Genomic DNA, 57671 nt, shown 5'->3' on the forward strand with positions numbered 1-57671 from the left:
GCAAAAACAAAAGCGCCCTCCGATCGGGGGCGCTTTTTTGTTTGAGAGAGCAGAAAAAGAGAGCGGCGTTTACGAAATCTCAACTTTCCAGTGCGACAATGCCTTGGTCAGGGCCGCGGCTGCATCGGCGTAGTAGCCGGTGGCCAGTTCATCAATGGCCGCGTCGAAGTTGCCGGTGGCGATCAGGGCCGCAACGCCGCAGGCAGCGTCGTGCAGGTCAACGTGCAGCGCGTCAACTTCTTTGGCGCGGGTGGTCATCTGTGCGTTGTCTTTGAGGAAGGAGATCAGTTTGCCCAGGCCACATTTCTCGGCGTTTTTGTAGGCACGCACCGGCAGGCTGCGGTTGCCGTCGATGGCGGCTGCGCGCAGCTGATGACCCAGAACGTAATGTGCAACGATGCTGTTGTTGATGATTTCAGCGGTGTTCAGAACGGTCATCTGGGTCATGGTGTGTCTCTTTCTCGTTTGTCGCTTATGCGATTGTTCGCTCGTGCTCTCTACAAACGAATATAGATATCCGCCTTTATCGCCTCAATTGAGATAAAGTATGGCGCGCCCTGTCGATGGTCCTAAGGGGCATAGGCGGTTCTGGCGGGGGGTGATCTGCATCCTGCCGGATGGGTGTAAAAACCGCACTCTCGAACCGCTGGTGCGGGTCCAGAAAGGATATATCCGCGATATATCCTTCGGGATGTATCAGGCGGGGAAACGGGGGATTCGGGCCTGTGTTCGCGCCTATGTCGGGCTGTTGAGTGTCCTCTGGCTGCGTTAGGCGCACAAAAAAGGCGCCCCAAACGGGACGCCTTTTGTAAGACCACCCCCAGAGAGACGGTCAAATCTTGTGTCGTGCAGATCAGAGCATTGCTTTGACTTTTTCTGCCACGGCCTCGGCAGTGATGCCGAACTTTTCGTAAAGCACGTTTGCCGGAGCAGAGGCGCCGAAACCTTCCATGCCAACGAAGGCTGCCTTGGCTTCACGGCCACGGTTGCCCAGCAGGTATTTGTCCCAGCCGCCGTCGCGCACGCCAGCTTCGACGCCCACACGTACGGGGCCTGCGGGCAGAACGCGCTTGCGGTAGGCTTCGTCCTGGGCGTCGAACAGTTCCATACAGGGCATGGAGACAACGCGGGTACCGATGCCTTCGGCCTGCAACAGATCTCGCGCAGCCAGTGCAATCTCTACTTCGGAACCAGTGGCAATCAGGATCGCCTGACGTTTACCTTCGCTGTCGGCCAAAACATAGCCACCCTGAGCGGTCAGGTTCTTGGTGGTGTGTTTGGTGCGCACGGTAGGCACACCCTGACGGGTCAGCGACAGAACCGACGGGGTCTTCTTCGCGGTCAGCGCGATTTCCCAGCTTTCGGCGGTTTCAATGGTGTCGGCGGGACGGAACACATAGGTGTTCGGGGTCGCGCGGCTGATGGCGACATGTTCCACCGGCTGGTGGGTCGGGCCATCTTCGCCCAGACCGATCGAGTCGTGGGTCATCACAAAGACCGACGGGATCTGCATCAGGGCTGCCAGACGCATCGCGGGACGCGCGTAATCGGTAAACGCCATGAAGGTACCGCCGTAGGGACGGATACCGCCGTGCAGCGCCATGCCGTTCATTGCAGCGGCCATACCGTGTTCACGGATGCCCCAGTAGACATAACGACCCTTGCGGTTGTCGGTATCAAAGATGCCCAGATCGCCGGTTTTGGTGTTGTTCGAACCGGTCAGGTCAGCAGAGCCGCCAACGGTTTCGGACATCACCGGGTTCACGGCGGCCAGTACTTTTTCGGACGATGCGCGGGTGGCCAGTTTGGGCTGGTCTTCGCTCATCTGTTTTTTCAGCGCACGAATGGTGGGCGCCAGACGCTTGGGCGCGTCACGGTCGAAGATGCGGGCAAATTCGGCCTGCTTGCGCTCGGAAATTGAGCCCAGACGCTCTTCCCATGCGGCGCGCTCTGCGCTGCCGCGGGCACCGATGGCTTCCCATGCGGATTTGATGTCAGCGGGGATTTCGAACGGGGCGTGGTCCCAGCCGTAGGCCGCTTTGGTGTCGGCGATCAGCTGTTCGTCGGTCAGTGCGCCGTGACCCTTGGAGGTGTCTTGCGCGGCCGAACCCAGTGCGATGTGGGTTTTGCAGGCGATCATCGACGGTTTACCCGCCTTTTTCGCGGCTACAATCGCGGCGTCGATCGCTTCGGGATCGTGACCGTCGATTTCCTGAACGTGCCAGTTGGCGGATTTGAAACGCTGCACCTGATCGATGCGGCAGGACAGATCAACGGTGCCATCAATGGTGATGTTGTTGTTGTCCCAGAACACGATCAGCTTGGACAGCTCATGGCGACCGGCGAGACCCAGTGCTTCTTGGCTGATGCCTTCCATCAGGCAGCCGTCGCCAGCGATCACATAGGTGTAGTGATCCACGATCTTCTTGCCGTACTGACCACGCAGGATCTCCTCGGCCATGGCGAAACCAACGGCGGTGGCGATGCCCTGACCCAGCGGGCCGGTGGTGGTTTCGATGCCGCTGGCGTGACCGTATTCGGGGTGACCTGCGGTGCGTGCGCCCCACTGACGGAAGTTTTTGATCTCTTCCATGGTCATGTCGTCGTAGCCGGTCAGGTGCAGCAGCGAGTAGAGCAGCATGGACCCGTGGCCAGCGGACAGGATGAACCGGTCGCGGTCGGGCCAGTTCGGCGCCTTGGCGTCAAACTTCAGGTGCTTTTCATAAAGAACAGTGGCAACATCGGCCATGCCCATCGGCATGCCAGAGTGGCCAGAGTTGGCGGCGCGGATTGCATCCAGAGTGAGGGTCCGGATGGCTGCGGCTTTGGACCAGTGATCCGGGTGGGCAGAACGCAGAGCAGAGATATCCACGGGGGGCTTCCTTTGATCAGGGCTTCGTTAGCGCTGCTCATACCAGCCCGTGGGTGAATATCAAGCGCCGCGTTAGGCCAAAAACCGCTTGGGATGCGCATTTTCCGCCTCTATTAAGTATTCTGAGGCCAAACAGGCGTGATTTTGATTCGGAATGCGGGCAAAATCGGCGTCAACAATAAGAAGGGGCAAAGGCGCATGAGCGATATCAGCGAATTTGAACGCCGTATTTCCGCCGCTCTGGATCAGATTGCGCGGAACGTGGATGTGTTGAGTGCACGTCCAGCCGAGGCAGACGGGGACAGCAGCGAAGATTTGGGCGCCGAGCGTGCGGCACTTGAGCAGGCGCTGTCAGACGAAAAACTGGCCAATCAGCAGCTCGAAGAGCGTCTGAAGGCGTTGCGCCTGAAGCTCGACAAGAAAGACGCTGAGGCGGAACTGGCCCATGCGGACCTAAAGGCGGCGCTGGCAGAAATGGATGGTGCGCTGCGCGCCATGCGCGAAAGCTGTGAGCAACTGCGCGCCAGCAACACTGAGCTGCGCGAGGCCCACGAAGCCGGGATCAGCGATGGGACCGCCGTGAACAAAGGGCTGGCCGCTGAACTGGCCGCGCTGAAAGCGGACCGTCAGGCCGAGGCGGCGGAGGCCGTTGCGATTGCTGCGGCGCTGGAACCGTTGGTGGCGCGCGCCGTACAACCGGCTGAAGAAGATCAAGGCGAAGCGCCTGCGGATGAGGAGGCAAGCGATGCCTGAGGTACAAATCAACATCGGTGGTCGCGCGTTTGAGGTTTCTTGCCAGGAAGGTGAAGAGCATTTTCTGCAAGCGGCCGCCAAAATGCTGGATGACGAGGCCAGCGTGCTGTCGCAACAGATCGGTCGTTTGCCCGAAGCGCGGATGCTGTTGATGGCGGGGCTGATGCTGGCGGATAAAACCGCAGGCGTGCAGGACAAACTGGCAGAGCTGGAGGCGCAGTTGGTTGCCAAGACCGAAGAACTGGAGGCGTTGAAATCCGCCCCCACGCCAGAACCCGAACGGGTAGAGGTGCCGGTCATTCCGCAGATCGTCAACGATACAATGGCCGAACTGGCCGCCCGCGCCGAGGCGCTGGCCGGTGACATAGCGGATAAGGTTCAGGACTGATCCTGCCGTTGCAATGAACGATGAAGGCGTCCCTTGGGGCGCCTTTTTTTCTGGCGTCGTAGATGCGTGCGCAGGATCGTGAGGAGGAGGCCCCGGATCAGGTCCGGGGCGGGTTTTACTGCTGTGTCCGCGCCCCGGACGTGATCCGGGGCCTTTGGCCGCAACGGCAGTGAGGTTGCCATGTCATCATAGTACAGACGCAGAAAAGGCGCCCCGTTTGGGGCGCCTCTAACATCACAAAAACACCGTTATATCAGGCGTTTGCTTCGCGGATCTTGTCCGCGGCTTCTTTGGAGTAGGTCACGTCGTTGGTGTCAAACAGCGCGTCCAGCTCACCCGACAGGGTCATTTCGGTGACGATGTCGCAGCCACCGATGAATTCACCTTTGACGTAGAGCTGGGGGATGGTCGGCCAGTCGGAATAGTCCTTGATGCCCTGACGCACGGCGTCATCGGCCAGAACGTTCACGTCGGTGTAGTCGACACCCATGTAGTTCAGTACGCCAGCAACACGGCTGGAAAAGCCACACTGCGGCATGTCTTTGGTGCCTTTCATGAACAGCACAACAGTGTTGGCCTTCACGGTTTCATCAATTGCGGTCTGTGCGTCGCTCATCTTGCGTTTCCTTCGATAGGATCTCGTCCGGTTATCTCACATATATGATGGACGATGTGATTTGCCAATGCGGGGATTTGTGCCGCGCCTGTATGGTTTGTTGTGCATCCGTTTTGTGCAGGGCGCTTAGGATTTGGGGCTAGGGTCTAGGCCGTCATTTTCGGCGTTGCCCGTCCCGTGACGATTGGCTGGGGGCACAAACAGTCCGCAGCATGTGGTGATCCGGGGTGACATCCCCATCCACGATGGGGGTGCTGTTGCGGATCACCCAATCCAGAATCGCCAGCATTGCCGCAACCGCAAGGACCAAGATGGAGATCAGGCCGGTTGCCATCAGCGCGATCATTTTGGGATCCCGTTAGTTTGATGCGATTGCTACTTGAAGGCACGATCCCGGTGGTTCAGTCGGTCGAGCTGTGCGTTTTCAGCGTTTACCTCTGCAACCAGATTGAGGTCGGTTGCCTCCATCCCTAAGTCTACATGGCGCTCATCCGTCTGACGGTGCTTGGGCTGGCTGGCTGAAAGCGGGCGGTGACCGCGCCGCTTTTTGAGATTTATATCAATGACACAAATCACGCAGATCAAGCAAATGATCGCCACGCCCCAGAACCAGACAGGTGTCATCGGTCTTCCCCATTATGCCTATGTGCATGTATGCCCTATGTGGAGGCCCAGCGTGAGTATCCTGCTGAGGATCGGGACGCAGCGACAGATGTAAGTTAGGACGGCGTGATCTAGTCAGGTGCTTTGGTGGTCAGCGCCAGCGCGTGCAATTCGCCGTTGGGGCCGTCCATCTTGCCCTTTAGCGCGGCATAGACCGAACGCTGCTGCTGGACGCGGTTTTTCCCACGGAAGCTTTCATCAACGATCATCGCTGACATGTGCTTGCCATCGGTGCCTTCTACCACGATCTGGGTGGCGTTGGGGAACGCCTCGCGCAGCATGTCTTCCAGTTCCTGTGCATATACGGCCATCGGGCCCTCCGGGTGTTCTTGGATCTTGGGTGAAATTTAGGGCGCGCGGCGGGTGGGTGCAAGCCGATCAAGCGTCTTGCGTGGTAAAAGCACATTTGAGGCTCACAATAAACAGCCAGACAGTGCTTAGAAGCCACAAAAGAGCTGCTATTTTCATCCCGTATTCAATCAGGGCCTCAAGCCAAATAGGTTTGATGATGCTGTTGTCCTGAAGTCCCCAAGGGCCGACCGCACAGTGCGTTTCGTTTAATGCTCGTAGGAAAAGATCTCCTCCAAAAAGCAAAATGATGCCGGATGTTACTGCGACACAAGGGATCGCCGCTTTGTGCGGTGAGATCACGAACACCCATTTCAGAATGGCGAAGCCGGGAAGGTGTGTGAGAGCGCAGATTCCGATCGCAAAACACAGCACTTTTGCGATTGTGGTCGGGTAGTCTGGGTAGCAAAAGCTGTCGCGAAGCCCAAACCCTGCAATAACGAGGTAGAGCGCCAATAGATAAGCAGCCCCAAGTTGGAGTGCCAAGTAACCAAATGGTGCGAGGCGGCGTAACAGGATCATAAATGCCTAATAAGCTAATGAATTTATATAATTATTGAAAATACCTTGGCGAAGGTGCAGGTTAAATCTGTTACAGAAAACCCGCCAAAGATTGCAAATACCGCGGCACGTCGGCCAGCGCCTCTTGCACCTCTGGCTCTTCGAAATCGTGGATCGATGTATCTTCCTCCGGGCACATCGCGGCCATCAGCGCACGCCCTTCGGCCGCAGCGGCGGGCGGGATGGGCAGTTTCATGGCTTCGCTCAGCAACAACAACGCCTCATGAATGGGGCGGATCACCCGCAGGGCATGGGCCATATGCCAGATTAGATCGGGATCATCGCGCCAGTTTTCATCCGCAAACAGCTCTTGCGCGATGCGCTGACCGGCACCGGCGCAGGAATAGGCGGTGCAGCCGGTGAAGCCTTTGATTTTCAGATCCTTGTGGATGGTGCAGCGGAAATCAGGACCAAGGTTGGGGCAGGGGGTATCTGCCGCCTTTACGATGGCGAAATCCTCATCCCCATCAAATGGATAAGCCACGCAGCATATCGCTGCGCAGCTTTCACAGTTTTCAGTAAGCACCGGCAATTTCAGGTGCTCATCCGCCATGAGATCAGCCAACAGCCGCTTCAAAGCTGGAGCGGAACTGTTCAGACAGCTCTGCCAAAGGCGCGTCGGAGCCACCCAGCTTCACGCAGTCACCGCCGAACTTGCCGACAAATTCAACGTGAACGCCAGCTTTCGCCGCTTCACCCATCAGCCATTCCGCCTGATCGAAGTTACAGGCCACCAGATAGCGCGCCTGATCTTCACCAAACAGCAGCGCCTGATCGGTCACGTCGATCTGCACGCCAATTTCGCCAGCTTCGGCCATTTCAAACGCGGCCAGTGCCAGACCGCCATCGGCCAGATCAGAACAGGCGCGGATGTATTCGGCGTTGGCGCGGATGAAATCACCGTTGCGCTTTTCAGCGTCCAGATCCACGTGGGGCGCGTCGCCTTCTTCGCGGTTGAACACCTCGGCCAGTAGGGCGGATTGACCAAGGTGGCCCTTGGTTTCGCCAACCAGCAGGGCAACATGGCCTTCGCGGGCGCAATCAATGATCGCCTGTTCCGGCTGTTCGATCAGACCCACGGCGCAGATGGTCGGGGTCGGCAGGATCGCCTGACCGTCGGTTTCATTGTAAAGCGATACGTTGCCCGAAACGATCGGCACATCCAGCGCAGCAACCGCTTCACCGATGCCTTTGATCGCGCCGACGAACTGGCCCATGATCTCGGGCTTTTCGGGGTTGCCGAAGTTCAGGTTGTCGGTGGTTGCCAGCGGTTTGGCGCCCACGGCGGTCAGGTTACGGTAGGCTTCGGCCACCGCCTGTTTGCCACCCTCAACAGGGTTGGCACGCACATAGCGCGGCGTCACGTCAGAGGTGAAGGCTAGCGATTTCTCAGTTCCATGCACGCGCACGATGCCCGCCCCGATGCCAGGCGCCTGAACGGTATCGGCCATCACCTGCGAGTCATACTGCTGATAAACCCACTGTTTGGCGGCATAGTTCGGCGAGGAAATCAGCGCCTTCAGACCGTCGATCGGATCAACAGCGGCGATTTCGCCCAATTCTGCGTCCACTTCGGTTTCGACCCACGGGCGGTCATATTCCGGTGCACGGCCCGACAGCGGCGACAGCGGCAGGTCTGCCTTCACTTCGCCGTTGTGCAGGATCAGGAAGCGGTCTTCGGCGATGGTTTCACCGACGATGGCGAAATCCAGATCCCATTTTTCAAAGACGGCGCGCGCTTCTGCTTCCAGTTCTGGTTTCAGAACCATCAGCATGCGTTCCTGAGATTCCGACAGCATCATTTCATAGGCTGTCATGTTCTCTTCGCGCTGCGGCACATCTTCGAGGTTCAGCTTAACGCCTAGCTTGCCCTTGTCGCCCATTTCAACGGCCGAACAGGTCAGACCCGCCGCGCCCATATCCTGGATCGAGATTACAGCGCCGGTCTGCATCAGTTCCAGCGTCGCTTCCATCAGGCGCTTTTCGGTGAAGGGGTCGCCAACCTGAACGGTGGGACGCTTTTCTTCGATGGTGTCGTCAAATTCTGCCGATGCCATGGTGGCACCGCCCACACCGTCACGGCCGGTTTTGGCGCCAAGGTACACAACCGGCATGCCAACGCCCGACGCGGCGGAGTAGAAGATTTTGTCTGCATCGGCCAGACCGGCTGCGAATGCGTTCACCAGACAGTTGCCGTTATAGGCGGGGTGGAAACGCACCTCACCGCCGACAGTCGGCACGCCGAAGCAGTTGCCGTAACCGCCAACGCCCTCAACAACACCGTGCACCAGCTGGCGGGTTTTGGGGTGGCTGGTTTCACCAAACGACAGCGAGTTCATCGCCGCAATCGGACGGGCGCCCATGGTGAAGACATCGCGCAGAATGCCGCCAACACCGGTGGCCGCGCCCTGATAAGGTTCGATGTAAGAGGGGTGGTTGTGGCTTTCCATCTTGAAGATGACTGCCTGACCGTCGCCGATATCGACAACACCAGCGTTTTCACCGGGGCCACAGATCACCTGCGGGCCATCGGTGGGCAGGGTGCGCAGCCATTTCTTGGAGGATTTGTAGGAACAGTGTTCGTTCCACATAGCCGAGAAGATGCCCAGCTCGGTAAAGGTCGGCTCCCTCCCGATGATCTCTAGGATGCGCTCGTATTCGTCGGGCTTCAGCCCGTGCGCTTCGATCAGTTCGGGGGTCAGGCTCGGGTCTTGCATATCCGGTCACTCTCCAGCAGGCGCTTGTTGCGCGCTTCTTAAGGCGGTTTTCGGATTTGGGGAAGGGGGCAAAGCGGCTGAAATCGTTCTTTTGCGACAGCTATGTGACGCAGGCACCTGCCTTGTGCCGTTTACTACCGCTCAATTTCGGCGGTCGCGCGGGTGATCTGCGCCAGATACCCCATAATTTCGCGGGTAAATGTATAGAGTTAAATTGTGCGGTTGACCTGTATTTGTTGGCCCAAAAAAAAGGCCGAGCACTAAGCTCGGCCAAAGTCCAACAGGGAGGTATGAAAGTGACGAGATCTTAATCATCGTCACCGTCGAGTGCTGAAATAGGCATCGAAACTGAATCCCGCAAGTCCCATATTGCCGCAGTGTCAACATGGCTGTTATGCGGTTTTTGCATACCCCGCGCAGTGGGCTTGCTTCCCTAGGGTTAAGTTACTGATCGCGCATCTGTTTGCGGTAGGCGATGATCTCTTCTTGGACGAAGTCACGGAAGGCCGCGATGCGCTTTGAATGGCGCAATTCCTCAGGGTAGGCGAGGTAAACGGGCACTTCGACTGACTGAACGTCGGGTAGGACGCGCACCAGATTCGGGAAATCCTGGCTGAGGTAGTTGGGCAGAACGCCAATCCCCAGATGGTTCGCAACCGCCTGCAGCACGCCAAAGTAGTTGTTCACCATCAGCGTCGATTTCACATCATATGTCATCAGATGGCCCACAAGGTTGGAGCTGGCGCCAACCTGAGGGGCGTTCGTGTTCTGGCAGACCAGTCGGTGTTCGCCGATATCCTCGATCGAGGCGGGCATACCGTTGCGTTCCAGATATTCCTTGGAGGCAAAGAGCTGCATCCGTACCGCCATCAGACGTTTGCGGATCAGGTCGGCTTGGCTTGGTTCCTTCATGCGGATGGCAACGTCTGCTTCGCGCATGGGCAGGTCCAGCACCCGCTCTTCTAGCATCAGTTCGATGTTTAGGTCGGGATACTGTTCATAGAGCTTCGGCAGACGAGGGGCCAACCAAAGGGTTCCAAGGCCGATAGTGGTGGTCACGCGCAGCTGACCAAAGACCTCTTCTTCGCTGTCGCGGATACGGGCCGCGGCGGCGTCCAGACGTTTGGTCATGGCGCGGGTGGCGTCAAACAGCAACTCGCCCTGTTCAGTCAGGATCAGACCGCGGGCGTGGCGGTGAAACAGGGTGGCGTTCAGACTTTCTTCCAGCGCGCGGACCTGCCGCGACACAGCCGATTGTGACAGGTGCAAGACATCGCCCGCATGTGTCAGGCTGCCTGCGTCAGCCACCGCATGAAAAATACGTAATTTATCCCAATCCATACCGCACTTCCCCGAAATTCCCGGGTTTCTCCCGGATTATGCTGCCTGTTGCACCGTCCTAAATACACGAAACCTACGGTATCTTAACCCGTTTTCGGCAATTTTCGACAGGAAATGGTTAAGTTTTTTCTTGTAGGTCAAAAGTTATGACCTATTGTTGTCTTATATTCTAGCAAGCATGCAGTGGTGGGAGGCACAGACATGACCAGCCAGAAGGTAACCCTGAACGACCGCTTTGATCTGACAAAATCGCCGGTGCTGTTGAACGGCACGCAGGCGCTGGTACGGCTGATGTTGATCCAGCAGGCGCGCGATGCTGCCGCCGGGTTGAACACCGCCGGATATGTCACGGGCTATCGCGGATCACCGCTGGGCGCGGTGGACATGCAGATGCAACGGGCCGAGGCGCAGCTGCGTGCGGCAAATGTCAAATTCCACGAAGGCCTGAACGAGGATCTGGCCGCCACCGCCCTATGGGGTGCGCAACAGGCAGAGCTGCGCGGTGAGGGGAAATTCGACGGTGTCTTTGGCCTGTGGTACGGCAAGGGGCCGGGGGTGGATCGGTCCGGTGATGTGATGCGCCACGCCAATATGGCAGGCAGTTCCAAAAATGGCGGCGTCCTGATGGCGATGGGCGATGACCACACCGGCGAAAGTTCGACTGTTTTGCACCAATCCGAATGGGCGATGGTCGATGCCTATATGCCCGTGGTTAGCCCCGCAGGCGTGCAGGAAATTCTGGACTACGGGGTCTATGGCTATGGTTTGTCGCGGTTTTCCGGCCTGTGGGTGGGGCTGAAAACCATGAAGGACACGGTTGAGGCCACAGGCGTTGTTGATGGCCGCATCGACCGGATGCAGTTGGTGACGCCTGAGTTTGACATGCCCGCAGGTGGGCTGAATATCCGCCTTGGTGACAATCCCACCGAACAAGAAGCGCGGATGATCGACTACAAACGCTTCGCGGCAGAGGCCTACAGCCACGCCAACAAAATGGATCAGCGCAAGTGGGGCAAGCCCGGGGCCAAGATCGGCTTTGTCGCGGCTGGCAAAAACTGGTTGGATCTGGAGCATGCCCTCCGTTTGCTTAACATTGATGAAGGTGAGGCAGAGCGTTTGGGCCTGACCACCTATAAGATTGGCCAGACCTTCCCGCTGGACATGCGCGGGTTCAACGACTGGGCCGAAGGTCTGGACCTGATTGTTATCGTTGAAGAGAAACGCAAACTGATTGAGGTGCAGGTCAAAGAGGCGATCTTTGACGACCGTCGCGGGCGGCGCGTCTATGGTTGGTACAAAGGTGGCGCAGGCATGCTGGGCCGTGAAGAGCTGTTCCCAACCCGTGGCGCGCTGGACCCGATCTGGATTGCCGAAAAGCTGGGCGATATCCTGATCGAAGAGGGGCGCGGCACCGAAGGCGTCAAGGCAGGTATGGCCGCGTTGAGCGAAGCGCGACGCAATGATAATGCCGAGGAATTGGCAACCCGTCTGCCGTATTTCTGTTCCGGCTGCCCCCATAATTCATCGACCAAAGTACCCGACGGCAGCCGTGCCTATGCCGGCATTGGCTGTCACTATATGGTGCAATGGATGGACCGTGAAACATCCGGTTTCACCCATATGGGCGCCGAAGGGGCAAACTGGATTGGTGAGGCACCGTTTTCCACCACCGATCATGTGTTCCAAAACCTTGGCGATGGCACCTACAACCACTCTGGTGTGATGGCGATCCGTGCCGCGCTCGCCTCTGATGCCAATATCACCTATAAGATCCTTTATAACGACGCGGTCGCCATGACTGGTGGACAGGCGAACGAAGGCGGGTTGACCGCCTACCGCATTGTGGATGAGCTAAAGGCGATGGGCGTGGCTAATGTCGCTGTAGTCTATGATGAGAAAGAGGCGGTGAACCTTGCGGCCTTCCCATCCTCGGTCCAGACTTATGAGCGGGCAGAGATGGATCAGGTCCAGAAAACCTTCCGCGACATCAAAGGCGTGTCGGCCATTGTTTATATCCAGACATGCGCCGCCGAAAAACGCCGCCGCCGCAAGCGTGGCTCATTCCCTGATCCCGATCAGCGCATTTTCATTAACACCGACATCTGCGAAGGCTGCGGGGATTGTGGCGTGCAGTCAAACTGTGTCTCCATCGTTCCGGTGGACACCGAATTGGGCCGCAAACGGGCGATTGATCAATCCAGCTGTAACAAGGATTTTTCCTGCGTTAACGGTTTCTGCCCCAGCTTTGTCACCGTGTCTGGCGGCACCCCGAAAAAGGCGGCGACGAAAGAGTTGGATTTGCCCGACATGGCTGCCCCGACGCTGCCCGCGATCAACGGGACCTACAATGTGGTGATCACTGGCGTTGGTGGTACCGGCGTAGTGACCATCGGCGCGGTGTTGGCGCAGGCGGCGCAGATTGATGGCAAGGGCGCGGGCATGATGGAAATGGCGGGCCTCGCCCAAAAGGGCGGCGCGGTGCATATCCATTGCCGGATTGCCAATCAACCCGACGACATCAGCGCGGTGCGTGTGGCCACCGGCGAATGTGACGCGCTGATCGGCGGTGATCTGGTGGTGTCGGCAGGCGCGAAAACACTGGGCCTGACGCGGTCGGGCCGGACAGGCGCGGTGGTCAATAACCACGATATTGTCACCGGTGATTTCACCCGCGATACGGAATTTCGCATTCCCAGCGACCGCTTGCAGTTGCAGGTTCAGGCGCGTTTGCAGGATCAGGTGCAGCTTTATGATGCGTCAGAACTGGCGCGGATCACGTTGGGGGATTCCATTTTCTCCAACATGATGCTGCTTGGGTCCGCATGGCAGCGCGGGCTGCTGCCGCTGAGCAAGGACGCTATAGTGCAGGCGGTGACCCTGAACGGCGCTGCGGTGGAACGCAACCTGCGTGCGTTCGAGATCGGGCGTTGGGCCGCGCTCTACCCGGCAGAGGCAGAGGCGATGCTGGCCCCCACGGTGGTGGTGGACCTGCCGAAATCCCTGGATGACAAGATCGCCTATCGCATGGCGCATCTGACCGACTATCAGAACAAGGCGCTGGCGCGTAAATACCGCGCGCTGCTGGATCGGTTCGAAGATATCGAACTGCGCGAAGCGGTGGCAGAGGGTTATCATAAGCTATTGGCCTACAAGGATGAATATGAGGTTGCGCGCCTGCTGCTGCGCACAGAGGCCAAGGCAGCAGAGGCGTTTGATGGCAGCTTCTCCCTCAACTACCATCTGGCACCGCCCAGCCTGACAGGCGAAACCGGTCCCAATGGACGCCCCGCGAAAAAGACGTTTGGCCCCGGCATGAAGCGCTGGTTCGGCGTTCTGGCCCGCCTCAAAGGGTTGCGCGGCACGCGGCTGGATCTCTTCGGGCGCACCGAAGAGCGGCGGATGGAACGCGCGTTGATTGCGCAATATGAGGCGGACATGGATCAACTGATCCCGCTGATCACCCCAGAAACCCGCGATGCAGCAATCGCGCTGGCTCGCCTGCCGCTGCAAATCCGTGGCTTTGGCCCCGTCAAGGCCGGTAATGAAGCCAAGGCCGCCAAAGAGCGCGAGGCGCTGTGGTCCGTGATCCGCGCTGGTGGTCCGGTGATGGACGCCGCAGCGGAGTGAACGCAGTCTGCGTCATCGTGGCGGATGTAACAGCGGGATGAAGTTTTTTGCCACTTAGGGCGCAGGGCACGGCATTTTCTTGATCCGTGCCCTGCGCCGCTGCTAGATCCTTCGGCAACCGATCGCACTATGAAGGCCACAGATCACATGCCCTCCAAACGTCACATCGCGCGCGACATCTCGTATTCTCATTCCGCCCAAACCCGCAGCGGACGGGCGGTGATCCGTACGGTGGAAAACATGACGGGGCGATTGCGGATGATCAAACGGGCGTCGGGCTATGATCAGGATGTGGCCCGTGGGGCGGATTTCTGGCAGGTGATGGTCGAACGCTATGGTCTGTCACTGGATGTGGTTGGCGGCAGTCTGGACAATGTCCCGCAAACGGGCCCGCTGATCCTGATTGCCAATCATCCCTATGGCATTCTGGATGGGTTGATGATGGGCCATATCCTGTCCCAGCGCCGCGCCGGTGATTTCCGGATTCTGGCGCACCGTGTGTTCCGCAAATCCGAAGATCTGAACAAGGTGATCCTGCCAATTTCGTTCGATGAAACGCGCGAAGCGGTGAAACAAAACCTGGACACCCGCAAAGAGGCGGAGCTTTACCTGAAACAGGGCGGCGCCATCGGCATCTTCCCCGGTGGGACGGTCAGCACCTCGGCGACGCCGTTTTCCAAACCGATGGACCCTTCGTGGCGCAACTTCACCGCGCGGCTGGTGGCGAAATCCGGGGCGACTGTGGTGCCCGTGTTCTTTGCCGGGCATACCTCGCGTCTGTTCCAAATCGCCAGTCACATGCACACCACCCTGCGCATGTCCCTGTTAATCAAGGAATTTGCCAAACGTGTGGATACGCCCGTGCAGGCGGTGATCGGTCAGCCCATCGCGGCGGATCGGATCGCGGATTACGCGGGTGACAGCAACGCCTTGATGGAATTTTTGCGCAAATCCACCTACGACCTGTCGCCTGCACCGCTAAATTCCAACGCGCTCGGGTTTGAGTTTGAAGACAAACACCGCCCTCTTGCCGAACGCCGCAGCTAGGCGATCTGTCGCGCAGGTAACACCAAGGTTAACGCCGCGTTCCTTTCGCCGCATTGCCTATCGCCCAGCCTATGCGCTATGCAGGCGGGCAAAGCGCAGTACCTGTGACAGAAGGGCAGATAAAGATGGCAGTTGGTATTTTTGATTCAGGTCTGGGTGGCCTCACCGTTTTGGATGCGGTCAGCAAGCGCCTGCCGGACGTGCCTTTCGTCTACTACGGTGACAACGCCCATGCGCCCTACGGCGTGCGCGATGCCGATGATGTCTATAACCTGACCACGCAGGCGGTGGAACGTATGTGGGCCGAAGGCTGCGATCTGGTCATTCTGGCCTGTAACACCGCCTCTGCCGCCGCGCTGCGCCGGATGCAGGAAGGGTGGATCCCTGAAAACAAGCGGGTGCTGGGCGTGTTCGTGCCCCTGATCGAGGCGCTGACCGAACGCAAGTGGGGTGACAATTCCCCCCCGCGTGAGGTTGAGGTGCAGCATGTTGCGCTGTTTGCCACGCCCGCAACCGTCGCCAGCCGCGCGTTCCAGCGTGAACTGGCCTTCCGCGCCATCGGTGTGGATGTTGAGGCGCAGGCCTGTGGCGGTGTCGTCGACGCGATCGAAGATGGCGATATGATCCTTGCCGACGCACTGGTGCGCAGCCATGTAGATGCCCTGAAACGCAAGATGCCAAACCCGCAGGCGGCCATTCTGGGCTGTACGCACTATCCGCTGATGCACGATCAGTTTCAGGACGCATTGGGTGCGGATGTGAAGGTGTACAGTCAGGCCAATCTGGTGGCTGAAAGCCTTGCGGACTATCTAACCCGTCACCCCGCAATGATCGGATCGGGGACGGAAAGCAAATTCCTCACCTCCGGCAATCCCGCCACGGTGTCGACCCGCGCAACGCAATTCCTGCGCCGCGAGATCAAGTTTCAGGCGGCCTGAACCGCTTGACCCTGATCAAAGCCGCCGTGGCCAAAATCCGGCATCTTATGTCGCAGGCGCGGGGGCTTTTGATCCGGCGGACCACGCCCTAAATAGGGAACGACCAGAACAGACGCGCGCGAAGGAGCCAGCCAGATGAAGGGCCTGAAGAAGAAACGTAGGGTGCAGGTGATTGCCGTTGCGGCGATTGCGCTGACGGTTTCCACCGGTCTGATCGGCTATGCGATGCGCGATGGCATCAACTTTTTCCGGTCCCCGTCCGAGGTGCTGGCAAGCCCGCCGATTGCGACGGAAACCTTCCGCATTGGTGGCCTGGTCGAAGAGGGATCGCTGATCCGCGGTCAGGGCGAAGCGATCACCTTCAACGTGACCGACGGCAACGGCGTTGTGCCCGTCAGCTACACCGGCGTGCTACCCGATCTGTTTGAGGAAAATCAGGGCATGATCGGCACCGGCAAATACATCAATGGTGTCTTCGAAGCGCATGAAATCCTTGCCAAACATGACGAAACCTACATGCCCAAAGAGGTGGTGGACGCGCTGAAGGAACAGGGCGTCTATGTGGAGCCTGAGGCGTAATCGCAGGACCACCGCACGCAGGCTTACCGCCGCTTTAACCCATTTGCCCCCAGTCTGAGTTCACACTCAAGCTGGGGTTTTTTCTATGCTGGACGTCAAACAAATCGCCAAGGATATCGTCGCCCGTGAAGGCGGCTATGTAAACGATCCCGATGATCCGGGCGGGATGACCAAACACGGGGTCACGCTGGGCACCCTGCGCCGTCTGGGAATTGATCTGGATGGCGACGGGGACGTTGACGGCAGCGACCTGAGGCGCATTACCAAATCCCGCGCGGTGGCGATTTATCTGGAACACTACTACAGTCGCCCGCGCATCGATCAGCTGCCCGTGATCATTCAGGCCAGCGTGTTTGATATGTATGTGAACGCGGGCGCCAATGCGGTGAAGATCTTGCAACGACTGCTTGGCCAGATGGGGCAGGTGGTCAGCGTGGACGGTGCCATCGGCCCGCAAACCATCGCTGCGGCAGAGGCCGCCGCGCGCATCGCGCCGCAACACCTGGCCGATGCCTACGGTATTGCACGGCGCAATTACTACTTCCGTCTGGCAGATGAACGCCCGCGATCCCGCAAATTCGCCCGCACCCGCGCGGGTCAAAAAGGTGGCTGGATCAAACGGGCGGAGGAGTTCATAGACCGTCGTTATCACCTGACCGACGCGGAATTTCAGCAACGGGTGGCGGCATGGGCGTGATCTCAACTCTTCTCAACACGCTCTTCTGTGGCGGCCTGTCAGAGGTGCGGCGCACGGTTGAGGTGTTTCGCGAAAACGCCGAGGCGGGGGCCGAGCGCGGCCATGACATGCAGCGCGCCGCGCTCGACCAGTTGGCGCAGGAATTTGCCCGGGATCAGCGGGGTGTGTTTGATCGGATCATGGACGGGCTGAACCGCCTGCCGCGCCCCGGTTTGGCACTGGGAACGCTGGGGTTGTTCATCGCCGCGATGGTCGATCCAGTGTGGTTTGCCGCGCGGATGCAGGGCATTTCGCTGGTGCCGGAGCCGCTGTGGTGGTTGTTGGGCGTGATCGTCAGTTTCTATTTCGGTGCCCGTCATCAAGCCAAAGCGCAGGCCTTTCAGGCGCAGCTGGGTCACAGCATGGCACGCCTGCCGCAGGTGATGGCGCAGGTGCAGGCGTTGGAGGGGCAGGGGAAAGCCGCTTCGATTCAACAGGTTAGCGATGAAAATCCGGCCCTGACGGCTTGGCACAACGCCGCAAATAGCAGCCGTTAAGCCCCGCGTGCCCCGCGACAATGTGAACCCGCCGTTCTGCCGATTGCGATTGGCCGACCGCGCAGATCGCGATATATGAACCCCATGTTTACAGAGCTCGGTCACTTCGCCCTAATCCTAGCCTTTCTGGTCTCCATCGTGCAGGCCACTGTACCCCTTATCGGTGCCGCCAAACGCTGGCCCGGTTGGATGGCTATCGCGGAACCTGCTGCCAATGCGCAGTTCCTGCTGACGTCCTTTGCCTTCGCGGCGCTGACATATGCCTTTGTCACCTCCGACTTCTCGGTGGAGTTGGTGGTGCTGAACTCTCATTCGCTGAAACCGATGCTGTACAAAGTGTCGGGCGTCTGGGGCAACCATGAGGGGTCAATGCTCCTCTGGGTGCTGATCCTCACGCTGTTTGGCGCCTGTGCCAGTTGGTTTGGCGGCAACCTGCCACCCACCTTACGGGCGCGGGTTCTGGCGGTGCAGTCGGCGATTTCGGTGGCGTTCTTTGCCTTTATCCTGTTCACCTCGAACCCGTTTTTGCGCCTGATTGCGCCACCGCTGGATGGGCAGGACCTGAACCCACTGTTGCAGGATCCCGGTTTGGCGTTCCACCCGCCGTTCTTGTATTTGGGCTATGTGGGTCTGTCGATGACCTTCTCCTTCGCGGTTGCCGCGTTGATCGAGGGGCGTGTTGACGCCGCATGGGGTCGCTGGGTGCGTCCGTGGACGCTGGCGGCGTGGCTGTTTTTGACCATCGGCATCGCACTGGGCAGCTGGTGGGCGTATTATGAACTGGGCTGGGGTGGTTTCTGGTTCTGGGATCCGGTCGAAAACGCATCCTTCATGCCGTGGCTGATTTCGGCGGCGCTGCTGCATTCCGCCATCGTGGTGGAAAAGCGTGAGGCGCTGAAAAGCTGGACGATCTTGCTGGCGATCATGGCCTTCGGCTTTTCGCTGATCGGGACGTTCATCGTGCGCTCTGGCGTCATCACGTCGGTCCACGCGTTTGCCAACGATCCTGAACGTGGGGTGTTCATCCTTGCCATCCTCGCCGTCTTCATGGGCGGTGCGCTGACGCTTTATGCGGCACGCGCCAGTGTGATGGAGGCGAAGGGCGTCTTTTCCATGGTCAGCCGTGAAAGCGCGCTGGTGATCAACAATGTCCTGCTGGCGGTGAGCTGTTTTGTGGTCTTCATCGGCACCATCTGGCCGCTGGTGGCGGAACTGGGCATGGGGCGCAAACTCTCCGTCGGGGCGCCGTTCTTTAACATGGCCTTCACGCCCTTTATGGTGATCCTTGCGCTGTTGTTGCCGCTGGGGTCGATCATGCCGTGGAAACGGGCGCAGATTGCACGTAGTTTCAAACCGCTGGTGCCCGCACTGGTACTGTCGCTGGCGATCATGGGGCTGGCCTATGCGATGCAATCGGGGCGGTCGCTGTTTGGTCCTATCGGTATGTTCCTTGGCACCTGGCTGGTGTTTGGCGCCGGTGTTGATCTGTGGCAACGGGCCGGGCGCAAGGACAAGCTGGCCCGCCTGCGTCGCCTGCCGCGTGCGGATTGGGGCAAGGCCGTGGCCCATGCAGGTCTGGGCATTGTGTTCCTTGGCATTTCGGGCCTGATGGCGTGGGAGCAGGAGGATATTCGCGTCGTCCAAATCGGGGAAGAGTTTGAAATTGCAGGATTTACCCTAACCCTTGATCAGGTTCAGGAGGTCGAGGGGCCGAACTTCATCTCGACGAAGGGCTGGGTCACGATCCGTAAAGGCGATCGGGTGATTTCCGTCGTCCATCCTGAAAAGCGAATTTACCCCATCGCCCAGATGCCAACGACAGAGGCGGGGATCAACAACGGGTTCCTGCGTGATGTCTATGTGGTGCTGGGGGATGAGCAGCAAGGCGGCGGCTATGCGGTGCGCAGCTACTATAAACCGCTGGCTAACTGGATCTGGGGTGGCTCTATTCTGATGTCGCTGGGTGGGCTGTTGAGTCTTACGGATCGTCGTCACCGTGTCGCCGCTGGCGCCCGCAAAGTGAAACCTGCCGGAGTGCCCGCAGAATGACCCGTTTTCAGAATGCCTTGACGCTGAAACCCCTTGCGCTGGCTGCAACGCTGCTGCTAGCGCCAATCACCGCGCAGGCCGTGCAGCCGGACGAAATCCTACCTGACCCCGCGTTGGAGCAACGCGCGCGAGAGATTTCAAAAGATCTCCGCTGTCTGGTCTGCCGCAATGAAAACATCGACGATTCAAACGCCGAACTTGCCCGCGACCTGCGCATTCTGGTGCGCGAACGTCTGGTCGAAGGTGACAGTAACGATCAGGTGATCGACTATGTGGTGGATCGCTACGGTGAATATGTGCTGCTGAACCCGACCACGCGGGGCGGTAACTGGATCCTGTGGGCGGCGGGGCCGATCATGTTGGTGATCGGTCTGGGGATCGCACTGAGCTTCACCCGTCGTCGTGCGTCACAGGGCGAGGTCGCGGTGCAGGCCCTGTCCGAGGACGAAAAGGCGCGACTGCGCGAAATCCTCAAAGACTAAAACCAAACGCGCTGCGGTACTGCTACCGCAAAAGCCGCAGCGCGCGTTTTCTGTCGACTTATGCCTTGTAATTCCCTGCCACTGCACCAAAATCTGCCTAAGTACGCAGGAGGAATGACGCATGAGCTATCAGACGATTAAACTGGATCTGTCCAAGGACGGCGTCGCAATCCTGACCCTGAACCAGCCCCAAACTGGAAACCTGTTAGACAGCCAAATGCGGGCCGAAATCACCGATGCCGCGCGCGAAGCGGGGCGTGTCGCACGGGTTCTGGTGTTAACAGGCGCAGGCCCGACGTTTTGTTCCGGCCAGAACCTGAGTGACCGCGCCAATCTGGACAATCTGGATCTGGAACGGGTTTTGCGGGATGAATACGGCCCGATGCTGCGTGCGATCTATGACTGTCCTGTGCCGACACTGGCTGCGGTCAATGGTGCGGCAGCTGGGGCAGGGGCCAATCTGGCGCTGGCCGCCGATGTGGTGATTGCCAAACATAGCGCCAGTTTTCAGCAACCACTGTCGCGCGTCGGCCTGATACCGGACGCGGGCGGCACCTACTGGATGACCCGGAACATGGGACACGCCAAAGCAATGGGTGCGGCGCTGTTTGGGGACGAAATCAGCGCGGAACAAGCCGATCAATGGGGGCTTATCTGGGCTGCAGTTCCAGACGAGGAGTTCACACCTCATTGCAAGGAACGCGCGCTGCAACTGGCCAAAGGCCCCACTTTGGCTTATCGTCGGATGAAAGAGGCCATCCGCGACAGCTGGAACAACGATTTGCAGATCCAGTTGGAAAAAGAGGCCCGCCATCAGGGCAGCTGTGCCCGTAGTCGCGATTTCAAAGAAGGCGTGGTCGCCTTTGTCGAAGGCCGTCCACCTCATTTTGAGGGGCGTTAAGGTCGTTTGTACTACGTCGGCAGGATATAGCGCTGTCGGCTGTTTGAAAGCCCTTAACCATTGAAAAACCAAATTTGTTTATACAAATCAGTGCTAGGCACCTGACCCGTTTCGATTCAAAAAACAGGGTCGCCTGGCGGTGTCGCGCGTTCGATTGAACGCAGTCAAGGAAGGGGCATTCACTATGTCGGCCAGCTATCAGGTGTATAAGGATCACAACCTTCTTTATGTGCGCTATGCGGGACACCATGCGACGCGCCAGACCAACGATCTGTTGCCTTACTACCGTCTGGACCCTGATGTGCGCCCCGGTTTGCGCTGCGTGATAGATTGCACCAGATTGATCAATGCCAAGGTTGATATCGAAGAGCGCCGCAAACAAATGGCGGCATTGCGGGCGTTGTTGAAACACCCTGCCGATGATTGGCAGTTGACCTACTATTGCCCCAACTCGGTCAGTCAAAGTCTGACCAGCCTACAGCAAAAGATGTGGCGCGAATTTGATGGTGTCGATTTCAAAATGGCAACGACGTTTGAAGAACTGGCCAGCATACTGCGCGAACCGGATGATTTCCTGCGGGCCATGTTGGGGCCTGACGATTAACCCCGGTAACCTCTAGACAGAACGCCTCAGAACTGGACACCTCAAACAGAAAAGGGGCCGCCCGCAGGCAGCCCCAAATATATCATCCTATTGTGGATGCCGCTTAGCGGTTTTCCACGTCGATGTAGTCACGCGCAGTTTCACCCAGATACAGCTGACGCGGACGACCGATTTTGTTCTGAGGATCGGCAATCATTTCTTTCCACTGGCTGACCCAGCCAACGGTACGCGACAGCGCAAAGATCGGGGTGAACATCGAAGTCGGGAAGCCCAGAGCTTCGAAGATGATGCCCGAGTAGAAATCGACGTTCGGGAACAGCTTCTTCTCAATGAAGTAGGGATCTTCCAGCGCGATGCGCTCCAGCTCTTTGGCGACCTGAAGCAGCGGGTTGTCTTCGACGCCCAGCAGTTCCAGCACCTCATCGGCGCTTTCTTTCAGCACCTTGGCGCGCGGGTCGGTGTTTTTGTAAACACGGTGACCAAAGCCCATCAGGCGGAACGGATCGTTCTTGTCCTTGGCGCGTTCGATAAATTCAGGAATACGGTCAACGGCACCGATTTCCTTCAGCATTTCCAGACACGCCTGGTTTGCACCACCGTGGGCCGGACCCCACAGGCAGGCGATGCCAGCCGCGATACAGGCAAACGGGTTTGCACCCGAGGACGACGCCAGACGCACGGTCGAGGTCGATGCGTTCTGTTCGTGGTCCGCGTGCAGGGTAAAGATGCGGTCCATTGCGCGGGACACGATCGGGTTCACCTCATACTGTTCTGCCGGAACAGAGAAGCACATGTGCAGGAAGTTCGCTGCGTAATCCAGATCGTTGCGCGGATATACGAAGGGCTGACCGATCGAGTATTTGTAGGCCATTGCGGCAATGGTCGGCATCTTCGCGATCAGACGGTGCGACGCGATTTCACGCTGGGTCGGATCGTTGATGTCGGTGCTGTCGTGGTAGAAGGCAGCCATTGCGCCAACCACACCTACCATGATCGCCATCGGGTGCGCGTCACGGCGGAAACCACGGAAGAAGTTGTGCATCTGCTCGTGGATCATGGTGTGGCGGGTGATGGTGGTCTCAAACTCCTCCAGCTGCGCGGCGGTCGGCAGCGCACCGTACAGCAGCAGGTAGCATACTTCGAGATAATGGGACTGACCGGCCAGCTGGTCGATTGGGTAGCCGCGGTGCAGCAGTTCGCCCTTGCCGCCGTCGATGTAGGTAATGGTGCTGTCGCAGGACGCGGTCGAGGTAAAGCCCGGATCGTAGGTGAACACGCCACCCTGTGCGTACAGCTTGCGGATGTCGATCACATCAGGGCCCGCAGTGGGGCTGAACATTGGCAATTCCAATGATTTACCGTCAAACGTCAGCGTGGCGCTCTTGGTCGATTCCGTCATGGTGTTCCCTTCATCACATGGCTCTGCGTGCCCCTGGTGGGGACACGCGGCGTGGCTGTTTTTGTCTTGGCCTCCGGCAGTTCAAGTATCGGGCCATCTGGCCCGTCTTAGCCGGCTGCGTCGGTCAGACGGGCAAGGGTTTCATCCTGCCCGAGGACCAGCATCATGTCGAAGACGCTAGGTGTTGCTGCGCGGCCGGCAAGAGCGGCGCGCAATGGTCCGGCCAATTTTCCGAACTTCATCCCCTGCGCTTCTGCAAACTGGTTGGCGGTTGCCTCCAGCTCGTCACGGTTCCAGCTAACATTTTGCAAATGCGGCGTCAATTGCTTCAGTATACCACGGGATACATCATCCAGATGTTTTGCCGCTTTCTCTTCGACTTCGATTGGGCGCGACACCAGTGCAAAGGTAGATTTTTCAACGAGTTGCGGGAAAGTCTTCGCGCCAGTCTTGGTGCAGTACAGCGCTTTACGTAGAACTACGTTTTGTGCGTCAGACAGGGCATCAGCGCCTGTTGCGGCCAGAAATGCCTGCAATTCTTGATGCAGCGCAGCATCGTCTGTTGCCGCGATATGCTGACCACACAGGTTTTCCAGCTTTTTGAAATCAAAACGGGCCGGAGATTTGCCGATGCCGTCAAAACCGAACCATTCCTGCGCCTGCGCGTCGGTAAAAAATTCGTCATCACCGTGGCTCCAGCCCAGACGGGCCAAATAATTGCGCATACCAGCGGCGGGGTAACCCATCGCCTGATATTCCTCGACACCCAGCGCGCCGTGGCGTTTGGACAGTTTTTTGCCGTCACCGCCGTGGATCAGCGGGATGTGACCCCAGACCGGAACGTCCCAGCCCATCGCCTCATAGATCATCATCTGACGCGCAGCGTTGTTCAGGTGGTCATCGCCGCGGATCACATGGGTCACACCCATATCGTGGTCATCGACCACAACCGCCAGCATATAAACCGGCGTCCCGTCGGAACGCAGTAGGATCATATCGTCCAGCTGGTCGTTTTTAATGGTCACATCGCCCTGAACCTGATCGCGGATCACGGTCGCACCGTCCTGCGGCGCTTTGATCCGTACCACGTAGGGCGCATCAGGATGAGTGTCCTCCGCCGCATCGCGCCAGGGCGAACGGTAGTGGGTCGATTTGCCTGCGGCGCGGGCTTCGTCACGGAAGGCCTGGATTTCGTCCTGTGTGGCGAAACACTTGTAGGCTTTGCCCTCGGCCAGCAGTTTATGCGCCACCTCGGCGTGGCGGTCGGCGCGTTCAAACTGGCTGATCACGTCGCCATCGTGGTCCAGACCCAGCCACTCCATGCCTTTCAGGATTGCTGCCGTCGCCTCAGGCGACGACCGTTCGCGGTCCGTATCCTCGATCCGCAGCAGGAACTTACCGCCCTGACCACGAGCAAAGAGCCAGTTGAACAGCGCGGTGCGTGCGCCACCGATGTGCAGAAAGCCGGTGGGCGAAGGGGCGAAACGGGTCACGACATTGTAAGACATGCGGGCATTAACCTTTCGGTAAGCAAGTTATGCGAAGTTTGGGCCTGTCTAACTAGGCGATGCTTGGGGGGCAAGGCTTGGCGCGCGTTCTAGGTTTCTTCGCTTGGGTGCTGCGGCGGTGTGAGGCGTCACTGCTGGCGCAGCGCGGCCATCTGTTTGGCTGGGTGCCAGTGTGTTTTGCCGTCGGAATTGGTGGTTATTTTTCCCTGCGGTTTGAACCGGATCTGACGTGGCTGGCTGTGGTCGCTGTGGCGGTCATGCTGGTGTTGTTCTTGTGTCGCATTGTGCCGCTGGCAGTGGCGCCTTTCTTTCTAGGCGCTGCGTTAATTGGGGCGGGCGTGCTGATTGCCAGTGCGCGCGCGCATTACGTCGCCGGTCCAGTGCTGGAGGGGCGTTATTATGGCCCGATTGAGGGACGGGTTCTGGCGCTGGACCAATCCGCATCCGGCGCGGTGCGGATCACCTTGGCTGATGTGGGATTGGCGGGCCGCTTTGATCCCGCCCCAACACGGGTTCGCGTGGCGCTGCATTCCAAAATCGCAGGTCATGATCCCAAGATTGGTCAGCGGGTGATGCTGACCGGCCACCTCAGCCCGCCGCCCCGCGCGGTGGAACCGGGCGGCTTTGACTTTCGCCGCCATGCGTGGTTCCAACGTCTTGGCGCCATTGGCTATACGCGCAGCCCGCTTGTTTTGCTGCAGCCGGGGCAGGGATCACTTGTGTCGCGCCTGCGTCAGATATTGAACACCCGGATTCGCGCTGCATTACCCGGTGATGCAGGCGCGGTGGCTGTCACATTGATCACTGGCGACCGATCCTCCCTGCCAGACGCGCGGGTGGAGGATTTGCGCCGTGCGAACCTCGCCCATCTCTTGGCAATTTCCGGTCTGCACATGGGGTTGGTCAGCGGTTTTGTGTTCTGGCTGATCCGGTTGCTGCTGTCTTGTCCGTCATGGATCGCGCTGCGTTGGCCGATCAAAAAGCTGTCCGCAGGTGCTGCATTGTTGGCGGCGGCCGGATACCTTGCCCTATCAGGAGGTGCGATCGCGACAGAGCGCGCCTTTATCATGGTGACGATGGCGTTGATCGCTGTGATGCTGGACCAGCGTGCGTTAACGCTGCGGGCTGTGGCGCTGGCGGCTTTGGTTGTGTTGACCCTGCGGCCAGAGGCGTTGGTCAGCCCTGGATTTCAGATGTCGTTTGCGGCGACCACATCACTGGTCGTGGTGTTTTCACTGCTGCGCGGCGCAGCCGTGATGCGGCTGCCCGTGGTGGGCGGCGCGTTGCCGCTGTTGCTTTCGTCAACGGTGGCAGGGCTGGCAACAGCCCCGATAGCTGCGGCGCATTTCAATATGTTGTCGCAGATGGGGCTGATCGCAAACCTCGCGACGGTGCCATTGATGGGCGTATTCGTCATGCCCGCCGCAGTTCTGGCAGTGATCTTGATGCCCTTCGGGCTAGAGGCGTTGCCGCTTTGGGCGATGGGGTTGGGGATCGAGTGGGTGCTGGCCGTCGCGCAATGGATTGCAAATCATCCGCAGTCAGTGCGGTACGTCATGTCACCGCCGAGTGTGGTTATCCCGTTGTTAAGTTTTGGGGTGTTGGTGGTTTTCTTCTGGCGTGGCTGCGGGCGTTGGCTGGGCGTAGCGCCTGCTGCTGTTGCCTTGGTGGTCTGGATGCAGGGTGTGCGGCCAGACCTGTTAATTGCAGATCAAGGGGCCTTGGTCGGCATTTTGACCGATCAAGGTCGCGCCCTTTCCGCGCCGCGTGGGACGGGGTTTGTTGCAGAAGTTTGGCTGGAAAATGATGGTGCACCACGAACGCAGGCCGATGCGGCGGCGCTTTGGCCCGAGGTTATTGTGGTCGGAGATGGGCGTCTCTTCACGGCGAAGGGCAAGCGAGCAACGCGACAGCTGACATGTCGGGCAGGGGATTGGGTCGTCAGCGATCAGTGGATGCAGAGGCAATTGCCTTGCTACCAAATGGACCGCCGCGCCCTAGCAACCAAGGGGAGCGTCGCAATCTATGACATCGACACGCAGCCCCAGATCATCACGGATCGCGCGATCAGCGGGGATCGGTTGTGGTCGAACTGGCCCATCACCGATCCCTAGAGACAGTTAATAACTGCGGATCAGCCCCACCAGCCGACCCTGCACTTTGACCAGGTCAGAGGGCAGAACGCGGGTTTCATAGGCAGGGTTCGCTGCTTCCAGCGCGATAGAGTTTCCTTTGCGGCGCAGGGTCTTCAGCGTTGCCTCCTGATCCTCGACCAAGGCAACGACAATATCGCCGTCATCGGCAGTACGCGTTTCGCGGATAATCACCACGTCACCGTCATTAATGCCTGCATTGATCATAGAGTCGCCGCGCACCTCAAGCGCATAGTGGTCGCCGCCAGACGACAGCATGGATCCGGGTACGGCGATGTTATGGCTGACCTCGCTGATCGCTTCAATCGGGACACCGGCGGCAATGCGGCCCATCACCGGCAGCTCCAGCGCATGCAGGTTATCGGGAATACTTGGGGCGGGCGTTTCAGGTGCTGCCGGCTTGCCCCCCTGAACCACCTTGGGGCGGAAACCAGCATCACCGCCCATGCTGTCGGGCAGTTTCACAATCTCAATCGCGCGGGCACGATGAGCTAGGCGGCGGATGAACCCGCGTTCCTCCAATGCGGTGATCAGGCGATGAATGCCGGATTTGGAGCGAAGATCCAGCGCCTCTTTCATTTCATCAAACGAGGGTGGAACGCCGTCCTGTTGCACGCGACTGTGAATGAACTGCAGCAGATCCAGCTGTTTTTTGGTCAACATGAGACGCACCCTTTGCCTGATGGTTTGGGTTTGTTCTACTCATGTTCTTGTTTTGTGTCAACCGCTGCGGCGCGTCGGTTATTTAAAATTCGATGTATTCCACCGTTGACCCAGCGGGTTTTGCATCCGAATTTGGCGGGCAGACCACCAGCGCATTTGCCGCTGCCAAAACAGAAAGGAGGGAGCTGTCCTGACGATCAAACACAGTGATTTTGCCGTCCGTGACAAGGGCGCGCATGTAGTGTTCACGCGGCCCGTTTGACCGCAGATCCGCCGTCAGCGTTGCTATTTTGCGCGGCTGCGCCTGCGTCGGCAGACCCTGCATGGCGCGCACAACAGGTAGTAGGAAAATCGCGCCGCAAACCATTGCAGATACAGGGTTTCCTGGCAGGCCGATCATCATCGCGCCACCGTGTTCCGGTGGCATTTGACCTGCCATCAGGGGTTTGCCTGGACGCATGGCTACTTTGTAAAAACTGCGCTGCGTGCCAAGGTCCGCCAAGACCGGCGCAACCAGATCGTGATCCCCAACAGAGGCCCCGCCGATGGTGATCACCAGATCGGCGCCCTTTGCCAGATCAAAGGCGGTTTTCAGGCTATCCACGTCATCGCGGGCGATGGGCAGGATGCGGCAATGCGCACCGTGTTGGTCCAGCATTGCCTTCAGGCCGAAGGTGTTGGAGGCGATTATTTGATCCGGCCCGGGCGTTTCACCGGGCATAACCAATTCGTTGCCGGTGGAGATTAGCGCCACGTCGGGGCGTTTGGCCACGGGCACCTCTGCGATGTTCATCGCGGCCAAGAGGGCGATGTCGGCAGGGCTGAGAATGCGAGGCGCGCTGAGCACGGTACCTTCGGTGAAGTCGCCGCCAGCGGGGCGGATGTTGTCGTTTGAACCGGGGGCGCGGGCGATGGTGATTGTGTCTGCGTTTCGATCCACATCCTCTTGGATCACAACGAAGAAATCGCCATCTGGCAGCGGCGCGCCGGTGAAAATACGGATTGCGTCGCCTTCGCCAACGGTGCCGTCGAAACGCTGTCCGGCGGCGGCCTCACCGACGACGATGAACTGCGCGCCGATCGCGACCGCATCGCGGTGCACCGCGTAGCCGTCCATGGCAGAGGCGGCGAAGGGGGGCTGGGTGCGTTTGGCGCTGACCTCCTCTGCCAACACGCGGCCAGCGGCCTGAACCAGCGGCACGGTTTCGCTGCCCAAGCGGGGCGTCAGGGCAAACAGATGGGCGAGGGCGTCGGCGACAGGGATCATGGTGCGGATTTCGATAGTTGTTGCGTTTCCCAATCTGCGTAGCTGACGCCACTCTCTGTTCTCCAAGAGCGACGACCATTGTCCGAACGTCCTGCGATAGCTGTAGAGGCTGCAGATGGGCTTGTGAATGCGTAGTTTTCGGTGAACTCGCCGACGCCATCTTGGACTTTGATGATACCTTTCGCAACGAACTCGGCGTGGCGAATGGCATAACCTTCATTGTGTGCGCGCGTACCTATCCATTCTGGGCGACATTGAGAACCCTTTTGAACGATGAACTCGTTTCCCTGAAGGATGGCTTCCGCTTTGATATCATGTCTTGAAACGCTCATGTAGAAACGTGTCATGCTAGCACTGTCGCCGTGTTCGTCGGACGGTCTGCTTTCGGACGGTCGACGACGAGAGTTTAGGATATCTACTCTGATTGCAGGCAGCACAATCTGAAGATTCTCAAGAAAGCGCTCCATGTTTGAGGTCGCCGCTTCATTTAAGCTGGCGCCGCCCGGCGCATTACTATTCACAAGGGTTATGCCTTCGGCAGATGCCGCAAGCTCGACCATTCGTTTTTCGAGGTAGCGAACGTGAGCTTTGTGCAATCCATCATCTGAAGATGTTATCAGGACCGCATGCTCCCACCAGTCTTTTTCGCGCGCATGATCGGCGATACGCTGCGCGAGGTTTTCGGTTTCGCCGATGTAGACTGCGTTTTTTTCGTCCAATGTCCCAAGCAGCGCGTACACGCCTGTCCGTTGGGCATCTGAGCGCCGCAGGCCTTCGGCGATTTGGGCGCGGGGCAATTTTAAGACATGGCCCGTCCAATTGAACACCTCCGCAGTCAGCATCCCGTCAGGGTCGCCGTCGACGAAAAAGAGTTCTAGAGAGCGTCCCTTCATGTAGCAGTGTAACGGCCGGATTTGCCGCCGTCTTTCAGAGTGACGTGAATGCCGCCGATTTCCATTGCCTTATCAACGGCTTTGATCATGTCATACACCGTGAGAGACGCGGTGGATACAGCGGTCAGCGCCTCCATCTCCACCCCTGTTTGGCCGGTGGTTTTCACCGTGGCTTCTACCCGCACGCCGGGCAGGTCGGGATCTAGGGTCAGGTCAACGGACACTTTGGTCACCGGCAGCGGGTGGCACAGCGGGATCAGGTCGGGCGTTTTCTTTGCACCCATGATGCCGGCCAGACGGGCCACGCCCAGCACATCGCCTTTCTTGGCGGTGCCGTCGGCGATCATCTGATACGTAGTGTCCGCCATGCGGATCCAGCCCGCCGCGGTGGCGATGCGGCTGGTAACGGCCTTGTCGGAAACATCGACCATATGGGCGTCGCCCTTGGCGTCAAAATGGGTGAGGCCGGACATAGTCACATTCCCGAAGCGGTCAGCGGGTTCGCCAACAGGCGGCGGGTGGCGCTGGCCACGTCGTCGTTGCGCATCAGGCTTTCACCAATCAAGAAGGTACGGGCGCCGTAGCGGGCCATATCGGCCAGATCCTCGGGCGTGTTGAGGCCGCTTTCACTGACCAGCATGCGATCTGCGGGCACCAGTTTCGACAGCTGGCGGGTGGTGTCCAGCGTGGTTTCAAAGGTCTTGAGATTGCGGTTGTTGATGCCGATCAGGTTCGATTTCAAATGCGTCGCGCGTTCAAGCTCTTCGGCGTCATGCACCTCGATCAGGGCGTCCATGCCCCAGTCAAATGCCGCCGCTTCCAGTTCCGCCGCCTGCGCGTCAGAGACGGAGGCCATGATGATCAGGATGCAGTCAGCCCCAAGCGCGCGGGCTTCGGCCACCTGATAGGTGTCATACATAAAATCCTTGCGCAGAACCGGCAGGCTGACGGCATCGCGGGCGGCGACCAGAAATTCCTTCGCACCTTGGAACGACGGGGTGTCGGTCAGCACGGACAGGCAAGTTGCACCGCCATCCTCATAGGCCTTGGCCAGTTCGGGGGGATTGAAATCCTCACGGATCAAACCCTTGGATGGGCTGGCTTTCTTCACCTCTGCGATCAACCCGTAGCCCTGACGGTTGGCCTTGGCCAGCGCCGCACCAAAGGGGCGCACGGGCGAGGCGGCGCGCGCCTCTGCCTCGACATCGGCTAGGGGTTTGGCGGCCTTGTCTGCGGCCACTTCTTCCAGCTTGTAGGCTTTGATTTTGTCCAGAACGGTTCCGGTGCTCATATCAGGGTCTTCCTTCAAGCTGTGGTAATGGCGGCCAGTTTTTCAACCGCCTGCATGGCCTTGCCGCTGTCGATGCTTTCGGCAGCGATTTCAACGCCTTCTTTGAGGGTGCTCACCTTATCCGCAACGATCAGCGCAGCGGCAGAGTTCAGCAGAACCGCATCGCGGTAGGCGCCTGTTTCCCCTGCCAGAAGCGCACGCATGGCGGTGGCGTTTTCGGCGGGCGATCCGCCAAGGATGTCGCGCAGGCGATGCACGGGCAGGCCCGCATCCTCTGGGTGGACCTCCAGCGGAGTGATTTTGCCCTGATCTAGCACGGCCACCTGTGTGGTGCCTGTGATGGTCAGCTCATCCGTGCCGTCGGACCCATGTACCAGCCACGCCTTTTCACTGCCCAGATCCAACAGCGTTTCCGCCATGGGGAAGATCAGGTCGACCGCAAAGGCGCCGGTCAACTGGCGTTTCACACCGGCAGGGTTGGTCAGCGGACCGAGGATGTTAAAGATGGTTTTGCAGCCCAGTTCCTGACGCACTGGCATCACGTGTTTCATCACCGGATGGTGCATCGGTGCCATCATGAAACCAATGCCTGCCTCGTCGATGGCGCGTTCGACCACATCGGGCTGCACCATCACGTCAATACCCAGCTCGCTTAGCGCATCAGCCGCGCCGGATTTGGAGCTGAGGTTGCGGTTGCCGTGTTTCGCAACAGGCACGCCCGCGCCTGCGACAACAAAGGCGGTCGCGGTGGAGATGTTCAGCGTGCCGATGCCGTCACCGCCAGTGCCGACGATATCGATCGCGCCTGCGGGGGCGGTCACTGACACGGCCTTGGCCCGCATCTGCGCGGCTGCGGCGGCGTATTCGGCGACCGATTCACCGCGCGCACGCATCGCCATCAGCAGGCCGCCCAGTTGTGCAGCGGTAGCGCCGCCTTCGAACATGATTTCAAACGCCATGTCGGCCTGTGCGCGGCTCAGCGGGCCTTCGGAGGCGGCGAAAATCAGCGGTTTGATCTGCGATGCACTGTCAGTCATTTTCATGCCGGGGCCTTCATAATGTCGAGGAAGTTCTGCAGCAGTTTGTGCCCATGTTCCGATGCAATCGATTCCGGGTGGAACTGCACGCCCTGAATGGGCAACTCACGGTGTTGCAGGCCCATGATGGTGCCATCTTCCAGTGCGGCGGTGATTTCCAGACACTCAGGCAGGGTGTCGCGATCCACCACCAGCGAATGATAGCGCGTTGCCTCGAACGGGCTGGGCAATCCCTTGAACAGGCCGAGGTTGTCGTGGTGCATCGTGCCCATTTTGCCATGCACAATCTCATGGCAGCGTACAACATTGCCGCCAAAGGCCTGACCGATGGTCTGATGGCCCAGACACACGCCCATCAAGGGCGTTTTGGTTTCCGCCGCCGCCTGCGTCAGCGCGAGGCAAATGCCTGCCTGATCCGGGTCACAGGGGCCCGGAGATAGCAGGATACCGGCGGGGTTCATCGCCATTGCCTCTTGCACGTCCAGTGCATCATTGCGTTTAACCACCACTTCGGCGCCCAATTCGCCCAAGTAATGAACCAGATTGTAGGTAAAACTGTCGTAATTATCGATCAGAAGCAGCATAGCGCCCATCTTTGTTCTTGGCAGGGCTGGTGTGCCCCCTCAGTCGCGGTATACTTGTTCAGGCTTGCGCCCCAGCGTCAAGGGGGGCAGGGGCGTCAAAGGGTCGGAAAACGACCTAATCGCAGAACATGAGGGGGCAGATGTGGCACGGGGCACGATAGGTGGATTTCTCTTGGGCACGGTGGTGGCCGTGGGTGGTGTGGCAACCGTATCGGTGATGCAGACGATGAATGCGCCGTTGCCGGACGTGGGAACAGATCCGATGCCAGAGGCGGATCCGGTGGCGACCGAACCCTTGGTGCCTGCGGGTGAGGGGGGTGATCAGCAACCCGTCGCAGAAGCGGCGGCTGACACCAGCGACGACGCTGAGGATGCGCCCGCCGCAACGGGCCCCAAAGTGACAGACGAAACCCCAGCACAACCATCTTCTGACGCCAGTGAAAGCGCCCCAGCGCAAGTGGGCGACAATGATGACAGTCCCGCGCAGACAGACACACCGATCGCGCCAGAAGCAGCCCCGGCTGAGGATGCGCTGCCAGAGGCGGCGACAAATGGCGCTGCGCGGCCGGTATCCCCAGTGGATGCGCCAGGCGCGAGTGTCCCTGCAACCGAAATCCCTGCGCCGGACGCACCGGACGCGACCGAAGAAATGGCGCCCAAGGATGACCCCGGTGCGCGCCCTGAGCTGTCCGGTGTTCGCGAACCTGCGGTGATTGTGCCTGTGCCTGATCCTGCGCCGCCGCGTCCCGCGCTGCCAAAGGTAGGCGAAGAGGTAGACACAACCCCACGTATCGGAACCCCCGCGACCCGCCTGACCGATAAGGATGAGGCAAAGGAGGAGGCCGTCGCGGCCGCTGTGGAAGCCGCAGAAATGGCGCCCTCGGCAGACACCCCTTTGCAGAAGTTTTCGGTTCCTTTTTCAAACCCTGATGGCAAACCGCTGATGTCGATCATCCTGATTGATCGCGGCGACAATGCGCTGGGGTTAGAAGCACTGGCCGCCTTCCCCTATCCGCTGACATTTGCCGTTGATGTGACAAGTGTGGAGGCCCTGGCGCGCATGCAGCAATACCGCGCGGCTGGGTTTGAGGTGATGGCATTGACCGACATCCCGCTGGGCGCCACGGCAGGTGACACGGAAACCCTGTTGCGCGCAGGTCTGCGGGAACTGCCAGAGGTCGTCGCAGTGATGGAGGGGGACGGCACTGGCCTTCAGTCAGATAAGGCGGTGTCAGATCAGCTGACCGCCGTGTTGCAGGAAACCGGCCACGGCGCAGTGTTTTTTGCCAAGGGGCTGAACACGGCGCAGAAACTGGCCAGCAAGAACGGCGTTCCTTCGGCCTCGGTCTTCCGCGATTTTGATGGAAAGGGGCAGTCGGCCACGGTGATGCGCCGCTTCCTCGATCAAGCTGCGTTCAAGGCGCGCCAACAGCCCGAAGGCGTGGTGATGGTCGGGCGTTTGCAGGCGGAGACTATATCGGCGCTCCTCCTCTGGGGGCTACAGGACCGCGCAACCCGCGTGGCGCTGGCGCCGATCTCGGCGTTGTTGCCATCTGCGCAGAACTGATCGCGCTCTCAGTTAGAAAACAAAAAACCGGTCCGCATGTGCGGGCCGGTTTTGTTTTGAATTCACTATCAGGATACCATTCAGGCGTCGCGCCACTGTCCCGGTTGCAACTGTCCCAGATGCCAATCGCCGATGCGCACGCGGATCAGCCGCAGGGTGGGAAAGCCTACAACGGCGGTCATCCGGCGAACCTGACGATTGCGTCCCTCGGAAATGGTCAGTTGCAGCCAGCTATCAGGCACGCTCTTGCGCACACGAATGGGCGGCACGCGGTCCCAGACCTCTGGCGCCTCCAACCGTTCGGCGCGGGCAGGGCGGGTCATGCCGTCCTTCAGCTCTACCCCTTTGGCAAGCCGCGCCAGCGCCTCGTCGGAAATCTCGCCCTCAACCTGCGCCCAATAGGTTTTGGTCATCTTGTGACGGGGGTTGGAGATTTTGGCCTGCAGCTTGCCATTATCTGTCAGCACCATCAGGCCTTCGCTGTCGCGATCCAGCCGCCCCGCCGGATAGACCTTCGGCACGTCGATATGATCAGACAGGGTCGCGCGCTTGCTGCCCTCGGTCCCACGATCCGTGAACTGCGACAGCACATCAAAGGGCTTGTTAAACAGGATCACCCGCGTCACGCCGCGCCCCTTTCAATGTTCAAAAATACTCCCGCCGGAGGCATGCCGCGATAGCGGCATCCCCAGCGCGACAGATCAACTGTTGCCAGATCCGGTAAACCGCGCCGCATCCGCTGCTGCGCGACGGATGGCGTTGGATTTATGAACGGTTTCCATGAATTCCGCCTCTGGATCGCTGTCATAGACGACGCCGCCCCCGGCCTGAATGTACAGCTTCTGATCCTTCACAATCGCGGTGCGCAGGGCGATACACATGTCCATATCACCACCGGCACTGAAATAGCCCAAACCGCCGCCATAGATGCCGCGCTTTTCCGGTTCCAGCTCGTCGATGATTTCCATCGCGCGCACTTTGGGTGCGCCGGAAACGGTGCCTGCGGGCATACCGGCGAAGTAGGCGTCCACGGCATCCTTGCCTTCGTCCAGTTCACCCACCACGTTGGATACGATGTGCATCACATGGCTGTAGCGTTCGATGATGAACTCTTCGGTCGGCTTTACCGTGCCGATCTTGGCGACGCGGCCCACATCGTTGCGACCTAGATCCAGCAGCATCAGGTGCTCTGCCAGCTCTTTCTGATCGGCCAGCAGATCCGCTTCCAGCGCCTTATCCTCGGCAGGCGTCGCGCCACGGGGGCGGGTGCCGGCGATGGGGCGAATGGTGACTTCGTTGTCAAAGACGCGCACCAGAATTTCCGGGCTGGCGCCCACCACCTGAAAGCCGCCAAAGTTGAAATAGAACATAAACGGCGACGGGTTGGTGCGGCGCAGCGACCGGTAAAGTGCGAAGGGCGGCAGGGTGAAATCCTGCGTCCAGCGTTGGCTGGGCACCACCTGAAAGATGTCGCCTGCGCGGATATAGTCCTTGGCCTTCTCAACAGCGGCCAGATAGGCGTCTTTGGCAAAGTTGGACTGCGGCGGCGCAACTTCATCCGCCTCACCCAGATCGCGACTGGCCTGCGGCATGGCGCGTTCCATATCGCGCACCGCGTCCATCACCCGTTCAGCGGCCTGCGCATAGGCGGCGCGGGCGGATTGGCCGTCATTGGCCCAGACGGGGGACACAACGGTTACGTCGCCTTTGACGCCGTCCAGCACAGCGACCACCGATGGGCGCATCATCACCGCATCGGGCACGCCCAGCGGATCGGGGTTCACGTTGGGCAGGTGTTCGACCAGACGGATGGTGTCATAGCCCAGATAGCCAAACAGCCCTGCGGCAGCGGCGGGGAGGTCGTCGGGCAGGTCAATCTTGCTCTCGGCAATGAGCGCACGCAGATTGTCCAGCGGGTTGCCCGCCTGATCCTCAAACGCATCCGGGTCAAAGCGCGACATGCGGTTGATCTGCGATTGTTCGCCGTGACAGCGCCAGATCACATCTGGTTTCATGCCGATGATCGAATAGCGCCCGCGCACCTCACCGCCGGTCACGGATTCAAGCATGAAGGCGTCTTTCTGCGCGCCGGTCATTTTCAGCATCAACGATACCGGCGTGTCGAGGTCGGCGGCAAGGCGTGCGTATACAACCTGATTTTCACCGGCCTCATAGGCGCGGGCGAAATCGTCGTAGGAGGGAATGAGGTCCACTGTTCGTTTTCCTTTGCGATCCCGCCTTAGCGGAAGTTTGCATGAACCGCGTTGATCGCGGTCTGGTCCAGATAGATGCCTGCCGCATCCTGAATGGCGCGGGCATAAGCAGCGTAGAGGTCATCAGACAGACCTGCATCGCCCTGTTGGGCCAGAATGTTGCGGAAGCCTGCGACCTCTACATTGTCCTGATCGGGGCTATTCACGGCCTCAAGGCTGACAATCGCCACGGTCCCATCCGCGCCCGCCACCACAGCGGCATCGCCTGCGGTCATGGCAAAGACATCGCCGATCAGCGCCGCAGGGGCATCGGTGATGAAGTCAGAGCGCATGATGTCCACCTCGGCCCGTGCGGTCAGGCCCAGTTCGTCCATGCCAGTGCCGGATTTCACTTGCGCCAGCAGCTCTTCGGCCTTGGCAGCGAGGGCTTTGGCGGTTTCATCGGCTTGCCATGCGGCGATGACTTCGGCGCGGACGGTGTCCAGCGGTTGCAGCGCGGCGGCCACATCTTCGTCAAAGCGCAGGGCGGCAATGCCACCGTCGTCCAGGCGGATGATTTCGGGGTAATCACTGGCGCTGACCGACGCGGCGGCATTGCGGAAATCGCCGTAGCCTGCGATGGGCTCTTCGCTGCCAAGGTGCCAGTCGATCGTCGCCAGTTTTGCGCCGCCTTCACCGTCCAGCTCTTCTAGCGTTGCGCCACCGGCCAAGAGGTTGTCGATGTCCTCAGACACACGTTCGATCTGGCGGCGTGCTGCATCGGTTGCCAGTTCGGCGTGCAGTTCGTCACGGGCCTGTTCCAGCGTGGTCTCAGTGCCCAAGAGAATGCCGTTGATGCGGAACAGCGCCGGACCAAGAGAGGTTTCCACAGGACCGACGATGCCAGTGCCCTGCGTTGCAAAGACCGCTTCCCCCGCAGCGCCAAGGCTGACGGCGGTGACATCACCCATGTCCACATCGGCCAGATCCAGACCACGATCAGAGACCAGATCCTCAAACGACTTCTCACCGGCATCAAAGGCGACACGTGCGGCATCAGCGCTGGCAGCGTCGGAATAGATCAAGCGTTCCACCAGACGGCGTTCGGGGACCATGTATTGGTCAATACGCTCTTCATAAAGGGCAGCGATGCGTGCCTCATCCACCTCGATCCCGGCGACTAGATCGTCGGGGGACAGCCAGATATAGGTTAGGCGTTTTTTGGCAGGGCTGGTGAATTGATCTGCGTTTTCGCTGTGGAAGGCCGCCAGCTGTTCCTCGCTCGGCGCGGCAATCGGCGCGCTGAGGTGGGTGGTGTTGAGCAGTGCCCAAGTGAAATTGCGACGCTCCCCCGCATAGCCGATCAGCGTATCGGCGTAAGTGCTGGGCATCGGCGCGCCTGCGACGATGGCGCCTTGCAGGAGGGCGCGCACCGTGTCGGCGCGCATTTCGCCTTCAAACTCGATCTCGGACAGGCCAGCCTGTTGCAGGGCAAAGCGGTAGCTTTCGCGATCAAACCCATCTGCACCTTGGAACGATCCGATAGAAAGGATCTGTTCGCTCAAGGTGGCGTCGCTGATCGACAGACCCAGCGTTGCCGCTTCGTTGTCCAGTGCAGCCTGACCAACCAGTCGGGCCAGAACAGCACGGTCGATGCCTGCGGCAAGCACCTGATTGAACGGCATGGCCGAACCGGTCTGTGCCTCAATGGCGCGGATGTCCTGTTGCAGATTGCGGGCGTATTCGTTGACGTCGATGTCTTCGTCCCCGACCGAACCGACACGGGTGATGTTGCCCGACAGGTTGGTGGCGCCAAAGCCGCCAAGCCCCACGATCAACAGGCCCATGATGCCCCACATGAAGGTTTTGGAAGTCTTGCCGCTGGCCATGTTCAGTCCTCAATAAATACGCAATCGTCCGGCGCAGGGCGCGGGGCGTGCAATCTGGTGTTGGCGAATGTTTAGGACGAAGCCCGCAGCGCCGCAAGGTCTGCCAGCGATGCAAGGCGCTGAAACAGCGTTGTAATGCCGGTGCGATCTACATTGGCAAAGGCAATCCGCAGCTGACGCGCGCCTGCGGGGTCATCCGCTGGCATAAACATGGTGCCGGGCAGGGCCAAGACGCCGATGTCACGCACCATCAGTTTGGCCAGTTCATCGGATGGCGTCACAAAGGGATGCTCCACATAGGCGAAATACGCCCCGCAACCGAGGAGCTTCCACCCCTGTGCGGCAAGTACATCAAAGCCTTCTTCAATCGCGGCGCGGCGGTCGAGGATTTCCAGACGTTCGCCCGCCAGCCAATCGCCAAGGTTCTGCATCCCCCAAAGCGCGGCGTGCTGCGCCAGTTGGTTCGGGCAGATTGTGACGGTATCGATAAACTTCTCCATTTCGGCCAGTCGTTCGGAGCTGGCAACCACGGCGCCAACACGGTGGCCTGTCAGGCGGTAGGATTTGGAGAACGAATACAGCTGGATCACCGTGTCCTGCCAATTGGCGTCCTCAAACAACTCATGCGGCGCGTCGGTCTGGGCGTGGAAATCGCGGTAGGTCTCATCAATGATTAGGGCAAGGCCGTGATCGCGCGCCAGATCGCGGAAGGCGGCGATCAGATCGGCGGGGTATTCCACACCGCAGGGGTTGTTGGGGCTGACCAAAACGATGGCGCGGGTGCGCTCGGTGATCTTGGCCGCAGCCTCTGCCACATCGGGCAGCATCCCGGTGCCACAGGGCAGCGGCACAGTGCGTACGCCCTGCATATCCAGCCACATTTTGTGATTGAAATACCAAGGGGTTGGCAGGATCACCTCATCCCCTTCGTTACACAGCGAGATGATCGCCGCACAAAACGCCTGATTGCAGCCAGACGTGATGGCGACCTGATCCGCGCTGACCTGTCCGTTGTAGGTGGCGCTGACGGATTGGGCCAATTCTGCACGTAATTCGGGCAGGCCGAGGTCGGGGCCATAAAGATGCGCCTCTGGCAGATTGAGGGCGGTGTCGGCAATGGCGCGACGCAGTCCTTCGGGCGGCGGATCAACCGGCGCGGCCTGTGACACATTGATTAACGGGCGTTCCGGCGGAAAATCAACACCTTGCAACCAGCGCCGGGCCTCCATCACGGGCGGGGCAAATGTGGTCATGGTGCGCGCGTTGTTCATCTGTCGATCCTTCCTTGTGCGGTGGCGAGGATAGGCAGTTCGCAGGTCGGGGCAAGTGTGAAAACGCTCGTTGCAGATGCTACGGTAAGACGCCTTTCGCGCGCATCAATCGGTGGCTGGGCATGCTTGTGGCGAACGTCCAGCGGAAGGGTAGGCAAAGAAAAAGGCGCCACTATGAGCGCCCTTTACGTTCGTCTTGATCTGTGTTGATCAATCGGTGCCGCGGTAGGGTTCGACGTATTGCAGTGCCATGTCCCATGGGAAGAAGATCCAGGTGTCTTGGCTAACTTCGGTGATGAAGGTTTCGACCTGCGGGCGGCCTTTGGGTTTGGCGTAAACGGTGGCGAAATGCGCTTTGGGGTACAGATTGCGCACCAGTTCCAGAGTTTTGCCGCTGTCCACCAGATCGTCGATGATCAAGATGCCTTCGCCGTCGCCCATCAGGTCGGCATTGGGGGCTTTCAGCACCTCGGCTTCGCCGCGCTCTTGATGGTGGTAGGATTTCACGCTGATGGTATCGACGGTGCGAATATCCAGCTCGCGGGCGATGATCATCGCCGGTGCCATGCCACCACGGGTGATTGCCACGATACCGCGCCATGCGCCATCATCAGGTCCCTGACCGTCCAGACGCCATGCCAGCGCACGGCTGTCGCGGTGGATCTGGTCCCAGCTGATATGAAACCCTTTTTCGTGTGGCAGACGGTCGGTCATGGCTTCCCTCATACGGAATTATGGGCGTTTGCGCCGTTGTTTTCGATTAGCCACGGGCGATAGCGCGCCCCAAAGGGCAACGCAAGGAAAAGCGGGTTCTACGGTGTAAAAACCGTCAAAAAACACCGCTGCTCAGGGTTAGCGGCAGCCGAACTCTTGTTTGATCGCCTTCACGCGGGCGCGGTTTGCGGCGCTGCTTTGGCCGCAATGCCGTTCACATGGCACGCCGTCATTGTCACCATCGGCACGGGCGTAGCCGCAGACACACCACTGATAGACCGCATCGCGGCAGCTACGCACACGACCGCATGCCTTGCCACAGCTGTAAGATTGCGCGGATTGATAAGGGAGAAAGGGCAAGGTGATCGCGCGGCTGTGGTTGTCGCTGGCCCAAACGGGCAGCGATAGGCAGCAGGCGATCACCGCTGCGATTGGTCTTTGCGGCATGTTCGTCTTCTGGGTTTCGGGTATTGCCTGAGACTTAACTTAGGAGTGTAAAATCCGCAATCCGTCACGGCTATCTGTTGATCAGAAGCGACAGCCCCAAAACGCCAACTGTTGCGCCACACAGGCGGTCCACGATGGATTTTGCCCTGATATACAGGGCGCGCGCCTGTGGTGTGGTGAAAATCAGGACAAATCCGGTGTAAACGGTCATTTCCATACCGAAAACAACGCCCAGAATGGCCGCTTGGCTGCTGAGCGTCAGCGGGTCGGGAAAAATGGTGACGAATACCGCAGAATAATACAGCGCCGCCTTGGGGTTGGCGAAGTTGGTGAGGAGCCCGCCGGTAAAGCCGGTCATCACCTTGTGCTGCGATACCTCGACCACGGGGCGATCTGCACTGCGCCAGATTTGTAGCGCCATCCAAATCAAGTAAGCGGCGCCGATGATTTTCATCGCTGAAAACAGCCAAGGCAATGCGGCGAAAACCAACGACAGCCCCGCAAAGGCAAAGCTGGCCCAAATCGTCGCGGCCAATCCCAGCCCAAGACCAAAGCGCAGCCCCATGCCGCGACCGTGGGCAAAGCTTTGTTGCATCAACGACATCACAGCAGGTCCAGGACTGAGGAGCGCTACCAGCTGTGTCGCCATCAACAGCCAGATCTGATCCATCGCAAGGTCCATCATTCCGTATTTTCCTAAAATTCGCGGCGGTTGAAATAGGTTCGCAACGGTCAAGTGTTTGACTTTGTTCGAATGACCGCCAAATGTGCGTTAACCGCGGCGTTTAGGGGATGCTGCGAAGCCTCGCAACCCTCTCTCTGATCAAAGAGGGATAGGGCCGAGGGCAGGGACAACAAAGACATGGGCTACGCGCCCTGAAAGGAACCACAATGACAGATCGCAGCGGAATTTTTGCGGGTGATGATCCGTTCCAGATCGCCCGCGATTGGCTAGCAGAAGCTGAGAAGACCGAGGTGAACGATCCTAACGCCATCGCTTTGTCCACGGTTGATAGCAACGGGCTGCCGAATGCGCGCATGGTTCTGCTGAAGGACATCGAGGATGGGGCGTTTGTGTTTTACACCAACTACGAAAGCGCCAAGGCAGGGGAGCTGGATCAGGCGGGCAAAGCGGCCTTTGTGATGCATTGGAAATCACTGCGCCGCCAGATCCGCGTGCGTGGCATTGTCACCCGCGAAGACGGACCGCAGGCGGATGAATATTATCACTCGCGTTCGCTGAAATCACGTCTGGGGGCATGGGCATCGCGCCAGTCGCAGCCGCTATCATCGCGCACCGCACTGATGGCCGAGGTAGCCAAAGTGACAGCCCAACATGGGCCAAATCCCGCGCGCCCCCCCTTTTGGGGAGGTTTCAGAATCACGCCGGTTGAGATTGAATTCTGGGCAGACGGGGCATTTCGACTGCATGACCGCTTCGTCTGGCGGCGTGAAAATGCCAATGAAAACTGGGACGTGCAGCGACTGAACCCTTGAGGCAGTCGCTCAGATCGTGTTGATGCAAAGGAAAAAAATTCATTTTTTGCCTTGCATGACGCGGTAACGTGTCACATGAAATGTGGTGGGGATGACGATCATGTGGGTAACAAAGCAGTGACAACGGAAACAGAAGGCGCCCGTAGGGTATCTGGCCTGGTAAAATGGTTCGACCCCGTCAAAGGGTTCGGATTTGTAGTGGCCGATGAAGGGGGACCTGATATCCTGCTGCATGCCAACGTTTTGCGCAATTTTGGGCAAAGCTCGGTAGCGGACGGTGCAAAAATCGAACTGAACGTACAAAGTACGGATCGCGGCATTCAGGCGACAGAGGTGTTCACAATCGAACCGCCCGTCGCTGCTGAAAGCGCGACATTGGCGGATTTCGAAGATATCGATCCAGCTGTGATCGAAGCAGCGACGCTCGAACCAGCGCGTGTTAAATGGTTCGACAAGGGCAAGGGGTTTGGCTTTGCCAATATCTTTGGTCGTGGCGAAGACGTATTTGTGCATGTCGAAGTGCTGCGTTGATCGGGCCTTGCGGATCTGCAACCGGGCGAAGCGGTCGGTTTGCGTGTGATCGATGGTAAACGGGGGCGTATGGCCACCGAGGTTTGCGCCTGGGAAGCGGCGCTAAAGAATGACTGATCAGCGATCAACTGATCAAAAGGGGCGGCGCGGTCACATTGGCCTTGCCGCTTTTTTATTGGCTGTTGTGCCTCAGATCGCGATTGCCGAATGCCGGCTGGACCGTGTTGATTTGCGTGGCGACTGGGGGCAGGCGTCCTTTCAAGTTGAATTGGCCGATGAGCCCGAAGAGCGTCAGCGCGGTTTGATGTTTCGCCGCGAGATGGCGCCTAGGGCCGGGATGCTGTTTGCCTATGGCCGCGAACAGACCGTCGCGTTTTGGATGCGGAACACATATTTGGCGCTGGATCTGATTTTCACTGACGGGCAGGGTGTTGTTCAGCGCATTCATTATGATGCGGTGCCCTTGGATGAAACATTGATCCACGGGGGCAATAACATTCAGTACGTGCTGGAGGTAAATGCCGGCATGGCGGCGCGTTTGCGTCTGGATGTGGGTAGCGAATTGCGCCATCCGGCCATCAAAGATGCCGCATGGTCCTGTGAATGATCGCAGAATTCGCGCTGCTTTGTCGGCTTGGCAAAATTTTCTGCCCTAAGAATGCAATTGATGTGATTTTCGCTCTTTTCAATCCTATCAGTAGCAGGTAGACCGCTGCCACGGTCCGGGGCGTAGCGCAGTCTGGTAGCGCACCTGTTTTGGGTACAGGGGGTCGTGAGTTCGAATCTCGCCGCCCCGACCACTTCCACACATAACCCTACAATGCTTTGACTGCCTTTTGGGCGGAGGCGGCGTTGTTGTGGTTATCAATAAATGGTTGGTGCAGAATCAAAACACGCGGATGTCACGCGTTTTTTGCTGCGCCGATCTGCGCAACTGCTGAAAAATCCGGCAAGAGAGAGTGGCCTGCAAATGCCGTGCCATTTGCGGGTGCAGAATGTCAAAAAATGCGCTTTTCCATCGGTGTTTGTCGGGACTTTCTCACCTCGTCCAATAGGACAAGGGGGATGCAAACATGGGCAGAAAAGTCACGTTACGCAGAATCGTGGAAGCCCTTGTGGACATGGGCGTGGGTGCCCTTCGTCAAGGAAAAAAAAGTAAAATAGTCGTTGACCGCCTAGGTCTAGATACGCCACCTTGTGTGGGCCAGCGGCGCGCAACACCAGATGTTGTAGCCTTGGGCGGCAGGGACATATTCTTTACCATTGGGGCATTGCCCTAGCGCATAGACGCGGAACGCTGATGCGGGCCGTGCCCGGATAACCTGTGTGCGCCGCGCCGTTGGCACGAAATATCCCGTGTGGGGCGCACTGTAGGTGCGTGCGGGGTGTTGGCCGGAATTTTACGGCTTGGACATATGGCTTAGACGGGGCAGCGTTGCGATGCAGATTGAGCGGAAATTCACCACAGCCGGACAGGACGCCTATGCGGCGTTGGCGTTCACCAAGACAACTTCGGAAATCCGAAACCCCGATGGCACCGTGGTGTTCCATTTGGCGGATGTGGAGGTGCCCGATAGCTGGTCGCAGGTGGCATCCGATGTGATCGCGCAAAAATATTTCCGCAAGGCAGGCGTTCCAGTCGAGCTGAAAAAGGTGAAAGAGGCAGGTGTTCCTGAATTTCTGTGGCGGTCAGTGCCGGCGGACAAAGGCACCGAATTGGGTGGCGAAACCTCCGCCAAGCAGGTGTTTGACCGCCTGGCAGGCGCATGGACCTATTGGGGCTGGAAAGGTGGCTATTTCAGCACCGAAGAAGACGCGCGCAGCTATTACGATGAAATGCGCTACATGCTGGCGACGCAACGCGCGGCGCCCAATTCGCCGCAATGGTTTAACACGGGCCTGCATTGGGCCTATGGCATTGATGGTCCGGGGCAGGGGCATCACTATGTCGATTATAAAACAGGCAAGCTGACCAAATCGAAATCCGCCTATGAACATCCGCAGCCGCATGCGTGTTTCATTCAGTCGGTGTCGGATGATCTGGTGAACGAAGGCGGCATCATGGACCTTTGGGTGCGCGAGGCGCGGCTGTTCAAATACGGGTCGGGTACGGGCACCAACTTTTCTTCCCTGCGGGCTGAGGGGGAACGTCTGGCGGGCGGCGGTAAATCCTCGGGCTTGATGGGGTTCCTGAAAATCGGTGACCGTGCGGCGGGTGCGATCAAATCAGGTGGGACCACACGTCGCGCGGCCAAGATGGTGATCTGTGACGTTGATCACCCCGATATTGAGCAGTTCGTGAACTGGAAGGTGAAGGAAGAGCAAAAGGTTGCCTCCATCGTTGCAGGTTCCAAAATGCACGAGGCCAAGCTGAATGCGATTTTCGCTGCGATCCGTGATTGGGACGGCGCGATTGAGGATGCGACTGACCCCAAGGTGAACGTGGGGCTGAAGGCGGCGGTGCGCGACGCCAAGAAGGTGGCGATCCCCGAAACCTATGTGAAGCGTGTGCTGGATTACGCGCGCCAAGGCTATGACAGTATTGAGTTTCCGACATACGACACCGACTGGGACAGCGAAGCCTATGCGTCTGTGTCGGGCCAGAATTCCAACAACTCTGTCCGTGTGACGGATGCGTTTCTGCAGGCGGTGAAGGCGGATGAGGACTGGGCGCTGCTGAACCGCACCGACGGTCAGGTCGCCAAAACGGTGAAGGCGCGTGAGCTGTGGGAAGATATCGGCCACGCCGCATGGGCCTGCGCCGATCCTGGTATTCAGTTTCACGACACGGTCAACGCCTGGCACACCTGTTTGGAAGACGGTGAAATCCGTGGCTCAAATCCTTGTTCTGAATACATGTTCCTGGATGATACCGCGTGTAACCTGGCATCGATGAACCTGCTGACCTTCTACAAAGACGGCGTATTTCAGGTCGAGGATTACATGCACGCGACCCGCCTGTGGACGGTGACGCTGGAAATCTCTGTCACCATGGCGCAGTTCCCGTCGAAGGAGATTGCCCAGCGGTCTTATGATTTCCGCACGTTGGGTTTGGGGTACGCCAACATCGGCGGCCTGCTGATGAACATGGGGCTGGGCTATGACAGCGATCAGGGACGCGCAATGGGCGCGGCGCTGACTGCGATCATGACCGGCGTGTCCTACGCAACCTCAGCCGAGATGGCGGGCGAACTAGGCGCCTTTGCGGGGTATGAGCGCAACAAACAGCATATGCTGCGGGTCATTCGCAATCACCGTACCGCGGCGTATGGCGCTACCGAAGGCTACGAGGCACTGGCGGTGAAACCCGTGCCGCTGGATCTGGCGAATGTGCCGGATCAGCGTTTGGGTGAATTGGCGATGCAGGCTTGGGATCGCGCGCTGGAGCTGGGTGAGGAGTTTGGCTACCGCAACGCGCAGGTGTCGGTGATTGCGCCCACGGGCACCATTGGTCTGGTAATGGATTGTGACACCACGGGGATCGAACCGGACTTTGCGCTGGTGAAATTCAAGAAACTGGCCGGTGGTGGGTATTTCAAAATCATCAACCGGTCTGTTCCTAAGGCGCTGGAAAACCTAGGCTATTCGGCGGCAGAGATTGAACAGATCATCGCCTACGCGGTGGGCCATGGCAGCATGGGCAATGCGCCGGGCATCAACCATACGGCGCTGTACGGTCATGGGTTCACCTCTGCCGAGGTGGAAAAGGTTGAGGCCGCATTGGCCAGTGCTTTTGACATCCGGTTTGTGTTCAACCAGTGGACGCTGGGCGAGGCGTTCTGTCGCGATACGCTGGGCATTCCGGCGGATCGTCTGGTGGACCCGTCCTTTGACCTGTTGCGCCACCTTGGGTTCAGTCGTGCGGACATTGAGGCGGCAAATGATCACGTCTGTGGCACCATGACGCTGGAAGGTGCGCCGCATCTGAAAGAAGAGCATTACCACATCTTTGACTGCGCCAATCCCTGCGGCAAAAAGGGCAAGCGTTATCTGAGTGTTGATAGCCACATCACCATGATGGCTGCGGCGCAAAGCTTCATCTCGGGCGCGATTTCCAAGACGATCAACATGCCCAACGACGCCACGATTGAAGACTGCAAAGCCGCCTATGAGCTGAGCTGGTCTTTGGGCATCAAGGCAAACGCGCTCTACCGCGATGGATCAAAACTTAGCCAGCCCTTGGCGGCGGCCTTGATCGAGGATGATGAAGACGCGGCAGAGGTTCTGGAAACTGGCACCCCGCAGGAAAAAGCGCAGGTTCTGGCAGAAAAGGTCGTCGAAAAGGTCGTCATCAAAGAGCTGGTGCGCAGCCACCGCGAAAAGATGCCCGAGCGGCGCAAAGGCTACACACAAAAAGCCGTGGTCGGCGGGCATAAGGTCTACCTCCGTACGGGGGAGTATGGTGACGGTTCGCTGGGTGAGATTTTCATCGACATGCACAAGGAAGGCGCAGGGTTCCGCGCGATGATGAACAACTTCGCCATCGCGGTGTCGGTTGGCCTACAATACGGTGTCCCGCTGGAGGAGTTTGTCGACGCTTTCACCTTCACCAAGTTTGAGCCGTCGGGGATTGTGCAGGGCAACGATTCAATCAAAAATGCCACCTCGATCCTTGATTACATCTTCCGCGAACTGGCGGTCAGCTATTTGGATCGCACCGATCTGGCCCATGTGAAACCGCAGGGCGCTACATTCGACGATATCGGGCGCGGCGCTGAGGAAGGCGTCAGCAACGTTGAAGAGCTGAGTGAAACTGCGGCAACTAAATCCTTGGAAATGCTAAAACAAATCAGTTCCACCGGCTATCTGCGTAAACGGATGCCGCAGGATCTGATGGGCATGCAGATGCCAGCAACGCATTCAGATGTGGCCGTAGCCCCTGCGCCGAGCCAGACGGCTGCGTCGTCGTCGCCGGCGGTGGATGCACGTTCCAAGGCCAAGATGCAGGGCTATGAGGGCGAAGCCTGCGGTGATTGCGGCAACTACACATTGGTGCGCAATGGCACCTGCATGAAGTGCAACACCTGCGGCGCAACATCGGGCTGCAGTTAAGACTTAGGTTCCGGGACGGGTGCGCCTGTCCCAGATGCGGAATGGGCATACAGGCAAATCATTATCGGGCAGTAAACTACGTGCCCATTTCGCAAAACTGGCCCCCCTTTGTGGGGGCCTTTTCTTTGTGCATTGGTGGGGTATCCAGAGACCGGTTTTCCAAGGGATTAAAAGAATACCGTAAAATTCCGTTGTTTTATTGGACAGAGTGACAAGTTTGTGAGGGTGCGATGAAAATTGAGGCGATTGACGAAGCACAGGCCGACCTAGTGGCGCCTGCCGCCGAAGCAACGGAAACCGCGCGGGATCAAGCGATCCACGAAATCGCACAGCGCATTGGTTCATTGTCGGTGTCTCTGGCATCGGCTAGCGGTGAAATCTCTGATACCAGTGTGCGAGTTATTTCAGAAGCAGAGGTTTTTCAATCTCTTAGCGTTAAAACCTCACAGTTGACTGTGCAGGGGAAATCGGTTTTGGACAGCGCCAATTCCGCTGTCGACATGTCAGAGAAAGCCGAAGAAACAGTCTGCGCCACCTCTCAGCGGTTGGGCGCGATGGTTGAGGATGTGAAAGATCTCATCGAACGGGTGCAGGGTATTTTCGATCGTCTGTCAGGGCTGGAGATCAGTTTGGATCGCGTCGCCACGGTGTCGACAGAAGTTGACAATATCTCGCGCAAAACGAACCTGCTGTCACTCAACGCATCTATCGAGGCGGCGCGTGCCGGACGGCATGGGCGTGGCTTCATGGTTGTGGCACAAGAGGTCAAAGACCTGTCCAACCTAACAAGTGAGGCGACTGGTGAAATCCACAACACCATCGCAGAGCTTAGCAAAGATATGCGTGGCCTGATCGAGGACGCCGAACAGGCCGTGGATAGCGCAAATTGCATCCGCCGCCAAACACGTGGCATCGGCGAAGAGATTGAGGACATCCCACAGACCCTGTCGCGGATGTCCACCTCGCAGCGCGATATTCTGAAAGCCAGCGAAGAGATCACAAGTGTGACCGACGAAGTTGCGCAAACCATCCAATCTCTGACGGACGACGTGACCACCAGTGCCGACAGTTTGCGTGATGCTCAGTCTGCCCTCGAAGATATCACCGAAGATGCTGAAACCATCACCGGCATGGTGTCTCAGATGGGCGTCGAAACGATTGATACGCCATACATTCAGGCGGTACAGGCCGCAGCCCAGGAGGTGTCAGACCTGTTTTCCGAGGCGGTGAATTCGGGCCGTATTTCAATGGCGGATCTGATGGATACCAACTACACCCCGATCCCCAACACCAATCCGGCGCAGGTCATGGCCGTTTTCACCCCCTATATGGACAGCGTTCTGCCGGCCATTCAGGAACGTATGCTGGATCTGTCAGGGGATGTGGTGTTCTGCGTGGCGCTGAACAAAGATGGGTATCTGCCGACGCACAACAAGAAATTCTCGCTGCCACAGATAGAGGGCGAGGTGGCCTTTAACAGCAGCTTCTGTCGCAATCGCCGTATCTTTGATGACCGCGTCGGCTTGGCCGCTGGAAGGTCGACAAAGCCCTTTCTGATGCAGGCCTATCGCCGTGACATGGGCGATGGGAACTTTGCAATGATGAAGGATCTGTCGGCGCCGATCTATATCAACGGCACGCACTGGGGCGGTCTGCGTCTGGGCTATAAGGCCTAGGTCAGGATCGCTGGGCGCTGGACGCGTGCATTAAGCACGCCGCAGCGCCGCCACAATCCATAGGGCGGCCAGCGCGAATGATGCCAGCGCGTTCCAGCTGGCCATTGACAGCCCAAACAGTTCCCAGCTGACCTGATCGCACATCACGATATTCGCGCCCTCAGTGGACAGCAGGCTGCCCATGTCCAAACCAGCACCGCCGCCGGTGCAGCTGTCGGGGCCTTCCCACCACTTGCGTTCGACGCCGGTGTGATAAACCGCTATCCCACCGGTTGTTGCGGCCGCCATTGCGCCCAAAACCGCAAACACGCGCAATCCGCCCAGCATCAGTGCAATACAGCCGATCAGGATTGCCGCCGCATGCGGCCAGCGTTGCCAAAGGCACATTTCGCAGGGTGGGTAGCCCAAAAATTGAAACATAAAGGCGCCACCCAGAAGGGTGATAGAGCCAAGTGTCGCCAGAGCGATAAGGGTGCGTTGGTCGGGCAATTGGGTCATAGGAACTTCACCAGATAGAAACCGCCGATGAGGATCACCAGAAACAGGGTGAACATCAACCCCAGGCGGCGTTCGATAAATTCTCGGATCGGCGCGCCGTATTTCCACAGCAGGGCCGCGACGATAAAGAACCGCAATGCGCGTGCGATGATTGCAGTAATGACAAAAGTGGCGAAGGGCATCGCGGTCCAGCCGGACATGATGGTGATCACCTTGAACGGGAAGGGCGTGATGCCGGCGCCCAGTACGGCCCAGAACCCCACGCCGTTAAAGCGTGCATTAAACTCTGCCATCGAGTCGGCTTTGCCCATCGCCTCCAGCACCGGGCGGCCCAGCTCTTCGTAGAAAAACGCGCCGATGCCATATCCCAGCAAACCGCCAAGAACAGATCCGACCAATGCGACCAGCGCGATCAGCCATGCTTTGCTAGGGCGGGCCAATACCATAGGGATCATCAAAACATCCGGCGGGATCGGGAAGACCGAGGCTTCGATAAAAGCGATGAAAAACAAAACCCACAGCGCCCGTGGGTGGTCCGCAAAGGACATCGTCCAGTCGTATAGCTTTTTGATCATGCCCGCCTCGCTGTTTCGCCCTTTACGCCAGCTTTCCACCCAAGGGTCAACCGCCTAAAGCCATTGTGGGCGGCCTCTTGCACGTGGATAAACTGGTGCGGGCGATTTCGGGGCGCACTGCTCGGCACTTGGGCAGGATGCTGGGGCAGGGTGCTGGCCGATGTGCTGGTGCGCTGGCGATCGAGGGGGCAAAACCGTTACGGCGACCTCGGGATTAAAAAAACTATCCCGGACAAGCGCTTTCGCTCTGGACGAAGCGCTGCGGTGGGGGTAAATCATCCCAGCGTTGCCCAAGTGGCGGAATGGTAGACGCAGGGGATTCAAAATCCCCCGCCTTTGCGGGCGTGCCGGTTCGAGTCCGGCCTTGGGTACCATTAAAATCAAAGGCTTGCGGTGTTTCATCCGCGAGCCTTTGTTTTTTGGGAATTGCGATACCTGCAGCACCTATAGTTCAACCATCACCTTTGCCAGCTGCCGAACAGCTTTGCCATGTGTGTTGGCCACGTCGTCGTTGACATCAATCCTTGCGCGCCATAGTGGGGTTAGTCGAATAGTGCCGAGCTTTTGGGCTCAAATTTAAAATCAGTACCTTATGGCGTATGAAGGACGTCCAAGCCAACACTCACGGCGCATCATTATAGACGCGTTCACGTAACCCAAACCCCCTCGATTCTGAGCGATTTAATTTCATTGCGCATGTTTTCGCGTCATAAACTTGTTCGGATCGGGATTTTTAATTTAGACCAACGGTTTCAATACACTCCATGAACCCTACTGCCGAGGCTCGCGTGAGCCAGACCACTCAGATCTCAAGCGTGGCGTTTGTCGAAGACAAGTTGCCGAACTACGCCAGAATTCAATCCTACTTGGATCAATCCGCCGAGGCGCGGCATTGGGCCAACAGTGGCCCCTTGTTTCAAAGCCTGGCCGCTCGGTACGCAGAGTTTTTGAACCTACCGTCAACCAGCCAGATTTTCCCCTGCGCGAATGCAGGTTTGGGGCTCGAGGCGATGGCGCGTGTTTGGGCCGCGAAAAAAGGGCGGAAACTTCGCTGGGCACAACCAAGTTTTAGCTTCAAGAACTTGGGGCGCGGTTACTTCGCGGATGGTCCCATTGTTGATTGCGCTCGCAGTGGCCTTTTGGACCTCGACCGCTTGGCGCAACTGCCAGCTGATAGCTACGACGGTATCATTGCGGTTAATCCGGTTGGGATGGCCAGCGATTTTTCTGCGGTGATTGAATTTGCCAGATCGCAGGGCAAACCACTTTTGCTCGACAATGCTTCTGGGCTTTGTTCGCAGGTGCCGGATTGGCCTTGGCAGTGTTTCAGCCTGCACCATACCAAACCGTTCGGGATGGGCGAAGGCGGTATGGCCCTGATCCCTGCGGAATGCGCTGCTGAATTTCAACGCATCATTGGATACGCCGACACGCCAGAGCAGGCCGATAATTGGCTGAACAATGCCAAGCTTTCGGATATTTCTTGTGCCTTCCATCTAGATCGCCTCGATCAGCTGCCGCAGTGGTTGCCAGCAAGTCTGGAGCAAAAGGCCCGCATCCATTCCATCGCGCAAGAGTTTGATTTGATGCCGATTGGGCAGGACCCTGTTGGTGATGATCAGATGCCTGTGACATCTCTTGCGTTTAGGGCGCCTGCCGTGGTGCCGATCGAAAATCTGGCAAGGGCGACGACGTTCCGGCCAGGTAAATACTATGTGCCAATCGCTGACACACCCGTTGCCAGCGATCTGTTTGCGCACATCGTGAATATTCCAGCGCATCCGACGATGGCACGTCTAACTGATGCGCAAATTCGCGAAGACATCTCAAAAATTCTAGCTGGATAAGTCATGCAAACCAACGCTTTCATCCTCAACACGGCGTTTACTGGCGCCGTGAGTGATAAGTCCAAAAACCCCAACGTTCCCTATACGGTTGACGAAATCGTCGCGGATGCAAAACGGTGTGTGGGCCATGGCACCGCGATTGGGCATTTTCATGTGCGTACCGATGAAGGGGCCCCGACCAATGATCCGGATCGTTACGCCCGCCTGATTGCCGGACTGCGTGCCGAGAACAGCCTGAAGGACCTGATCGTTGTGGCCTCTACCAGTGGGCGTCATGGTCAAACCATCGAAGAGCGTTGCGCTGTTTTGAAGCTGCCAATGGATGAACGTCCAGATATGGGCAGCTTGACTCTATCATCCCTGAACTTTGCAACAGGTCCCAGTGTGACCAGCCCAGACGGTATTCGCAAACTGGCTGAGACCATGCTCGCTTGTGGTGTGAAGCCTGAACTCGAAGTGTTTGACCTTGGGATGTTGAGTTTTGCACACCAGCTTATCCACGAAGGGCTGATCGAAGGTCCGTTTTACATCAACATCATCCTTGGCAACCAATCTGGCGCCATGCCACGGATCGCAACTGTCGCCGCATTGATGTCAGAGCTGCCTGAAAACGCCATCGTTAGTTTCGGGGGCATTGCCCGCCATCAGGTTGCGGCCCACCGCTATGCTGTCGCGGTGGCAGGTGGTGCGCGTACCGGACTAGAAGACAACCTGGTGCTGGATCGCAATCGGACCCTTGCGGACAATGCCACTTTGACGCAGCGCCTGGCGGCAATGGCGACCTCGGCTCAACGATCGATTGCGACCGCCCGCGAGGTGCGAGACCATCTTGGCTTGAAGCAACGAGGATAAGGCCCATGCCGCGCAAGAAGGTCGCGTTGGTTTTTTCGTCCAGCAACACCCAGTTCATCATGGACAGGTTGGTGGGCGAATTCGACCAACAAGGGTTTGATGCCATCGAGTACACCGATGGCGATCCTGACCTGCTGGATGCGGACGCGATCATCCTTGCCGCTGATATCAGCAAACTGACAAAGACCGTGCGTCTTTTGATGCAGAATGCTGCCAGTCGCCCCCCCACCATTGCCTGGGCCTATGAGCCGGTGATCCCAAACGATTTTGCGGCTTGGGCCAATACTTGGGCCAGCCGCGCCATCGCAACAGCACAGGCCGCCAAGCGGCATCAAAAGCTGATGCGGCGGCTGACTCGGCTTATGTTCGCGTCCATTAGTCTGTTCGGCACGGGACCATGGGGGCGCAGCCTGACTGCGAAAGAATTACAATTTTCATACGCTTACACGTTGGCGCTAAAGTCCGGTTTAAATCAGGGCTGGATCGATGGTGTGGCTTGTAGCACCTATGAAAAAAAGGACACGGTCGCCAATTGGGGGGCGCCGACAACATTTGCGCCCCTTAGTATCGATTGGAAACCAGAGCGTGAGCCTGCGTTCGAGGAAAAACGTGATATCGACGTTTTGTTTCTGGGCAGGCTAAGCAATTGGCGGCGCACAACCCGTTTGATGCGCTTGTCGACCAAACTGCGTCGTGCAGGTTACAACGTAAAGATCGTGACCCATGGCCTTCGGGGCAAAGAACGCGATGCGGTGTTGGATCGGACCCGTATTGTGCTGCATCTGACCAAATACCCTTGGGATACAGCGTGGATGCGGTTCTATATGGCCAGCACCCATGGGGCAGCGGTTGTCAGTGAAACATTGTCAAACCCATCGCCTATGCGCCCCGGACAAGATTTCAAAACTGCGGATGCCCGCGATCTTGAGGCGCAAATTCTGGGGCTGCTAACAGATGAAGCAGAACGCCAACTGTGCGTGTCGAACTGCCGACAGACAATCGATGCAAAAATGAGTTTCCGCCAAAGCGTCGCTGCAATGATTGCTTTGGCGGAGCAAGCAAAGGACAAGGGGAAACCATGCCGTCAGATCTGAAATCGCCCACGCCACTCCTGATGCTTGGTGCACGCGCCTATAGCGAAGTGCTGCTGGACATGTTCGAGTGCCTGTCAGACCAGTATTCCTTCGACGCGCTGGTCGAAAACCAGGACCGTGCGAATTGCGACACCACTGTCGGTGATCTGCCTGTCATCTGGCACGAAGACGTCGCATCGTATCTGCCGACACACAAAATGGTCTGTGCATTGGGCACGACGCTGCGGAACAAATGGATCGAAGAGTGCGAGGCAATGGGGTTTTCTTTTGCGACATTGGTGCATCCCAGCAGCGTTGTCTCCAAAAGAACCGCCTTGTCTGACGGGGTGATCATTGATGCCGCCTGCGTTGTGGCTGGGTATTCGACCCTTGGACCGCATAGCCGACTGGGGCGGCGGGTTTCGCTGGGCCATCACACCAAGATCGGCGCTTATACCACCATCCACCCCGGCGCAGTCATTTCGGGGAATTGCAACATAGGCAGTCAGGTCGTTTTGGGATCCGGTACAGTTGTCATTGACGGCGTCACTATTGGCGATGGCGCAGTCACCGCTGCGGGCACAATCGTAAACAAGGATATCCCGCCCAGAGTGCTGGCCGCAGGCAATCCTGCCTCCATCAAGCGCGAGGATTACGGCCCGCGCTAGGTCCCACTTGCTTCGCATCATTGCCTTGTTTATCCCTACCGCCGATGAGCGAGGAGTAATGGCGATGATGCGGGCAGAGCGACTGGCCGACGGGCAGATCAAATTATCTGGACCCGTCTGGCATGAGGTCTTTGGCGAAGAACGCCGTTTGCCTTGGGCGCGGTGGTATCGTCAAATGTATGAAGACTGCGGCGCGCCGACATATCTGCAGGCGGCCGAAGCTTTGGAGGCCCTAGGCGACCCCTAAGAGCGCCATGATGACGGCCCCTTAGCTGACGCGGGCACCTGCAAGGCGCGCTTCGATGTCCTGAAACATAACGACCAGCGGTTTGGTTTCACGTTCCAGTTCCGCAAAGGCCTGACCGCGTTTCAACAGCGCCTGCATCATTGTCGGATGTGCGCCAACACGATCCGAGCGGTAAATTTCGTCCAGCGTGAACCATTTACCTTTTTTGCTGAGGTGGCGCCCAATCCGACGGGTGCGCAGAGCGATCAGCAGCGTGGTCATGATGTGGAACCGCCGCAGGATCAAATCGGCGGCGATCCCGTGATGTTCCCGGACCTGACGCTCAAACAGCGGGTAGATCTGATCAAACGCGAGGGCAGGGTATTCATCCGCCGCCAGCCATGCCAGATCTTCATAGCCCGCGCCAAGACAACTGTCTTCGAAGTCGAACCAGCCCATTGTGCCGTTCGGCGACAGGGCCGCGTTGGCAAATCGGTTGTCCCACTTCAGGAAACAGGCATTGGTGGGCAGAAAATGCCGTGCCACTGCATCACGGTCGTAGTTCGGCAGGCGAACCCCGAACACACCTGCGGTGCGCCACGGGCCATCCACGAAATAACCCAGATCTTTGCGGTGCTCGAACAAAACCGGAACCTCTGCCTGCGGGAAGGGGTGCCCAATGTCCATTTGATAGCCAAACACCGAAGAAATCGCGCGGTCCATCAGTTCAATGCGTCCCGCCGTATCAGTGTTGCGCATGTCCTGCGCCACGGTGACGTCACCCATATCGGTCTGTACCAGAATGCCGTCACGGTCTGCGATGATCTGCGGAAAATGGTCCGTAAGCGGCGCCAGATGTTGCAGAATGCGTGCTTCGCGCTTGGCGCCGTTTTCGTAGTCGCGACAGGATGCGATTACGGTCTGGGTTCCGGTATAGATGCGAAAAACGGCCCGGTCGCGCCCACCTGGGCAGGCCACTTTGATCACGGTTTCCCCCAATGTGGCCTCAACCACATTAATCACGTGGTCGACAGATACACCTGCAACCTCGGCCACTTGGGGGGTGGCGTCGCGGATTGGGGCAGGGGGCGTTGGGGTATGTAGGGCTGTGTTGGTCATGGGATTTATGGCTTCAAACGTGAAGCAATTGATACTGGTTAAAAAAACGCCGGCAGACTTTGGTGCTGCCGGCGTTAACCCTAAAGGATGTTGCTTATTGTAGCAACTGACCTTCTTTTACGCTTAGGCCCGGGCGGGCCATTTCGCCGTAAGGCGTTACTTCGGAGCGCAGCTCTGGGAAGAGGGCAAAGATCTCTTCCTGTGCTGCAGCTTCCACGCCGCTCATGGCGGCTTCACCGGGATAGAAGCTCTCGGAGGCAGCACCGTTGGCGTAGATCACCTGATGCTGGTCAAACATGACGTGATAATAGGTCACCTCATCCCCCGGCATCAAACGCACGGTCTGATCGTTGATCAACGCTTTGGCCGGAACCAGAACTTCTTCCTCACCAAACAACAGTTCAGCCTGCGCACTGCTGAGCAGCATGCGGTGTTGCTGCGATACGGTCAGCGGGGCGTCGTTGCCCAACACGCCAGCCTCAATGCGCACCGGCGCAAACTTGCCGTGTGCTGGAACGGTGCGGTTGCCCACCCATTTCACCGGCTGCAGCCCTTGATCGGCCGTCATCACCATGTCACCAGCGACCAGTTCCTGCACAGGGCGATAACCGTCAGCAGTCAGGATTTGTGTGTCGTGGGTAAAGCAGACGATGTCAAAGTCGATAATCTCGAAGTTTTCGAACGAGATATTGCCGATTTTACCCGCTTCGTCGCCGCCAGTGATGGTCACGCGGCCTGCGTTGAACGGATCCGCCAGAATGTCAGACAGACGCGGTTCGCCATCGCCGCCGAAGCTGATCGCGGTGCCACCGTTCGCAGGCGTGAAGATCCCGGTCACGTCGTTGTCGATACCCTGAATGGTCGAACGGTCCGTAACCGTTGTCGACAGGGTGATGCGATCATCATAGCTGGTTTCATCCGCGACGTAGTGTTCTACATCATCGACCTGATCGATGGTGCCGCCGCGGAATTCCTCAACCGTGCCGTCACCTTCGTTGTCGATGATGGCATGGATGTATTCATCTACCTTGGTGTCAGCCAGATAGGTATCCTGACCCGTGCCGCCTGCGATGGTGTCGCTGCCAGTGCCACCGTAGAAGGTGTCGTTTCCGGTTCCGCCATCAAGGCGATCGTTGCCAGCCCCGCCATTCAGGCTGTCGTCGCCGTGACCACCGATCAGGACGTCATTGCCCTCACCAGCCACCAGCGTGTCGTGACCTGTGCCACCATCCAGATGATCGTTCCCGGTGCCGCCCTCGATGGTGTCGTCGCCGTCACCGCCCAGCAGCGTGTCGTTTCCGGTGCCGCCTGTGATGGTGTCATGGCCGGTGCCGCCGTCGATGTGATCATTGCCGGAACCACCATCCACAACGTCATTGCCGTCCTGCGCCAGAATGGTGTCGTTGCCAGCTCCGCCGTTCACGGTGTCATGACCGGTGCCACCCCAGACGCGATCGTTGCCG

Annotated in this window: 53 protein-coding genes, 2 tRNA genes and 1 pseudogene (1 of these 56 running past the window's edge); 26 read left to right on the forward strand and 30 right to left on the reverse strand. The window is 58.6% G+C overall.

Going from position 1 to position 57671, the window contains the following annotated elements; translation table 11 throughout:
* Positions 1–69: 69 nt before the first annotated feature.
* Both TM5383_RS02985 and tkt read right to left on the reverse strand, forming a co-directional pair.
* A complete protein-coding gene (locus TM5383_RS02985) occupies positions 70–447 on the reverse strand; it encodes a hypothetical protein (protein ID WP_058317577.1) in 378 nt (125 codons plus the stop codon).
* 406 nt (positions 448–853) lie between these two features.
* Positions 854–2872 (reverse strand): transketolase, encoded by a 2019-nt coding sequence (gene tkt, locus TM5383_RS02990; RefSeq protein WP_058317578.1) that lies wholly within the window; start codon positions 2870–2872, stop codon positions 854–856.
* A 198-nt stretch (positions 2873–3070) separates the two neighbouring features.
* On the opposite strand from tkt, the gene TM5383_RS02995 reads away from it, so the two are divergent.
* Positions 3071–3625, forward strand: a complete 555-nt coding sequence (locus TM5383_RS02995; protein ID WP_058317579.1) for a hypothetical protein — start codon at positions 3071–3073, stop codon at positions 3623–3625.
* The gene (locus tag TM5383_RS03000; protein ID WP_058317580.1) at positions 3618–4013 is read left to right on the forward strand and encodes a cell division protein ZapA; all 396 of its coding nucleotides are present in this window, start codon (positions 3618–3620) and stop codon (positions 4011–4013) included. Before TM5383_RS02995 ends, TM5383_RS03000 begins: the two co-directional genes overlap by 8 nt.
* A 253-nt stretch (positions 4014–4266) precedes the next feature.
* Here TM5383_RS03000 and grxD read toward each other — a convergent pair whose 3' ends face one another.
* The 8 genes from grxD to TM5383_RS03040 form a co-directional block, all read right to left on the reverse strand.
* On the reverse strand, positions 4267–4629 hold the full coding sequence (grxD, locus tag TM5383_RS03005; protein ID WP_058317581.1) for a Grx4 family monothiol glutaredoxin: 363 nt from the start codon (positions 4627–4629) through the stop codon (positions 4267–4269).
* Between the two features lie 154 nt (positions 4630–4783).
* On the reverse strand, positions 4784–4975 hold the full coding sequence (locus TM5383_RS03010; protein ID WP_058317582.1) for a hypothetical protein: 192 nt from the start codon (positions 4973–4975) through the stop codon (positions 4784–4786).
* A gap of 29 nt (positions 4976–5004) precedes the next feature.
* Positions 5005–5253, reverse strand: a complete 249-nt coding sequence (locus TM5383_RS03015; RefSeq protein ID WP_058317583.1) for a hypothetical protein — start codon at positions 5251–5253, stop codon at positions 5005–5007.
* A 110-nt stretch (positions 5254–5363) separates the two neighbouring features.
* On the reverse strand, positions 5364–5603 hold the full coding sequence (locus TM5383_RS03020) for a BolA/IbaG family iron-sulfur metabolism protein (protein WP_058317584.1): 240 nt from the start codon (positions 5601–5603) through the stop codon (positions 5364–5366).
* 67 nt (positions 5604–5670) lie between these two features.
* Complete coding sequence (locus TM5383_RS03025; protein WP_058317585.1) at positions 5671–6162, reverse strand: hypothetical protein; 492 nt, start codon at positions 6160–6162, stop codon at positions 5671–5673.
* 70 nt (positions 6163–6232) lie between these two features.
* Complete coding sequence (locus TM5383_RS03030; RefSeq protein ID WP_058317752.1) at positions 6233–6685, reverse strand: hypothetical protein; 453 nt, start codon at positions 6683–6685, stop codon at positions 6233–6235.
* A 73-nt stretch (positions 6686–6758) separates the two neighbouring features.
* Positions 6759–8918 carry a phosphoribosylformylglycinamidine synthase subunit PurL gene (gene purL, locus TM5383_RS03035; protein WP_058317586.1) on the reverse strand — a complete coding sequence of 720 codons (2160 nt, stop codon included), beginning with the start codon at positions 8916–8918 and terminating at the stop codon, positions 6759–6761.
* Positions 8919–9362: 444 nt separating this feature from the next.
* Positions 9363–10259, reverse strand: coding sequence for a LysR family transcriptional regulator (locus TM5383_RS03040; RefSeq protein WP_058317587.1), 897 nt, complete (start codon positions 10257–10259; stop codon positions 9363–9365).
* Between the two features lie 201 nt (positions 10260–10460).
* Here TM5383_RS03040 and TM5383_RS03045 point away from each other — a divergent pair, with 201 nt between their 5' ends.
* The 10 genes from TM5383_RS03045 (at position 10461) to TM5383_RS03090 (ending at position 21719) form a co-directional block, all read left to right on the forward strand.
* Positions 10461–13886, forward strand: a complete 3426-nt coding sequence (locus tag TM5383_RS03045) for an indolepyruvate ferredoxin oxidoreductase family protein (protein ID WP_058317588.1) — start codon at positions 10461–10463, stop codon at positions 13884–13886.
* A gap of 147 nt (positions 13887–14033) precedes the next feature.
* A complete protein-coding gene (locus TM5383_RS03050; protein ID WP_058317589.1) occupies positions 14034–14933 on the forward strand; it encodes a lysophospholipid acyltransferase family protein in 900 nt (299 codons plus the stop codon).
* A 125-nt stretch (positions 14934–15058) separates the two neighbouring features.
* The gene (gene murI, locus TM5383_RS03055; RefSeq protein ID WP_058317590.1) at positions 15059–15871 is read left to right on the forward strand and encodes a glutamate racemase; all 813 of its coding nucleotides are present in this window, start codon (positions 15059–15061) and stop codon (positions 15869–15871) included.
* A gap of 135 nt (positions 15872–16006) precedes the next feature.
* A complete protein-coding gene (gene ccmE / locus TM5383_RS03060; RefSeq protein ID WP_058317591.1) occupies positions 16007–16450 on the forward strand; it encodes a cytochrome c maturation protein CcmE in 444 nt (147 codons plus the stop codon).
* Positions 16451–16535: 85 nt separating this feature from the next.
* Complete coding sequence (locus TM5383_RS03065; RefSeq protein ID WP_058317592.1) at positions 16536–17147, forward strand: holin-associated N-acetylmuramidase; 612 nt, start codon at positions 16536–16538, stop codon at positions 17145–17147.
* A complete protein-coding gene (locus TM5383_RS03070) occupies positions 17138–17683 on the forward strand; it encodes a holin family protein (RefSeq protein ID WP_058317593.1) in 546 nt (181 codons plus the stop codon). The genes TM5383_RS03065 and TM5383_RS03070 overlap by 10 nt, the downstream gene beginning before the upstream one ends.
* An 84-nt stretch (positions 17684–17767) precedes the next feature.
* Positions 17768–19732, forward strand: a complete 1965-nt coding sequence (locus TM5383_RS03075; protein WP_058317594.1) for a heme lyase CcmF/NrfE family subunit — start codon at positions 17768–17770, stop codon at positions 19730–19732.
* Positions 19729–20214 (forward strand): cytochrome c-type biogenesis protein, encoded by a 486-nt coding sequence (locus TM5383_RS03080; RefSeq protein WP_058317595.1) that lies wholly within the window; start codon positions 19729–19731, stop codon positions 20212–20214. Before TM5383_RS03075 ends, TM5383_RS03080 begins: the two co-directional genes overlap by 4 nt.
* A 121-nt stretch (positions 20215–20335) precedes the next feature.
* On the forward strand, positions 20336–21115 hold the full coding sequence (locus TM5383_RS03085) for an enoyl-CoA hydratase-related protein (protein WP_058317596.1): 780 nt from the start codon (positions 20336–20338) through the stop codon (positions 21113–21115).
* A 184-nt stretch (positions 21116–21299) separates the two neighbouring features.
* On the forward strand, positions 21300–21719 hold the full coding sequence (locus TM5383_RS03090) for a hypothetical protein (protein ID WP_058317597.1): 420 nt from the start codon (positions 21300–21302) through the stop codon (positions 21717–21719).
* 103 nt (positions 21720–21822) lie between these two features.
* On the opposite strand, the gene gltA is transcribed toward TM5383_RS03090, so the two are convergent.
* Together gltA and gltX are read right to left on the reverse strand one after the other, a co-directional pair.
* The gene (gene gltA, locus TM5383_RS03095; RefSeq protein WP_058317598.1) at positions 21823–23118 is read right to left on the reverse strand and encodes a citrate synthase; all 1296 of its coding nucleotides are present in this window, start codon (positions 23116–23118) and stop codon (positions 21823–21825) included.
* Positions 23119–23225: 107 nt separating this feature from the next.
* The gene (gene gltX / locus TM5383_RS03100; RefSeq protein WP_058317599.1) at positions 23226–24626 is read right to left on the reverse strand and encodes a glutamate--tRNA ligase; all 1401 of its coding nucleotides are present in this window, start codon (positions 24624–24626) and stop codon (positions 23226–23228) included.
* A 77-nt stretch (positions 24627–24703) separates the two neighbouring features.
* On the opposite strand from gltX, the gene TM5383_RS03105 reads away from it, so the two are divergent.
* A complete protein-coding gene (locus TM5383_RS03105) occupies positions 24704–26740 on the forward strand; it encodes a ComEC/Rec2 family competence protein (RefSeq protein ID WP_231725017.1) in 2037 nt (678 codons plus the stop codon).
* Between the two features lie 6 nt (positions 26741–26746).
* On the opposite strand, the gene lexA is transcribed toward TM5383_RS03105, so the two are convergent.
* From lexA to TM5383_RS03140, 7 genes are all read right to left on the reverse strand, one after another.
* On the reverse strand, positions 26747–27442 hold the full coding sequence (gene lexA / locus TM5383_RS03110; protein ID WP_058317601.1) for a transcriptional repressor LexA: 696 nt from the start codon (positions 27440–27442) through the stop codon (positions 26747–26749).
* Between the two features lie 82 nt (positions 27443–27524).
* Complete coding sequence (locus tag TM5383_RS03115) at positions 27525–28709, reverse strand: molybdopterin molybdotransferase MoeA (protein WP_058317602.1); 1185 nt, start codon at positions 28707–28709, stop codon at positions 27525–27527.
* The gene (locus TM5383_RS03120) at positions 28706–29602 is read right to left on the reverse strand and encodes a GIY-YIG nuclease family protein (RefSeq protein ID WP_058317603.1); all 897 of its coding nucleotides are present in this window, start codon (positions 29600–29602) and stop codon (positions 28706–28708) included. Before TM5383_RS03120 ends, TM5383_RS03115 begins: the two co-directional genes overlap by 4 nt.
* Positions 29599–30075 (reverse strand): cyclic pyranopterin monophosphate synthase MoaC, encoded by a 477-nt coding sequence (moaC, locus tag TM5383_RS03125; RefSeq protein ID WP_058317604.1) that lies wholly within the window; start codon positions 30073–30075, stop codon positions 29599–29601. Before moaC ends, TM5383_RS03120 begins: the two co-directional genes overlap by 4 nt.
* Before the next feature lie 2 nt (positions 30076–30077).
* A complete protein-coding gene (gene trpC / locus TM5383_RS03130) occupies positions 30078–30893 on the reverse strand; it encodes an indole-3-glycerol phosphate synthase TrpC (RefSeq protein WP_058317605.1) in 816 nt (271 codons plus the stop codon).
* 14 nt (positions 30894–30907) lie between these two features.
* Positions 30908–31930, reverse strand: coding sequence for an anthranilate phosphoribosyltransferase (gene trpD / locus TM5383_RS03135; protein WP_058317753.1), 1023 nt, complete (start codon positions 31928–31930; stop codon positions 30908–30910).
* 2 nt (positions 31931–31932) lie between these two features.
* The gene (locus TM5383_RS03140; RefSeq protein WP_058317754.1) at positions 31933–32514 is read right to left on the reverse strand and encodes an anthranilate synthase component II; all 582 of its coding nucleotides are present in this window, start codon (positions 32512–32514) and stop codon (positions 31933–31935) included.
* A 142-nt stretch (positions 32515–32656) separates the two neighbouring features.
* Between TM5383_RS03140 and TM5383_RS03145 the strand changes: the two genes are divergently transcribed.
* Positions 32657–34081 (forward strand): divergent polysaccharide deacetylase family protein, encoded by a 1425-nt coding sequence (locus TM5383_RS03145; RefSeq protein WP_143570320.1) that lies wholly within the window; start codon positions 32657–32659, stop codon positions 34079–34081.
* Between the two features lie 80 nt (positions 34082–34161).
* Here the strand turns inward: TM5383_RS03145 and TM5383_RS03150 are convergent, their stop codons facing one another.
* From TM5383_RS03150 to TM5383_RS03180, 7 genes are all read right to left on the reverse strand, one after another.
* Positions 34162–34707, reverse strand: coding sequence for a pseudouridine synthase (locus TM5383_RS03150; RefSeq protein ID WP_058317607.1), 546 nt, complete (start codon positions 34705–34707; stop codon positions 34162–34164).
* A 75-nt stretch (positions 34708–34782) separates the two neighbouring features.
* Positions 34783–36294, reverse strand: coding sequence for an anthranilate synthase component I (gene trpE / locus TM5383_RS03155; protein WP_058317608.1), 1512 nt, complete (start codon positions 36292–36294; stop codon positions 34783–34785).
* A gap of 26 nt (positions 36295–36320) precedes the next feature.
* Positions 36321–38162: a peptidylprolyl isomerase gene (locus TM5383_RS03160; protein ID WP_058317609.1), complete on the reverse strand. Its 1842-nt coding sequence runs from the start codon at positions 38160–38162 to the stop codon at positions 36321–36323.
* Positions 38163–38233: 71 nt separating this feature from the next.
* Entirely contained in the window at positions 38234–39433 is a 1200-nt protein-coding gene (locus TM5383_RS03165; protein ID WP_058317610.1) for an aminotransferase, read from the reverse strand.
* Positions 39434–39643: 210 nt separating this feature from the next.
* Complete coding sequence (gene gpt / locus TM5383_RS03170) at positions 39644–40147, reverse strand: xanthine phosphoribosyltransferase (protein WP_058317611.1); 504 nt, start codon at positions 40145–40147, stop codon at positions 39644–39646.
* A 138-nt stretch (positions 40148–40285) separates the two neighbouring features.
* The gene (locus TM5383_RS03175) at positions 40286–40594 is read right to left on the reverse strand and encodes a hypothetical protein (protein ID WP_058317612.1); all 309 of its coding nucleotides are present in this window, start codon (positions 40592–40594) and stop codon (positions 40286–40288) included.
* 70 nt (positions 40595–40664) lie between these two features.
* Positions 40665–41279 (reverse strand): LysE family translocator, encoded by a 615-nt coding sequence (locus TM5383_RS03180; protein ID WP_058317613.1) that lies wholly within the window; start codon positions 41277–41279, stop codon positions 40665–40667.
* Between the two features lie 206 nt (positions 41280–41485).
* Here TM5383_RS03180 and pdxH point away from each other — a divergent pair, with 206 nt between their 5' ends.
* From pdxH to TM5383_RS03210, 6 genes and pseudogenes are all read left to right on the forward strand, one after another.
* Positions 41486–42091 (forward strand): pyridoxamine 5'-phosphate oxidase, encoded by a 606-nt coding sequence (gene pdxH / locus TM5383_RS03185; RefSeq protein WP_058317614.1) that lies wholly within the window; start codon positions 41486–41488, stop codon positions 42089–42091.
* A 117-nt stretch (positions 42092–42208) separates the two neighbouring features.
* Positions 42209–42739 (forward strand): annotated as a pseudogene (locus TM5383_RS03190) (cold-shock protein).
* Positions 42732–43229, forward strand: coding sequence for a DUF192 domain-containing protein (locus TM5383_RS03195; protein WP_058317615.1), 498 nt, complete (start codon positions 42732–42734; stop codon positions 43227–43229). The pseudogene TM5383_RS03190 and the gene TM5383_RS03195 overlap by 8 nt, the downstream one beginning before the upstream one ends.
* Positions 43230–43345: 116 nt before the next feature.
* Positions 43346–43422, forward strand: a tRNA-Pro gene (locus TM5383_RS03200).
* A 640-nt stretch (positions 43423–44062) separates the two neighbouring features.
* Positions 44063–47674 carry a vitamin B12-dependent ribonucleotide reductase gene (locus TM5383_RS03205; protein WP_058317616.1) on the forward strand — a complete coding sequence of 1204 codons (3612 nt, stop codon included), beginning with the start codon at positions 44063–44065 and terminating at the stop codon, positions 47672–47674.
* A 230-nt stretch (positions 47675–47904) separates the two neighbouring features.
* The gene (locus tag TM5383_RS03210; protein WP_058317617.1) at positions 47905–49350 is read left to right on the forward strand and encodes a methyl-accepting chemotaxis protein; all 1446 of its coding nucleotides are present in this window, start codon (positions 47905–47907) and stop codon (positions 49348–49350) included.
* Positions 49351–49380: 30 nt separating this feature from the next.
* Here the strand turns inward: TM5383_RS03210 and TM5383_RS03215 are convergent, their stop codons facing one another.
* Both TM5383_RS03215 and TM5383_RS03220 read right to left on the reverse strand, forming a co-directional pair.
* Positions 49381–49848, reverse strand: a complete 468-nt coding sequence (locus TM5383_RS03215) for a disulfide bond formation protein B (RefSeq protein ID WP_058317618.1) — start codon at positions 49846–49848, stop codon at positions 49381–49383.
* Positions 49845–50423, reverse strand: a complete 579-nt coding sequence (locus TM5383_RS03220) for a YqaA family protein (RefSeq protein ID WP_058317619.1) — start codon at positions 50421–50423, stop codon at positions 49845–49847. The genes TM5383_RS03215 and TM5383_RS03220 overlap by 4 nt, the downstream gene beginning before the upstream one ends.
* 288 nt (positions 50424–50711) lie before the next feature.
* Between TM5383_RS03220 and TM5383_RS03225 the strand changes: the two genes are divergently transcribed.
* The 6 genes from TM5383_RS03225 to TM5383_RS03250 all read left to right on the forward strand — a co-directional run bounded on the left by TM5383_RS03225 (position 50712) and on the right by TM5383_RS03250 (position 55110).
* A tRNA-Leu gene (locus tag TM5383_RS03225) sits at positions 50712–50797 on the forward strand.
* 414 nt (positions 50798–51211) lie between these two features.
* Positions 51212–52270, forward strand: coding sequence for a DegT/DnrJ/EryC1/StrS family aminotransferase (locus TM5383_RS03230; protein WP_159438580.1), 1059 nt, complete (start codon positions 51212–51214; stop codon positions 52268–52270).
* Positions 52271–52273: 3 nt separating this feature from the next.
* Positions 52274–53122, forward strand: a complete 849-nt coding sequence (locus TM5383_RS03235; protein WP_058317621.1) for a beta-keto acid cleavage family enzyme — start codon at positions 52274–52276, stop codon at positions 53120–53122.
* 5 nt (positions 53123–53127) lie between these two features.
* Entirely contained in the window at positions 53128–54216 is a 1089-nt protein-coding gene (locus tag TM5383_RS03240) for a glycosyltransferase family protein (RefSeq protein ID WP_058317622.1), read from the forward strand.
* Positions 54201–54863 (forward strand): LbetaH domain-containing protein, encoded by a 663-nt coding sequence (locus TM5383_RS03245; RefSeq protein WP_058317623.1) that lies wholly within the window; start codon positions 54201–54203, stop codon positions 54861–54863. The genes TM5383_RS03240 and TM5383_RS03245 overlap by 16 nt, the downstream gene beginning before the upstream one ends.
* Positions 54864–54888: 25 nt before the next feature.
* Positions 54889–55110 carry a hypothetical protein gene (locus TM5383_RS03250; RefSeq protein ID WP_156415720.1) on the forward strand — a complete coding sequence of 74 codons (222 nt, stop codon included), beginning with the start codon at positions 54889–54891 and terminating at the stop codon, positions 55108–55110.
* Positions 55111–55131: 21 nt separating this feature from the next.
* On the opposite strand, the gene TM5383_RS03255 is transcribed toward TM5383_RS03250, so the two are convergent.
* Positions 55132–56208: a phosphotransferase family protein gene (locus tag TM5383_RS03255; RefSeq protein WP_058317625.1), complete on the reverse strand. Its 1077-nt coding sequence runs from the start codon at positions 56206–56208 to the stop codon at positions 55132–55134.
* A gap of 94 nt (positions 56209–56302) precedes the next feature.
* Positions 56303–57671, reverse strand: the 3' portion of a protein-coding gene (locus TM5383_RS03260) for a Hint domain-containing protein (protein WP_058317626.1). Its footprint extends 2066 nt past the window's final position; the window shows 1369 of its 3435 coding nt (coding positions 2067–3435); its start codon lies beyond the right edge, outside the window — the gene reads right to left on this strand; its stop codon occupies positions 56303–56305.

This window comes from Thalassovita mediterranea (assembly GCF_001458435.1).
In the GTDB taxonomy this organism is placed as follows: Bacteria; Pseudomonadota; Alphaproteobacteria; order Rhodobacterales; family Rhodobacteraceae; genus Thalassobius; species Thalassobius mediterraneus.

What these genes read in the sequence shown, in the direction of transcription:
- TM5383_RS02985 (WP_058317577.1), bottom strand. Translation starts at nt 447, where the DNA reads ATGACCCAGATGACCGTTCTGAACACCGCTGAAATCATCAACAACAGC.
- TM5383_RS02995 (WP_058317579.1), top strand. Translation starts at nt 3,071, where the DNA reads ATGAGCGATATCAGCGAATTTGAACGCCGTATTTCCGCCGCTCTGGAT.
- TM5383_RS03000 (WP_058317580.1), top strand. Translation starts at nt 3,618, where the DNA reads ATGCCTGAGGTACAAATCAACATCGGTGGTCGCGCGTTTGAGGTTTCT.
- grxD (WP_058317581.1), bottom strand. Translation starts at nt 4,629, where the DNA reads ATGAGCGACGCACAGACCGCAATTGATGAAACCGTGAAGGCCAACACT.
- TM5383_RS03010 (WP_058317582.1), bottom strand. Translation starts at nt 4,975, where the DNA reads ATGATCGCGCTGATGGCAACCGGCCTGATCTCCATCTTGGTCCTTGCG.
- TM5383_RS03015 (WP_058317583.1), bottom strand. Translation starts at nt 5,253, where the DNA reads ATGACACCTGTCTGGTTCTGGGGCGTGGCGATCATTTGCTTGATCTGC.
- TM5383_RS03020 (WP_058317584.1), bottom strand. Translation starts at nt 5,603, where the DNA reads ATGGCCGTATATGCACAGGAACTGGAAGACATGCTGCGCGAGGCGTTC.
- TM5383_RS03025 (WP_058317585.1), bottom strand. Translation starts at nt 6,162, where the DNA reads ATGATCCTGTTACGCCGCCTCGCACCATTTGGTTACTTGGCACTCCAA.
- purL (WP_058317586.1), bottom strand. Translation starts at nt 8,918, where the DNA reads ATGCAAGACCCGAGCCTGACCCCCGAACTGATCGAAGCGCACGGGCTG.
- TM5383_RS03040 (WP_058317587.1), bottom strand. Translation starts at nt 10,259, where the DNA reads ATGGATTGGGATAAATTACGTATTTTTCATGCGGTGGCTGACGCAGGC.
- TM5383_RS03045 (WP_058317588.1), top strand. Translation starts at nt 10,461, where the DNA reads ATGACCAGCCAGAAGGTAACCCTGAACGACCGCTTTGATCTGACAAAA.
- TM5383_RS03050 (WP_058317589.1), top strand. Translation starts at nt 14,034, where the DNA reads ATGCCCTCCAAACGTCACATCGCGCGCGACATCTCGTATTCTCATTCC.
- murI (WP_058317590.1), top strand. Translation starts at nt 15,059, where the DNA reads ATGGCAGTTGGTATTTTTGATTCAGGTCTGGGTGGCCTCACCGTTTTG.
- ccmE (WP_058317591.1), top strand. Translation starts at nt 16,007, where the DNA reads ATGAAGGGCCTGAAGAAGAAACGTAGGGTGCAGGTGATTGCCGTTGCG.
- TM5383_RS03065 (WP_058317592.1), top strand. Translation starts at nt 16,536, where the DNA reads ATGCTGGACGTCAAACAAATCGCCAAGGATATCGTCGCCCGTGAAGGC.
- TM5383_RS03070 (WP_058317593.1), top strand. Translation starts at nt 17,138, where the DNA reads ATGGGCGTGATCTCAACTCTTCTCAACACGCTCTTCTGTGGCGGCCTG.
- TM5383_RS03075 (WP_058317594.1), top strand. Translation starts at nt 17,768, where the DNA reads ATGTTTACAGAGCTCGGTCACTTCGCCCTAATCCTAGCCTTTCTGGTC.
- TM5383_RS03080 (WP_058317595.1), top strand. Translation starts at nt 19,729, where the DNA reads ATGACCCGTTTTCAGAATGCCTTGACGCTGAAACCCCTTGCGCTGGCT.
- TM5383_RS03085 (WP_058317596.1), top strand. Translation starts at nt 20,336, where the DNA reads ATGAGCTATCAGACGATTAAACTGGATCTGTCCAAGGACGGCGTCGCA.
- TM5383_RS03090 (WP_058317597.1), top strand. Translation starts at nt 21,300, where the DNA reads ATGTCGGCCAGCTATCAGGTGTATAAGGATCACAACCTTCTTTATGTG.
- gltA (WP_058317598.1), bottom strand. Translation starts at nt 23,118, where the DNA reads ATGACGGAATCGACCAAGAGCGCCACGCTGACGTTTGACGGTAAATCA.
- gltX (WP_058317599.1), bottom strand. Translation starts at nt 24,626, where the DNA reads ATGTCTTACAATGTCGTGACCCGTTTCGCCCCTTCGCCCACCGGCTTT.
- lexA (WP_058317601.1), bottom strand. Translation starts at nt 27,442, where the DNA reads ATGTTGACCAAAAAACAGCTGGATCTGCTGCAGTTCATTCACAGTCGC.
- TM5383_RS03115 (WP_058317602.1), bottom strand. Translation starts at nt 28,709, where the DNA reads ATGATCCCTGTCGCCGACGCCCTCGCCCATCTGTTTGCCCTGACGCCC.
- TM5383_RS03120 (WP_058317603.1), bottom strand. Translation starts at nt 29,602, where the DNA reads ATGAAGGGACGCTCTCTAGAACTCTTTTTCGTCGACGGCGACCCTGAC.
- moaC (WP_058317604.1), bottom strand. Translation starts at nt 30,075, where the DNA reads ATGTCCGGCCTCACCCATTTTGACGCCAAGGGCGACGCCCATATGGTC.
- trpC (WP_058317605.1), bottom strand. Translation starts at nt 30,893, where the DNA reads ATGAGCACCGGAACCGTTCTGGACAAAATCAAAGCCTACAAGCTGGAA.
- trpD (WP_058317753.1), bottom strand. Translation starts at nt 31,930, where the DNA reads ATGACTGACAGTGCATCGCAGATCAAACCGCTGATTTTCGCCGCCTCC.
- TM5383_RS03140 (WP_058317754.1), bottom strand. Translation starts at nt 32,514, where the DNA reads ATGCTGCTTCTGATCGATAATTACGACAGTTTTACCTACAATCTGGTT.
- TM5383_RS03160 (WP_058317609.1), bottom strand. Translation starts at nt 38,162, where the DNA reads ATGGCCAGCGGCAAGACTTCCAAAACCTTCATGTGGGGCATCATGGGC.
- TM5383_RS03165 (WP_058317610.1), bottom strand. Translation starts at nt 39,433, where the DNA reads ATGAACAACGCGCGCACCATGACCACATTTGCCCCGCCCGTGATGGAG.
- gpt (WP_058317611.1), bottom strand. Translation starts at nt 40,147, where the DNA reads ATGACCGACCGTCTGCCACACGAAAAAGGGTTTCATATCAGCTGGGAC.
- TM5383_RS03175 (WP_058317612.1), bottom strand. Translation starts at nt 40,594, where the DNA reads ATGCCGCAAAGACCAATCGCAGCGGTGATCGCCTGCTGCCTATCGCTG.
- TM5383_RS03180 (WP_058317613.1), bottom strand. Translation starts at nt 41,279, where the DNA reads ATGATGGACCTTGCGATGGATCAGATCTGGCTGTTGATGGCGACACAG.
- pdxH (WP_058317614.1), top strand. Translation starts at nt 41,486, where the DNA reads ATGACAGATCGCAGCGGAATTTTTGCGGGTGATGATCCGTTCCAGATC.
- TM5383_RS03195 (WP_058317615.1), top strand. Translation starts at nt 42,732, where the DNA reads ATGACTGATCAGCGATCAACTGATCAAAAGGGGCGGCGCGGTCACATT.
- TM5383_RS03205 (WP_058317616.1), top strand. Translation starts at nt 44,063, where the DNA reads ATGCAGATTGAGCGGAAATTCACCACAGCCGGACAGGACGCCTATGCG.
- TM5383_RS03210 (WP_058317617.1), top strand. Translation starts at nt 47,905, where the DNA reads ATGAAAATTGAGGCGATTGACGAAGCACAGGCCGACCTAGTGGCGCCT.
- TM5383_RS03215 (WP_058317618.1), bottom strand. Translation starts at nt 49,848, where the DNA reads ATGACCCAATTGCCCGACCAACGCACCCTTATCGCTCTGGCGACACTT.
- TM5383_RS03220 (WP_058317619.1), bottom strand. Translation starts at nt 50,423, where the DNA reads ATGATCAAAAAGCTATACGACTGGACGATGTCCTTTGCGGACCACCCA.
- TM5383_RS03235 (WP_058317621.1), top strand. Translation starts at nt 52,274, where the DNA reads ATGCAAACCAACGCTTTCATCCTCAACACGGCGTTTACTGGCGCCGTG.
- TM5383_RS03240 (WP_058317622.1), top strand. Translation starts at nt 53,128, where the DNA reads ATGCCGCGCAAGAAGGTCGCGTTGGTTTTTTCGTCCAGCAACACCCAG.
- TM5383_RS03245 (WP_058317623.1), top strand. Translation starts at nt 54,201, where the DNA reads ATGCCGTCAGATCTGAAATCGCCCACGCCACTCCTGATGCTTGGTGCA.
- TM5383_RS03255 (WP_058317625.1), bottom strand. Translation starts at nt 56,208, where the DNA reads ATGACCAACACAGCCCTACATACCCCAACGCCCCCTGCCCCAATCCGC.